Source organism: Pseudomonadota bacterium, from assembly GCA_039028155.1.
In the GTDB taxonomy this organism is placed as follows: Bacteria; Pseudomonadota; Alphaproteobacteria; order SP197; family SP197; genus JANQGO01.
The window spans coordinates 115,344-169,302 of the sequence record JBCCIS010000004.1 but is presented as its reverse complement, the minus strand read 5'-3'; the positions used below and the strand labels follow the sequence as shown (position 1 = coordinate 169,302).

General features: G+C 62.7%; 49 protein-coding genes and 1 tRNA gene (1 of these 50 running past the window's edge). 21 read left to right on the top strand and 29 right to left on the bottom strand.

What is annotated here, in order from left to right; all coding sequences use genetic code 11:
* Positions 1 to 26: 26 nt before the first annotated feature.
* Entirely contained in the window at positions 27 to 1,082 is a 1,056-nt protein-coding gene (locus AAF563_03800) for an FAD-dependent oxidoreductase (protein MEM7120374.1), read from the bottom strand.
* 179 nt (positions 1,083 to 1,261) lie between these two features.
* Here AAF563_03800 and AAF563_03795 point away from each other — a divergent pair, with 179 nt between their 5' ends.
* Entirely contained in the window at positions 1,262 to 2,002 is a 741-nt protein-coding gene (locus tag AAF563_03795; GenBank protein MEM7120373.1) for an FCD domain-containing protein, read from the top strand.
* A gap of 417 nt (positions 2,003 to 2,419) precedes the next feature.
* Here AAF563_03795 and folB read toward each other — a convergent pair whose 3' ends face one another.
* Genes folB through AAF563_03780 form a run of 3 tightly spaced genes read right to left on the bottom strand, consistent with a single transcriptional unit; the run spans position 2,420 to position 5,265 of the window.
* Positions 2,420 to 2,785: a dihydroneopterin aldolase gene (gene folB / locus AAF563_03790; GenBank protein MEM7120372.1), complete on the bottom strand. Its 366-nt coding sequence runs from the start codon at positions 2,783 to 2,785 to the stop codon at positions 2,420 to 2,422.
* A 2-nt stretch (positions 2,786 to 2,787) separates the two neighbouring features.
* Entirely contained in the window at positions 2,788 to 3,567 is a 780-nt protein-coding gene (locus tag AAF563_03785; protein MEM7120371.1) for an SDR family oxidoreductase, read from the bottom strand.
* 42 nt (positions 3,568 to 3,609) lie between these two features.
* Positions 3,610 to 5,265, bottom strand: a complete 1,656-nt coding sequence (locus tag AAF563_03780; protein MEM7120370.1) for a thiamine pyrophosphate-binding protein — start codon at positions 5,263 to 5,265, stop codon at positions 3,610 to 3,612.
* Between AAF563_03780 and AAF563_03775 the strand changes: the two genes are divergently transcribed.
* A complete protein-coding gene (locus AAF563_03775; protein MEM7120369.1) occupies positions 5,200 to 5,940 on the top strand; it encodes a hypothetical protein in 741 nt (246 codons plus the stop codon). The two genes, AAF563_03780 and AAF563_03775, sit on opposite strands and share 66 nt — an antisense overlap.
* On the opposite strand, the gene uvrB is transcribed toward AAF563_03775, so the two are convergent.
* Positions 5,937 to 8,042, bottom strand: coding sequence for an excinuclease ABC subunit UvrB (uvrB, locus tag AAF563_03770; protein ID MEM7120368.1), 2,106 nt, complete (start codon positions 8,040 to 8,042; stop codon positions 5,937 to 5,939). The two genes, AAF563_03775 and uvrB, sit on opposite strands and share 4 nt — an antisense overlap.
* 166 nt (positions 8,043 to 8,208) lie before the next feature.
* Between uvrB and AAF563_03765 the strand changes: the two genes are divergently transcribed.
* From AAF563_03765 to msrP, 4 genes are all read left to right on the top strand, one after another.
* Positions 8,209 to 9,369 carry an acyl-CoA dehydrogenase family protein gene (locus AAF563_03765; protein ID MEM7120367.1) on the top strand — a complete coding sequence of 387 codons (1,161 nt, stop codon included), beginning with the start codon at positions 8,209 to 8,211 and terminating at the stop codon, positions 9,367 to 9,369.
* Between the two features lie 18 nt (positions 9,370 to 9,387).
* Positions 9,388 to 10,173 (top strand): enoyl-CoA hydratase-related protein, encoded by a 786-nt coding sequence (locus tag AAF563_03760; GenBank protein ID MEM7120366.1) that lies wholly within the window; start codon positions 9,388 to 9,390, stop codon positions 10,171 to 10,173.
* Between the two features lie 235 nt (positions 10,174 to 10,408).
* On the top strand, positions 10,409 to 11,611 hold the full coding sequence (locus tag AAF563_03755) for a pyridoxal phosphate-dependent aminotransferase (protein MEM7120365.1): 1,203 nt from the start codon (positions 10,409 to 10,411) through the stop codon (positions 11,609 to 11,611).
* 78 nt (positions 11,612 to 11,689) lie between these two features.
* Positions 11,690 to 12,685 carry a protein-methionine-sulfoxide reductase catalytic subunit MsrP gene (gene msrP / locus AAF563_03750; protein MEM7120364.1) on the top strand — a complete coding sequence of 332 codons (996 nt, stop codon included), beginning with the start codon at positions 11,690 to 11,692 and terminating at the stop codon, positions 12,683 to 12,685.
* Positions 12,686 to 13,511: 826 nt separating this feature from the next.
* Here the strand turns inward: msrP and AAF563_03745 are convergent.
* Complete coding sequence (locus AAF563_03745; GenBank protein ID MEM7120363.1) at positions 13,512 to 14,402, bottom strand: LysR family transcriptional regulator; 891 nt, start codon at positions 14,400 to 14,402, stop codon at positions 13,512 to 13,514.
* Between the two features lie 56 nt (positions 14,403 to 14,458).
* A complete protein-coding gene (gene trxB / locus AAF563_03740; protein MEM7120362.1) occupies positions 14,459 to 15,427 on the bottom strand; it encodes a thioredoxin-disulfide reductase in 969 nt (322 codons plus the stop codon).
* A gap of 472 nt (positions 15,428 to 15,899) precedes the next feature.
* On the opposite strand from trxB, the gene hspQ reads away from it, so the two are divergent.
* On the top strand, positions 15,900 to 16,229 hold the full coding sequence (gene hspQ, locus AAF563_03735) for a heat shock protein HspQ (GenBank protein MEM7120361.1): 330 nt from the start codon (positions 15,900 to 15,902) through the stop codon (positions 16,227 to 16,229).
* A 144-nt stretch (positions 16,230 to 16,373) separates the two neighbouring features.
* Here hspQ and AAF563_03730 read toward each other — a convergent pair whose 3' ends face one another.
* The 4 genes from AAF563_03730 to carA all read right to left on the bottom strand — a co-directional run bounded on the left by AAF563_03730 (position 16,374) and on the right by carA (position 22,238).
* Positions 16,374 to 17,339 (bottom strand): mitochondrial fission ELM1 family protein, encoded by a 966-nt coding sequence (locus tag AAF563_03730; protein MEM7120360.1) that lies wholly within the window; start codon positions 17,337 to 17,339, stop codon positions 16,374 to 16,376.
* A gap of 2 nt (positions 17,340 to 17,341) precedes the next feature.
* A complete protein-coding gene (gene carB, locus AAF563_03725; protein ID MEM7120359.1) occupies positions 17,342 to 20,581 on the bottom strand; it encodes a carbamoyl-phosphate synthase large subunit in 3,240 nt (1,079 codons plus the stop codon).
* A 152-nt stretch (positions 20,582 to 20,733) separates the two neighbouring features.
* A complete protein-coding gene (locus tag AAF563_03720; GenBank protein ID MEM7120358.1) occupies positions 20,734 to 21,087 on the bottom strand; it encodes a DUF559 domain-containing protein in 354 nt (117 codons plus the stop codon).
* A complete protein-coding gene (gene carA, locus AAF563_03715) occupies positions 21,084 to 22,238 on the bottom strand; it encodes a glutamine-hydrolyzing carbamoyl-phosphate synthase small subunit (GenBank protein MEM7120357.1) in 1,155 nt (384 codons plus the stop codon). Before carA ends, AAF563_03720 begins: the two co-directional genes overlap by 4 nt.
* Before the next feature lie 199 nt (positions 22,239 to 22,437).
* Here carA and AAF563_03710 point away from each other — a divergent pair, with 199 nt between their 5' ends.
* The 3 genes from AAF563_03710 to rpoD all read left to right on the top strand — a co-directional run bounded on the left by AAF563_03710 (position 22,438) and on the right by rpoD (position 26,985).
* The gene (locus tag AAF563_03710) at positions 22,438 to 22,896 is read left to right on the top strand and encodes a GatB/YqeY domain-containing protein (protein ID MEM7120356.1); all 459 of its coding nucleotides are present in this window, start codon (positions 22,438 to 22,440) and stop codon (positions 22,894 to 22,896) included.
* 15 nt (positions 22,897 to 22,911) lie between these two features.
* Positions 22,912 to 24,801, top strand: coding sequence for a DNA primase (gene dnaG / locus AAF563_03705; GenBank protein MEM7120355.1), 1,890 nt, complete (start codon positions 22,912 to 22,914; stop codon positions 24,799 to 24,801).
* A gap of 87 nt (positions 24,802 to 24,888) precedes the next feature.
* A complete protein-coding gene (gene rpoD, locus AAF563_03700; protein MEM7120354.1) occupies positions 24,889 to 26,985 on the top strand; it encodes an RNA polymerase sigma factor RpoD in 2,097 nt (698 codons plus the stop codon).
* 60 nt (positions 26,986 to 27,045) lie between these two features.
* Here the strand turns inward: rpoD and AAF563_03695 are convergent, their stop codons facing one another.
* The 3 genes from AAF563_03695 to AAF563_03685 all read right to left on the bottom strand — a co-directional run bounded on the left by AAF563_03695 (position 27,046) and on the right by AAF563_03685 (position 29,197).
* Positions 27,046 to 27,732 (bottom strand): TetR family transcriptional regulator C-terminal domain-containing protein, encoded by a 687-nt coding sequence (locus AAF563_03695; protein MEM7120353.1) that lies wholly within the window; start codon positions 27,730 to 27,732, stop codon positions 27,046 to 27,048.
* A gap of 162 nt (positions 27,733 to 27,894) precedes the next feature.
* A complete protein-coding gene (locus AAF563_03690; GenBank protein MEM7120352.1) occupies positions 27,895 to 28,884 on the bottom strand; it encodes a hypothetical protein in 990 nt (329 codons plus the stop codon).
* A gap of 103 nt (positions 28,885 to 28,987) precedes the next feature.
* Positions 28,988 to 29,197, bottom strand: a complete 210-nt coding sequence (locus tag AAF563_03685; GenBank protein MEM7120351.1) for a hypothetical protein — start codon at positions 29,195 to 29,197, stop codon at positions 28,988 to 28,990.
* Here AAF563_03685 and AAF563_03680 point away from each other — a divergent pair.
* Together AAF563_03680 and AAF563_03675 are read left to right on the top strand one after the other, a co-directional pair.
* Entirely contained in the window at positions 29,196 to 29,921 is a 726-nt protein-coding gene (locus AAF563_03680) for a DUF995 domain-containing protein (protein MEM7120350.1), read from the top strand. The genes AAF563_03685 and AAF563_03680 overlap by 2 nt on opposite strands.
* Positions 29,922 to 30,063: 142 nt before the next feature.
* Positions 30,064 to 30,140, top strand: a tRNA-Ile gene (locus tag AAF563_03675).
* Between the two features lie 189 nt (positions 30,141 to 30,329).
* On the opposite strand, the gene AAF563_03670 is transcribed toward AAF563_03675, so the two are convergent.
* The 3 genes from AAF563_03670 to AAF563_03660 are packed head-to-tail and all read right to left on the bottom strand — an operon-like array spanning position 30,330 to position 34,547.
* The gene (locus AAF563_03670) at positions 30,330 to 31,193 is read right to left on the bottom strand and encodes a TauD/TfdA family dioxygenase (protein ID MEM7120349.1); all 864 of its coding nucleotides are present in this window, start codon (positions 31,191 to 31,193) and stop codon (positions 30,330 to 30,332) included.
* Between the two features lie 14 nt (positions 31,194 to 31,207).
* A complete protein-coding gene (locus tag AAF563_03665) occupies positions 31,208 to 32,434 on the bottom strand; it encodes an aromatic ring-hydroxylating dioxygenase subunit alpha (GenBank protein MEM7120348.1) in 1,227 nt (408 codons plus the stop codon).
* A 34-nt stretch (positions 32,435 to 32,468) separates the two neighbouring features.
* A complete protein-coding gene (locus tag AAF563_03660) occupies positions 32,469 to 34,547 on the bottom strand; it encodes an NAD(P)-binding protein (GenBank protein MEM7120347.1) in 2,079 nt (692 codons plus the stop codon).
* A gap of 119 nt (positions 34,548 to 34,666) precedes the next feature.
* On the opposite strand from AAF563_03660, the gene AAF563_03655 reads away from it, so the two are divergent.
* The gene (locus tag AAF563_03655) at positions 34,667 to 35,443 is read left to right on the top strand and encodes a class II aldolase/adducin family protein (protein ID MEM7120346.1); all 777 of its coding nucleotides are present in this window, start codon (positions 34,667 to 34,669) and stop codon (positions 35,441 to 35,443) included.
* Here AAF563_03655 and AAF563_03650 read toward each other — a convergent pair.
* Positions 35,440 to 36,270, bottom strand: coding sequence for an IclR family transcriptional regulator (locus AAF563_03650; GenBank protein ID MEM7120345.1), 831 nt, complete (start codon positions 36,268 to 36,270; stop codon positions 35,440 to 35,442). The two genes, AAF563_03655 and AAF563_03650, sit on opposite strands and share 4 nt — an antisense overlap.
* Positions 36,271 to 36,423: 153 nt before the next feature.
* On the opposite strand from AAF563_03650, the gene AAF563_03645 reads away from it, so the two are divergent.
* Positions 36,424 to 37,413, top strand: a complete 990-nt coding sequence (locus tag AAF563_03645) for an ABC transporter substrate-binding protein (protein ID MEM7120344.1) — start codon at positions 36,424 to 36,426, stop codon at positions 37,411 to 37,413.
* 125 nt (positions 37,414 to 37,538) lie between these two features.
* Here the strand turns inward: AAF563_03645 and AAF563_03640 are convergent, their stop codons facing one another.
* Together AAF563_03640 and AAF563_03635 are read right to left on the bottom strand one after the other, a co-directional pair.
* Positions 37,539 to 37,928: a nuclear transport factor 2 family protein gene (locus AAF563_03640; protein ID MEM7120343.1), complete on the bottom strand. Its 390-nt coding sequence runs from the start codon at positions 37,926 to 37,928 to the stop codon at positions 37,539 to 37,541.
* A gap of 89 nt (positions 37,929 to 38,017) precedes the next feature.
* Positions 38,018 to 39,130, bottom strand: coding sequence for an aromatic ring-hydroxylating dioxygenase subunit alpha (locus AAF563_03635; protein ID MEM7120342.1), 1,113 nt, complete (start codon positions 39,128 to 39,130; stop codon positions 38,018 to 38,020).
* 233 nt (positions 39,131 to 39,363) lie between these two features.
* On the opposite strand from AAF563_03635, the gene AAF563_03630 reads away from it, so the two are divergent.
* The 6 genes from AAF563_03630 to AAF563_03605 all read left to right on the top strand — a co-directional run bounded on the left by AAF563_03630 (position 39,364) and on the right by AAF563_03605 (position 46,702).
* On the top strand, positions 39,364 to 40,548 hold the full coding sequence (locus AAF563_03630) for an aromatic ring-hydroxylating dioxygenase subunit alpha (protein ID MEM7120341.1): 1,185 nt from the start codon (positions 39,364 to 39,366) through the stop codon (positions 40,546 to 40,548).
* The gene (locus AAF563_03625; protein MEM7120340.1) at positions 40,545 to 41,690 is read left to right on the top strand and encodes an aromatic ring-hydroxylating dioxygenase subunit alpha; all 1,146 of its coding nucleotides are present in this window, start codon (positions 40,545 to 40,547) and stop codon (positions 41,688 to 41,690) included. The genes AAF563_03630 and AAF563_03625 overlap by 4 nt, the downstream gene beginning before the upstream one ends.
* Entirely contained in the window at positions 41,687 to 43,651 is a 1,965-nt protein-coding gene (locus AAF563_03620) for an FAD-dependent oxidoreductase (protein MEM7120339.1), read from the top strand. Before AAF563_03625 ends, AAF563_03620 begins: the two co-directional genes overlap by 4 nt.
* 27 nt (positions 43,652 to 43,678) lie before the next feature.
* Positions 43,679 to 43,984, top strand: coding sequence for a hypothetical protein (locus tag AAF563_03615; protein ID MEM7120338.1), 306 nt, complete (start codon positions 43,679 to 43,681; stop codon positions 43,982 to 43,984).
* 56 nt (positions 43,985 to 44,040) lie between these two features.
* Positions 44,041 to 46,005 (top strand): FAD-dependent oxidoreductase, encoded by a 1,965-nt coding sequence (locus tag AAF563_03610; GenBank protein ID MEM7120337.1) that lies wholly within the window; start codon positions 44,041 to 44,043, stop codon positions 46,003 to 46,005.
* A gap of 73 nt (positions 46,006 to 46,078) precedes the next feature.
* Positions 46,079 to 46,702: a cupin domain-containing protein gene (locus AAF563_03605; GenBank protein ID MEM7120336.1), complete on the top strand. Its 624-nt coding sequence runs from the start codon at positions 46,079 to 46,081 to the stop codon at positions 46,700 to 46,702.
* A 367-nt stretch (positions 46,703 to 47,069) separates the two neighbouring features.
* On the opposite strand, the gene AAF563_03600 is transcribed toward AAF563_03605, so the two are convergent.
* Positions 47,070 to 47,267, bottom strand: coding sequence for a hypothetical protein (locus AAF563_03600; GenBank protein ID MEM7120335.1), 198 nt, complete (start codon positions 47,265 to 47,267; stop codon positions 47,070 to 47,072).
* A gap of 162 nt (positions 47,268 to 47,429) precedes the next feature.
* Here AAF563_03600 and dhaK point away from each other — a divergent pair, with 162 nt between their 5' ends.
* Complete coding sequence (gene dhaK, locus AAF563_03595) at positions 47,430 to 48,422, top strand: dihydroxyacetone kinase subunit DhaK (GenBank protein ID MEM7120334.1); 993 nt, start codon at positions 47,430 to 47,432, stop codon at positions 48,420 to 48,422.
* Positions 48,423 to 48,443: 21 nt separating this feature from the next.
* Here dhaK and AAF563_03590 read toward each other — a convergent pair whose 3' ends face one another.
* The 8 genes in view from AAF563_03590 to AAF563_03555 are tightly spaced (at most 29 nt apart) and all read right to left on the bottom strand, a layout consistent with a single transcriptional unit that may run on beyond the window.
* Positions 48,444 to 48,896: a hypothetical protein gene (locus AAF563_03590; protein ID MEM7120333.1), complete on the bottom strand. Its 453-nt coding sequence runs from the start codon at positions 48,894 to 48,896 to the stop codon at positions 48,444 to 48,446.
* Positions 48,880 to 50,496 carry a phosphoenolpyruvate--protein phosphotransferase gene (ptsP, locus tag AAF563_03585; GenBank protein ID MEM7120332.1) on the bottom strand — a complete coding sequence of 539 codons (1,617 nt, stop codon included), beginning with the start codon at positions 50,494 to 50,496 and terminating at the stop codon, positions 48,880 to 48,882. The genes AAF563_03590 and ptsP overlap by 17 nt, the downstream gene beginning before the upstream one ends.
* The gene (locus tag AAF563_03580) at positions 50,474 to 50,740 is read right to left on the bottom strand and encodes an HPr family phosphocarrier protein (GenBank protein ID MEM7120331.1); all 267 of its coding nucleotides are present in this window, start codon (positions 50,738 to 50,740) and stop codon (positions 50,474 to 50,476) included. Before AAF563_03580 ends, ptsP begins: the two co-directional genes overlap by 23 nt.
* A 29-nt stretch (positions 50,741 to 50,769) precedes the next feature.
* The gene (gene dhaM / locus AAF563_03575; GenBank protein ID MEM7120330.1) at positions 50,770 to 51,159 is read right to left on the bottom strand and encodes a dihydroxyacetone kinase phosphoryl donor subunit DhaM; all 390 of its coding nucleotides are present in this window, start codon (positions 51,157 to 51,159) and stop codon (positions 50,770 to 50,772) included.
* The gene (gene dhaL, locus AAF563_03570) at positions 51,152 to 51,772 is read right to left on the bottom strand and encodes a dihydroxyacetone kinase subunit DhaL (protein ID MEM7120329.1); all 621 of its coding nucleotides are present in this window, start codon (positions 51,770 to 51,772) and stop codon (positions 51,152 to 51,154) included. Before dhaL ends, dhaM begins: the two co-directional genes overlap by 8 nt.
* A complete protein-coding gene (locus AAF563_03565; GenBank protein ID MEM7120328.1) occupies positions 51,765 to 52,799 on the bottom strand; it encodes an ABC transporter ATP-binding protein in 1,035 nt (344 codons plus the stop codon). Before AAF563_03565 ends, dhaL begins: the two co-directional genes overlap by 8 nt.
* Positions 52,792 to 53,886, bottom strand: a complete 1,095-nt coding sequence (locus AAF563_03560) for an ABC transporter ATP-binding protein (GenBank protein ID MEM7120327.1) — start codon at positions 53,884 to 53,886, stop codon at positions 52,792 to 52,794. The genes AAF563_03565 and AAF563_03560 overlap by 8 nt, the downstream gene beginning before the upstream one ends.
* Before the next feature lie 2 nt (positions 53,887 to 53,888).
* Positions 53,889 to 53,959: the 3' end of a hypothetical protein gene (locus AAF563_03555; GenBank protein ID MEM7120326.1), read on the bottom strand. 130 nt of this gene lie beyond the right edge of the window; only the last 71 of its 201 coding nucleotides appear in the window; its start codon lies beyond the right edge, outside the window — the gene reads right to left on this strand; the stop codon is at positions 53,889 to 53,891.

The window sequence follows — 53,959 nt, the reverse complement described above, 5'->3', positions numbered from 1 at the left end:
GCCATCTAACCACACTTACACAAGGACTAGTGCCTCGACTTCGCCCACTTGTGGGCGATGTCGTCGCCGACAATGAAGTCCGGTGAGTCCGGGCCGTAGGGGTCGACGGCGACCTCGTCGACCGGTGTCTCGACCTTGTACGGCATGGCGCCGCCCTGAATGCCGTCGAAGTGGAAATCGGGCTTGTAATAAATGCCCCACATCTCTTCGGTGATCACCGAACCATCGACGTCTGACTTAAGCGGCACGTCGGTGTCGACATGGATCACCGGCGGCATGCCGCCGTCATTGGTTTTCTGAAAGTCCGGGTCGACGCCCAGCACGCCTTCTTCCAGGCACCAGTACTTCCACATGCCGATGCCGTCATGCATCGTGCCGTCAGCGCCTTTGATCGAGACTTCTTTGGGCAGGTCCAGCATGTCCCAGATGTGTTTGACCCAGGGTCCGACGCCGACGATGACCTGATCGGTCTCGATGTCGCCCTTGTCGGTCTTGACCTTCGAGACGGCGCCGCCGCCGCGCTCGAAGCCTGTGACTTCGCACCCGGTGATGATGCGCACGTCTTCGGATTCGGCCTTCGAGGCGAGCCCGTAGATCGACGAGGTGTTGTTGGCGTAGCCGCCCTTCTTTTCATGCAGCACCGAGGTGATGCCCGGCGCGCGCCAGTCGCTCAGGATGTTCTTCATATAGGCCAGGCATTCGTCCTTGCCCTCGATGAAGCTCGACTCGTAGCCGATGCCCTGCTGTTCCTTATAGATCTGCGAGACATCCTCGTGCATCGACTCGCACGAGATCTGCATGTAGCCGACCGGATGGTAGTGATAGGCCTCCGGATCGCTCTCCCAGACCTCGACGCACTGCGCCATCAACTCGCGCATCGCCGGCTGGAAGTAGTTGTTGCGCACGACGCCGCAGGCGATGCCGCTTGCGCCGGCCGCGATACCGCTCTTGTCGAGGACGACGATGTCCTTGCCGCTGCCCTTGCCGCGCGCCTTCAACTCAAGCGCAAGGTGGTAGGCTGTGCTCAGGCCGTGGATACCGGCGCCGATGATCACGTACTTTGAACTGGTGGGAAACGCCATGCTCGTCGACCCTCCCTCGGGGGATTCTGGTACACTTCACGACCATTGGTCCAGATTGGCCAGATTGGCGGTTCGCCTCGGTGGAGCTTGACGTGGCCGTCATTTGCCCCGACCATGTGGTGATCCAATTCTAGGCCAATTGAACCAATTTTGCGCTAGCTAAGTCCGGTGGGAAAACGATGTCAAGTGAAAGCGCGCCGTTTCGCCACGAACTGACCGAGAGCCGCGTCGACGGCACCCGCGAATTGCCGCTGCCGAGCTCAAAAAGCGCGGCGGCGATCGCCTCTCAACTGCGCCAGGCGATTCTGGACGGCGTCTACGTGAATGGCGAGCGCCTGCCGGCCGAACGGCAGTTGGCGACAGCCTTGGCCAGCTCACGCACCACGGTCCGAGAGGCCCTGCGCATCCTGGAGCACAGCAAGTTCGTCACCCGGCGGGTTGGCAGCGGAACGTTTGTCACATTCAGGCCGGAGGCGGCGGAAGAAGACGTCGCTGAAGTCACAAGTCCGTTGGAGCTGGTCGAAGTCCGCTTGGCCGTGGAGCCCCACATGGTGCGACTCGCCACCTTGCACGCGACTTTGCGCGACCTCGACCGTATCCGTGAGACGCTGGAGGCGTTGAGCGAGGTCGGCGCCAGTTCCGAGGCATTCACCAAATGGGACCGCACGTTTCACCAACTGGTCGCCGAGGCGACCCATAACCCGCTGATGATCTCGATCTATCGCCAGATCAATCACGTGCGTGGTCATCGCCAGTGGAACGCCATGAAGGACAAGGTCCTGACCGCCGAAAGCATCGAGGCCTATAACCGCCAGCATCGCGCCCTTTTTGATGCGCTGAAGGCACGCGATGCCGATGCCGCGGTCGCGGTCGTCAACGAGCACCTGGTCGCCGCGCGGCAGCAGCTTTCCGTCACCTGAACGCCGTTTCGTCTACCGCATAGAGGGTGCGGCCATAGGACCGACCAATGCACGATCTGAGCTATTTCAGGCGCTTAGGGCGGCGTGCACGGGCTATCAACACAATCTGTGGGTAACTCTGTAGACAGATGACCTGACACTATGGCGGGGGCGCAGGATTCCTGCTCGCCTGACGGAGTTGCCTAATTTTTGGGCAGAATTGCTAACTTATTGATTTAGCTATGTAATCCCGTAAATGATTGTGACATCGCGTTTACGGTACGGCGACAGTGCGCTTGACAGACCGGGCTGACCGTCGGGGTAGAGGCCCTGTGCACAAGCGGCCATTGCAGGTGCCGATTCTGTTCCAATCGTCGGCGTGCAGGACGGTTTTGAGCCAAAACACGACCGATTGGCGGCGCCCGCCTGGTGGGGCGCCTAGATCTCCGATTCGCGGTGGCGTGTGATCTCTACGCCTGCCGCCGCCGCGCCGGGAATGGCGGCCGGTTTCTCGATCCGGATCTGGGCGGCCGTAACGCCCGGCTCGGCCAGGCAGGCATCAGCCAACCGTTCGGCGAAGGTCTCGACCAGATCGATATGCCCGGCCTCCAGAATGGCGCGGGCGTGCTCGACCGGCCGCCGGTAGTCGACGGCCTCCTCGATGTGATCGCGCGCCAAGGGACGGTCGTCGACGTCGAGCGTGATCGTCACGATCAGGTCCTGGGGTGTCTCGCGCTCGTGGTCCAGAACGCCGATCGATGCGGTCAGTCTGAGGTCGCGCACGAAGATGCGGCGGCTACCCATTGTCAGCCCTCCAGGGGCCAGCCGCCTTTCAGGTGCGCCCAGGCCAGGTGTTGGCCACCGTCGAGCACGATGATCTGGCCAGTCATCGCCGGCGCGCCGACGATGAAGCGAACGGCATCGGCGATCTCCTGAGGCGTGGTACCGCGCTGCAGGGGCTGGAGGCGCTCGGACTCGGCGAACTGCTCGTCGGTCTGGTTGACGCTGGGCAGGGTGAAGCCGGGGCCGATCGCGTTGACCCGGATGTCGGGCGCCAGCGATAGCGCCCAGGCCTGGGTCATGCCGTGCAAGCCCATCTTGCTCGCCGTGTAGGACGTGAAGAACGGCGTCGGGCTCAACACCCGCTGGTCCAGGATGTTGATGATGTTGGCCTTGGCGCCCGCCGGCCGCTGGTTGGCGAAGGCCTGGGCCAGGAACGTCGGCGCGCGCAGGTTGATATCGATGTTGCGCTGCCATGTCTCGTGCCCGATCGTGCCGATCTCGTCGCGGTCGAAGACGGCCGCGCTGTTCACCAGCAGGGTGAGCGGCCCGATCGCCTCGGCGGCGCGCGGCACCAGGCCGTCGACCGCGTCGGGGTCGGCGAAGTCGGCCTGAAGCGCGACTGCCTTGCCGCCCTCGGCGGTAATCTGGGCGATCAGCTCCTCCGCGCCTTCAGCCGAAGTGCTGTAGTGCAGCGCGACCGACCAGCCGTGGGCGGCGAGGTCGCGGGCGATGGCGTGACCGATGCGTTTGCCAGCGCCGGTCACCAGGGCAGCGCCCGGTGTGTTCGGTGGTGTCTCTGTCATGGCGCGTACCGATAGCGGCCAAGCCGCGCCGCGTCCAAGGAATTAGGCTTTGTCTGATTTTGGCGCCAACTCGGCACCCAGCCGCTTCAATTGGTCGGAGACGTCATGCTGATCGAGCATCACCTCGATCAAGGCCGGCCGGTCGTCCAGGCCGAAGGCTGTTTGTAGCGCCGCCTCAAGCTCGCCTTCCGTCTGAACCCGCACGCCCCAGCCGCCACCAAAGGCCTCCGGCAGAAGGTGGTTCTGCCAGCCCTGGATGTCGTTATAGGGGCCTTCATGGATCATCCGTTCGGCGGTGTAACCGTTGTTGTTGAGGACAAAGATGATCGGGTTGAGGTCCTTGCGAATGATCGTGCTGAGCTCCTGCACGGTCATCTGAAAAGCGCCGTCGCCGATGAACGTCATGACCCTGCGGTCCGGTGCCGCCAGTTGCGCGCCCAGGGTCGCCGGCAGGGTGAAGCCGATGGAGAGATAGAACGCCTGGCCCAGGAAACCGACATCCCGGTGCATGACCAGATCGGAGGCGCTGAACAGGGCGTCTCCCGCGTCGGCAATGACAATGGAACTGTCGGATATCAGTTCGTTGATGCGCGAGAAAAGGCGTTTCACCGTGATCTCGGCATCCGGCTTGATGGTGATGCTGTGATCGAGCGCCTGGGAGGCCGGTACAAATGCACCGCGGCCGACACCGCTTTCCGGCAAACGCTCGGTCAGACCGGTCACCAGGTCACCCAGACTAACGGGATCGTAGACGTGGTGACGCACCCGTACGCTGCCCGAATTGGCGGTGACCATGCGCAGGTCATCAAGCCGGGCGGTGTAGATACCCAGATTGATATCGCTCATCCAGGCGCCGAGGCATAGCAGCACATCGGCCTCTTCGATGGCCTCGCGGACCTCCGGCCTGCTGATCGCACCCTCATAGACGCCGATCGCCTGGGGATGCAGCTCGGAAATGACGGTCTTGCCCAGAAGGGTCGAGGCGACGGGCATGCCGCTCTTTTCGACGAGCGCGTCGAACGGCTCCAGCAGGCCAAAACGATGAAGCTCGATACCGGCCAGGATCGCCGGCTGTTTCGCCGCGCCAAGCATCGCCGAGATTTCGCCAAGCGCTTCTTCCAGAGCATCGGGATCGCTGGCTGGCGGGTCCGGGAAGGTGAAGGCACCCGGTGCGGGGCAGGGATGGTCGACAACATCGACCGGGATCTCGATGGCGACGGGGCGCTTTTCGCGCAGGCAGGCCTCCAGCGCCGCGTCGATCTGGTCCGTGGCTTGTTCTGGATCGTGCAGCACCGTCGTCAGGACGGTGACGTTCTCGTAAACCTTCGCCAGGACGTCCAGATCTCCCAGGCTGTGGTGCAGCAGCATCGAAGGATGGCGCAGATCCGTCCGCGGGCCGCCGGAAATCATGATCAGCGGAACCTGCTCGGCAAAGGCGCCGGCGACGCCATTGAGCGCGCTGAAGCTGCCGACGCCATAGGTCACGCAGACCGCGCCGATGCCGTTGACCCGGGCGTAGGCATCAGCCGCGTACGCCGCGTTCAATTCGTTGCACGTGCCGACCAGATCCAGACCGCCTTCCAGGATGCGGTCCATGAAGGTCAGCACGTAGTCGCCGGGAACGCCGAAGACGTGATTGACGCCGACCTGCTTCAGGCGCTCGACGAGGTAGCGGCCGACTGTGGTAGTATCAGGCATAACATCGATCTCGCTTTGGTTGCGGCGATTGCAATGATGATCGTGATGCTCAGACGCCTAGTCTATCTTTTCGTTTCGGTGTTGGCCTTCCTTATGACGGGGTGTGACGAGCCCGCGTCGATAGCTTCGCAAGAAGTTGAGCGATGTCTCATTGCCAACCTAGACGGGGCTCATATTGCCGAAGTCGAACCCGGAACTTGTGTCAGCGACAACGTCACGATGCGCTATCCCATGAATCCAGAAGTTGCTGGTGAACTCAAGGGCACAGCCATTAACTCTGACACTGGCATGAATTTGGTCACATGTTTGGTATCCCAGTCGCGACGGACTTACACCGTTAGTCCATTCACCATGGCTGAATGCGAAATTCGCAACCAAGACGGACAGGCAAACTACGCGATCATTGTACCAGACTATGTAGAAATACATTTCGTCGCTGAAGCCCTCGTTTCCGACTACGATGCCACCATGATTGTATGTCGGACGTGGCTTGGTGAAATCACGACCAGCCGAGCGTCATGCGAACAAGAGGGTGGCGTTGAAGTAGGCGCCAAGCAGGTGGTTGGCGACCCCTATGCATGGGTGACATGCAAAGTCAGTCTTGCCGAAGTCGAGACCACGGCGGCACTTTGTGTTCGACAGGGCGGAGTCGTAATCGAAGAGGTTGACCCTTAAGGTCCCTTGCGACTCTTCCGTTTGCGCCGGGGTTTGCGGTCGTACGCCGCTTGGGGGTTGTCCTTCAGACCGAGATCGCTGGCTTCCAGGCGCCGGATTTCGTCGCGCAGGCGGGCGGCTTCCTCGAACTCCAGATCGGCGGCGGCGGTACGCATTCGCGTTTCCAGTTCCGCCAGGACCGTCTTCAGATCCTTGCCTTCCAGTTCGGGTGCGTCGGCGACGCCGGTGTCGACGGTGACGTAGTCGGCCTCGTAGACGCCCTGCAGGATGTCGCCGATCTCCTTGCGGATCGACTCAGGCGTGATGTCGTGTTCGATGTTCCAGGCTTCCTGCTTCTCGCGCCGCCGGTTGGTCTCACCGATCGCCTTTTCCAGCGACTCCGTCATGTGGTCGGCGTAGAGGATGACTCGGCCTTCGACGTTGCGGGCGGCGCGACCGATGGTCTGCACCAAAGAGGTCTCCGAACGCAGGAAGCCTTCCTTGTCCGCATCCAGGATCGCGACCAGTGCGCATTCGGGGATGTCGAGACCCTCGCGCAGCAGGTTGATGCCGATCAGCACGTCGAACACGCCCAGGCGCAGGTCACGGATGATCTCGATGCGCTCCAGGGTATCGATGTCGGAATGCAGGTAACGCACGCGGATGCCGGCCTCATGCAGATATTCGGTCAGCGCCTCGGCCATGCGTTTGGTCAGCGTCGTGACAAGGACCCGCTGACCCTTGGCGGCGACCGCTTTGGCCTCGCCGATCAGATCGTCGACCTGGGTCGAGGCCGGGCGCACGATGCACGGCGGATCGATCAGGCCGGTCGGGCGGATCACCTGCTCGACGAAGACGCCGCCGGTGCGCTGCATCTCCCACTTGCCGGGCGTCGCCGAGACATAGACCGTCTGCGGCCGCATGGCGTTCCATTCCTCAAATTTCAGCGGCCGGTTGTCGACGCAGCTCGGCAGCCGGAAACCGAACTCCGACAACGTCGATTTGCGGTTGAAGTCGCCGCGGAACATGCCGCCGACCTGGGGCACGGCGACGTGGCTTTCGTCGACGAACAACAACGCGTTGTCGGGCAGGTACTCCATCAGCGTCGGCGGCGGCTCGCCCGGCGCGCGGCCGGTCAGGTAGCGGGAGTAGTTCTCGATGCCGGCGCACGATCCCGTCGCCTCCAGCATTTCCATGTCGAAGGTCGTGCGCTGCTCCAGCCGCTCGGCCTCCAGGAACTTGCCTTCGTCCCGGAACAGGGCGACCCGTTCCTTCATCTCCGCCTTGATCGACTTGATCGCCTGGTGAAGCGTCGGTTTGGGCGTCACGTAATGGCTGTTGGGATAGATCGCGATCCTCGGCAGGCTCGCCATCTTCTCGCCAGTCAGGGGATCGAACTCGACGATGTCCTCGATCTCGTCGCCGAAGAAACCGATGCGCCAGGCCCGGTCTTCCAGATGGGACGCGAAGATCTCGACGCTGTCGCCGCGTACCCGGAACGCGCCGCGCGCAAAGTTGCCGTCGTTCCTGCGGTATTGCAACTCAACGAACTGCTTCAGCAGCGCGTTGCGCTCGATCGCCAGCCCTGGTTCCAGGCTGATCGACATCTGGGCATAGGTCTCGACATCGCCGATGCCGTAGATGCAGGAGACGCTGGCGACGATTACCGTGTCGTCGCGCTCCAGGATCGCCCGGGTCGCGGCGTGGCGCATCCGGTCGATCTGCTCGTTGATCGACGATTCTTTCTCGATATAGGTGTCGGAGCGCGGGACGTAGGCTTCCGGCTGGTAGTAGTCGTAATAGGAGACGAAGTACTCGGCCGCGTTCTCGGCGAACAGGCTCTTCATCTCGCCATAGAGCTGGGCGGCCAGCGTCTTGTTCGGCGCCAGGATCAGCGCCGGACGCCCGGTCCGCTGGATGACCTGGGCCATGGTGAAGGTCTTGCCCGATCCGGTGACGCCCAGCAGCACCTGGTCGCGCTCGCCGCGCGCCAGTCCCTCGACCAGTTCCTCGATGGCGGTCGGCTGGTCGCCGGCCGGCACGAAGTCGGTCGTCAGCGAAAACGGCGACGGTTCGACCGGTGCCGTGGGGTCATTCCGACGGTCAAGATGCGCAATGGTCATGGGCTAAAGATAGGCGCGGCGAGGGGCCGGGGCCAGGGGTGTTACGAAGCATTGATGGCTCCTGACATTTTGTGCCTGGCAGGGCCCTCTCTTTCATGGACAAGCGGCCATCAGCCGGGGCAGGTTCCGCTTCCTGATTCGGGTCCGGCTGGAGGCTGGGAACGCCATGGATTTTGCCCTGAGTGACGAGCAGCGGATGATCGTCGACACCGTCCGACGCTTCGTCGACGAGGAACTCGTGCCCTATGAGGACGAGGTCGAGCGCGACAACGCGGTCCGGCCCGATCTGATCGACCAAATCAAAGCCAAGGCGATCGAGACCGGGCTTTATGCCGCCAACATGCCCGAGGATCTGGGCGGCGGCGGGCTCGACGCGCTGACCGTCGCGCTGATGGAAAAGGAGCTGGGGCGCACCAGCTTCGCGTTGCAGTACATCGTCGCGCGCCCCAGCAACATCCTGCGCGCCTGCACCGGCGAGCAGGTCGAGCGTTACCTCCTGGCGACGATCCGGGGCGAGCGCACGGAGTGTCTGGCGCTGACCGAGCCGAACGCGGGTTCTGATCTGCGCTCCATGCAGACGCGGGCGGAACGCGACGGCGAGCACTTCGTCGTCAACGGCAGCAAACACTTCATCAGCTACGCCGATGTCGCCGACTATGCGATCCTGTTCGCCGTCACCGGCACCGAGGAAACGGCCAGGGGCACGAGGAAGAAGATCACCAGCTTCCTGGTCGACAAGGGCACGCCCGGTTACGAGGTGACGACCGGCTCCAACAGCGTGTCGCATCGTGGTTTCCACCACTGCGTGCTCTCCTTCGACGACTGCCGGCTGCACGAAAGCCAGATGCTGGGCGAGGAGCACAAGGGCTTCGACGTTGCTAACAAGTGGCTCGGCGCGACGCGCCTGACTGTCGCCGCGCAATGCCTGGGCCGGGCCGAACGGGTGCTCGACATGGCGGCGGAGTGGGCGGCAAGCCGCAAGCAGTTTGGCCAGGCGATCGGCAAGTTTCAGGGGACGTCATTCAAGCTGGCGGATATGGCGACCGAGTTGGAGGCCGCCGAACTGCTGGTCATGAAGGCCGCCTGGAAGGAAGCCAATGGCGACGTGCGCGACCAGGACTTTGCCATGGCCAAAGTCGCGGCGACCGAGATGCTGGGCCGCGTCACCGACCAGGCGGTGCAGATCTTTGGCGGCATGGGCCTGATGGAAGAGCTGCCGATTGAGCGCTTCTGGCGCGACGCCCGGGTCGAGCGCATTTGGGACGGGACCAGCGAGATCCAGCGCCATATCATCTCGCGCGCGCTTCTGCGGCCCTACGAAAACTGAACCTTTGAGGAGAAGACCATGAGTGACTTCGTCAAGATCGAACGCAAGGGGCCGCTGTGGGAGATGACCTTCGACCGCCCGAAGGCGAACGCCATCAGTGCCGAGGCGAGCCGACAGCTCTCGGCGGCCTTCGTCGCCTTCCGCGACGATGACGAGGCGCGTGTCGCGATCCTGACCGGCGGCGGCGAGAAGTTTTTCTCCGCCGGCTGGGATCTCAAAGCCGCGGCGTCGGGCGAGGGATTGGATGACGATCAGGGCGAGGGTGGTTTCGCCGGCCTGACCGAGCTCTGGTCGCTCGACAAACCGGTTATCGCGGCGGTCAACGGCTACGCCGCCGGCGGCGGTTTTGAACTGGCGCTCGCGGCCGACATGATCGTCGCCGCAGATCACGCGCTCTTCATGCTGCCGGAAGCGACACTCGGTATTATCGCCGACGGTGGTGGTGTCATCCGCCTGCCGCGCCGCATTCCCCGCGCCATCGCCAACGAGATGCTAATGACTGGCCGGCGCATGGACGCCGAAGAGGCCTTGCGTTGGGGACTGGTCAACCGTGTCGTGCCGCAGGCTGAGTTGATGGCCGCGGCCCGCGAGTTGGCCGAACAGGTTTGCCAGTGCGCGCCGCTGTCGCTGCGCGGCACCAAGGCCTCGATCAACGCGATCGAGGCGATGACTGTCGAGGACGCCTACGCCCACATCCGCGCCGGCAAGGTCGAGGCTTACAACGCCATCTTCACGTCGGAGGATTCAAAGGAAGGGCCGCTGGCGTTCTCAGAAGGCCGCGATCCCGTCTGGAAGGGTCGTTAAGTTCGAGACCTACCCCTCACCCAGCTCCGGCTAGGCCCGGAACTCGTCCGGGCCAACCCTAAGCATCCCTCTCCCTCAAGGGGCGAGGGAAACTAGGTTGAGCTCCCTCTCCCCGGCGAGGGAGAGGGCAGGGGTGAGGGGGCCGCACGCGGCAGCGCGCCGACAAACGCTTGCGTTGGGCCGTTGCCGGTGCGAGAACCGGCGACGGCTCTTTTCCTGCTTTGAGGACCTGAAGATGTCGTATCTCGCCAGCCGTCTATCCCGCATCAAGCCGTCGCCGACGATCGCCGTCACCCAGAAGGCGCGGGACCTGAAAGCGCAGGGCCGCGACGTCATCGGCCTGGGCGCGGGCGAGCCCGATTTCGACACGCCCGAGAACATCGTCGAGGCCGCGCACAAGGCGATGAAGGACGGCAAGACCCGCTATACGGCGGTCGCCGGCATTCCCGAACTGCGCGAGGCGATCTGCGCCAAGTTCGAGCGCGACAACAAACTTGCCTACGAGCCCGATCAGGTGACCGTCGGCTGCGGCGGCAAGCAGGTGATCTATAACGCCATGGTGGCGACGCTGGAGCCCGGCGACGAGGTCATCATCCCCGCGCCCTACTGGGTCAGCTACACCGATATCGTGCTGCTGTGCGACGGCACGCCGGTGACGGTGCCGTGTCCGGCGGAAAACGGCTTCAAGATGCGCGCGGAGGATCTTGAAGCCGCGATCACGCCGAAGACCAAGTGGGTGATGCTGAACTCGCCGTCGAACCCGACGGGCGCGGCCTACGCCTGGGACGAGATGAAGGCGCTGACCGATGTCCTGATGCGCCACCCGAACATCCTGATTCTGCCCGACGACATGTACGAGCACATCGTCTATGACGGCTTCCAGTTCTGCACGCCGGCCGAGGTCGAGCCGGGCCTGAAGGATCGCACGCTGACCACCAACGGCGTCAGCAAGGCCTATTGCATGACCGGCTGGCGCGTCGGTTATGCGGCCGGTCCGATCGACCTGATCAAGGCGATGAACAAGGTGCAGTCGCAGTCGACGACGCACACCAGTTCGGTCAGCCAGTACGCGGCGGTCGAGGCGCTGAACGGTCCCCAGGACTTCATCGCCGCGCACAACAAGGTGTTTCAGGAACGCCGCGATCTCGTCGTCTCGATGCTGAACCAGTCCACAGGGATGAGCTGTCCGACGCCGGAGGGCGCGTTCTATGTTTATCCCTCTTGCGCCGGCCTGATCGGCAAGAAGACGCCGGGCGGCACGGAGCTCAAGACCGACGAAGACGTCGTCACCTATCTGCTGGAAGAGGAGGGGGTCGCGGTGGTGCAGGGCGCGGCCTTTGGCCAATCGCCCCATTTCCGCATCAGCTACGCTACGGCCACCGATTTGCTTGAGGAAGCCGGTCAGCGCATCCAACGGGCCTGTGCGGCGGTCACCTGATCGTCATAGGGTTTGATTTGAGCCTTAGGAAAAGTACGTCATTTAGGCTGGACGCCCTAGATAACATAAGGTGTTGGGATGCTGATTAAGCTGAAACGCGGCTGGGAACTTCCTGAATCCGCTGCCACGCCGGAATCCGTCTATATGGACCGGCGCACCCTGGCCAAAGCCATTGCCGCCGGGCCGATCATCGCGGGCGCCGCATCGCTGCCGCTGTCGGGCGCCGATGCATCGGTCATGGATGATGTCGCGGCGCAGATCGCCGACGATCCGACCGCCGATCTTTATCCCGCTCCGCGCAACGAGATGTATCAGGCCGGTCGGCCGATCACCGATGAAGAGGTCAACTCGACCTACAACAACTTTTATGAGTTCGGCAGCCACAAGCAAATCTGGCAGCGTGCCGACGCGCTGCCACGCCGCCCCTGGGCTATCACGTTCGACGGGCTGGTCGAGGAAGAAAAGACCGTCGACATCGATACTCTGATCCGCGCCATGACGCTGGAGGAGCGTGTCTATCGCCACCGCTGCGTCGAGGCCTGGTCCATGGTGGTGCCGTGGACCGGCTTTCCGATGAAGGACCTGGTCGCCTTTGCGCGCCCGCTGGGTTCGGCCAAGTACGTGGTCATGCAGACCTTCTATGACCCGGAAGTCGCGCCGGGTCAGAAACAGTCCTGGTATCCTTGGCCTTACACCGAGGGTGTGACCATCGAAGAGGCTGAGAACGAGCTCTCTTTCATGGTGACCGGCGCCTACGGCCAGCCGATGGCAAACCAGTTCGGCGCGCCGATCCGGCTGCACCTGCCCTGGAAGTACGGCTTCAAGTCGATCAAGTCGATCGTCAGGATCAGCTTCACCGAGGAGCGACCGGTGACGTTCTGGCAGGAACTGATCGATAACGAGTATGGCTTCTGGGCCAACGTGAACCCGGAGGTCGACCATCCGCGCTGGAGCCAGGCGACCGAGCGCGTGATTGGCACCGACGAGCGGATCCCAACTGAGCTTTACAACGGCTACGGCATGTACGTCTCTTACCTCTATGAAGGTTTGGAAGACGAACCGCTTTACATGTAGTCGGAACTCTCTCTTTTGCTGTCATCGCCAGCCCACTCCCTCACCCCGCCACCCCAGGGATGCTGCCATGGGTGGCATCTGCGAATACGCGTCTCGGCGTTTTGCTCCGGACGGAGGGGAGCGGGCCGGTGCCGATCTCCGACGGAAAGCACCAAAAAAAGAGGCCCGGATCCGAGGATCCGGGCCAGTCTATAAGGGAGGCTTCACGTCTGGGAGACGTCGGGACCTAGAAGATCCCGTCCAGGCAGAGCCTGGAATGACACGCTTTCGATCGGGGGGCATCCGTCTCGAAGGGCGGAGGTAACTCCGCTTGTGTCAGAGGAGAATTTAGGAACCGATGATGCGCTGCACAATAAACAGATTGGCAACCCAGCCATGCACAAACGGTGCGTCTGGCGACATAGTAGTGTCATAAGAGCAGATCCCGTTTGAACGGGATCGCTTGGCGATGACGTCAAAACGGGTGAATCCACTCTATTCTTAGATGGTGAGCGGCTTCACGGAGTTGGGCAGAACCGTTTGGCGGCTTTTCCCAAAGACGACCCGCCCAAGAAAAACGGGCCGGATTGGGTAATCCGGCCCGAGTGTCGTTAGGGAGGCTTCACGTCTGGGAGACGCCGGAACCTCAAAGGGTCCCGTCCAGGTCGAAACCTGGTTTGACACGCTTCATCGATCGGGGGGCATCCGTCGATCCAACTGCCGTTGTCGGGCAATCTGACCGTGTCACCAATATATCTAGTAATTGGTTATACAATCTTCCAATTACGGTTAAGCAACCCAGATATGCAAAAAACGCATGACAAGTTAACCCATTGATATTGAATGGTTAAAACTGACTTGTCGCAACCTTTTCGAGCAGAAAGTCACGAAACGCCGTGATGCGCTTCGAGTTTCGCTGTTCCTCCGGATAAACAAAGTAGGCCTCGGCCGTCGGCAGCGGCGCATCGACCTCGATGCGGACCTTGCGGTCCGAGCCCTCGAGAACGTAGTCGGGCAGGATCGCGATGCCCAGGCCGCTTTCGACAGCGCGGCGCATGCCCAGCATGCTGTTGACGGTGAGCGCCGGGCGGCGTTGCGGGCGTCCATTGCCATAGGAATGGGGCAGCCAATCGGGATTGACGACACCGGCCAGCGGCCCGTGGTCATAGACGATCAGCCGATGTTTCTCGAGGTCCTGAAGGGTACGCGGCCGGCCCCACTCCTTCAGATAGCTGGGCGCCGCGTAGAAGTGGAAATGGATGGTCTTCAGATGGCGCAGGATCAGGTCCGGCTGCTGGGGCCGGGTCATGCGGATGGCGACGTCGGCCTCGCGCATCGACAGGTCAAGCTCGCCGTCTTCGACCCGGATGCTGATCGAAATCTCCGGGTAGCGGTCCATGAACTCGATGATGCGCGGCAACAGCCAGATGGTTGAAAAGCCGGTTGTCGCGGTCACCGTCAGGTGGCCATCGGGTCGGTCCTTGCTGTCGGACAGGCGCGCCTCCGCCATGGCGATGCGGGCAAAGACCTCGCGCGCCGTGCGATAGAGCAGTTCGCCCTGTTCGGTCACGATCAGGCCACGGGCATGGCGATGGAACAGCGTCACCTGGAGGTTCTCCTCCAAGGCGCTGATCTGTCGGCTGACCGCCGACTGAGAGAGGTTCAACTGCTCGCCGGCTTTCGTGAAGCTGCCGGCTTCGGCCACGTGATAGAACACACGCAGCTTGTCCCAATCCATATCCGTTACCGCCTCATGCCCCTGGCGGGGCCGTCAGACGTCCGTTCGGTGGACGTCTATTCGGCCGCCACCTGCTCGGCGCTCTCCAGCGCCGCAATGAACTTTTCGGCCTCCAAGGCCGCCATGCATCCGGTTCCCGCCGCGGTTACCGCCTGGCGATAGATCTTGTCCTGCACATCGCCGGCGGCATAGACACCGGGAATGTTGGTCGCCGTACTGTCGGCGGCGGTGATCAGATAGCCTTCGTTGTCCATGTCCAGCAAGCCCTTGAACATCTCCGTGTTCGGGCGGTGGCCGATCGCGATGAAGACACCGTCGAGTGCGATGTCCGACGTGTCGCCGGACTTCACGTTGCGCACACGAATGCCGGTGACGCCAAACGGGTCTTCTTCGCCCAGGACTTCGTCCAGGACCGAGTCCCAGAGGATCTCCACCTTGGGATGGCGAAACAGGCGATCTTGCAGGATCTTCTCGGCGCGCAGCTCGTCGCGTCGATGGATCAACGTCACCTTTGACGCATGGTTGGTCAGATAGAGCGCTTCTTCGACGGCTGTGTTGCCGCCGCCAACCACCGCGACCTGTTTGTCACGGAAGAAGAAACCGTCGCAGGTCGCGCACGCCGAAACGCCGAAGCCCTGGAACCGGGTCTCGCTGTCCAGACCCAACCACTTCGCCTGCGCGCCGGTTGAGACAATCACCACATCGCCGGTATAGGTGTCGCCGGAATCACCGGTCGCCTTGAACGGTCGCGACGTAAAATCGACGGCGGTCACGATGTCATGGATCAACTTGGTACCGACATGGGCCGCCTGCTCGGTCATCTGCTCCATCAGCCAGGGTCCCTGGATGACGTCGGCGAAACCGGGATAGTTCTCGACGTCCGTCGTGATCGTCATCTGGCCGCCCGGTTGGATACCGTGGACCAAGATCGGCTCCAGCCCCGCTCGCGCGGCATAGATCGCAGCCGTCAGGCCGGCCGGGCCCGAACCCAGGATCAGAACCTTGGCATGATGGGTCTCGGCCATCGACGATTTCCTCCACAACAGGCGCTTTCAATGACGGCTCTTATGTAGAGGTTTGTTCCGCCCGGTAAAAGGGGAGAGCGGCAAAAAGCACCGCCATGACCCCTTAGAGCAGATCGCACTCTATCTGAATCGCTTGCGATCCAGATAGAGTGCGTGAATCCGCTCTAACGACTTAATCGAGAGCGGATTCACGTGATTAATCAGAGCCGCCGCGTGGCTCTGATTAATCGCGATCCGCTCTGTATCAGGTTGTGCCCAAATCGATCCACATGGCTATCCACCTCACGAGGCCAATCGCCATCCAAATCAACAATCTAGGGCTGAAAAGCGGCGCTCACGATGTCATGCGGCCGCCCAAGGGTAATCGTCGTCTGATCTCGTGCTATTGCGGGGTTCCCACCTTTGCGACCTTGCCCTTTTCGGCCCGATTGACGATGCTAAAACCATGAAAGTAGAAACCGTTGAGCGCCCGATGTCTGAGAGAACCGCAAAGTTCCACATTGGCGACATCGTTCACCACCGCGTGTTCCCGTTTCGTGGCGTGATTTTTGATGTCGATCCGGTGTTCGCGAACACCGAGGAATGGTGGTTGTCGATCCCCGAAGACGTCCGGCCGTCCAAGGACCAGCCCTATTACCATCTGCTGGCCGAGAACGAGCAGACCAGCTATGTCGCCTATGTGTCGGAGCAAAACCTGGTGCTTGATGACACCCAGGCGCCGGTCTCCCATCCCCAGGTCAACGATATCTTCGCCGGCATCGTGAACGGGCGCTACGTGCCCAGGCACAACGCCGCGAACTAGGTTTGCCGAACTGTTTCGCTAACGCGTAACTCGCACCGGTCCACTCCCCCTCCTCCGGGGCAAAATGCCGAGAGGCGTTTTCGCCAAGGCCACCCCGAAGATACTGCCATGCGTGGCCGTGAGCGTGCCGGTGATGCCAAGCGACTAAACATCCACACCGCGCGCGATGAGTTTGGCACGGATCGTCTCGGCGACCCCTGCCGTGTCGTCGAGCGGCGCCGGCGACCAGTCGTCGAGGCTGCCGTCAAACCGGCGGACATGGCCGCCTTCCAGCATCATCTGGTGAAATGCTTGGAACTTCGCTGAACCGCCGGGCAGGTCGACCACATAGACCGGTTTACCCGCGGCACAGGCTTCGGTGACCATGTTGACGGAATCGCCTGTCACGATGATCGCGTCCGCCAGTCCCAGCCAGCCGGGATAGGGGTTGTCGCCGGTACCGTCCCAAACCGTGGTGCGGTCCGCCGGCAGGGCTTCGGTCAGCGCGCGGGTCTGCGCCTCGCCGGTGCGCCGAGATGTCGTCACCAGCAGGCTGCCGGGAAGTTTGGCGAGGTTGGCGGCTAGCGCCTCGGCCTCGGCCATGCCAAACGAGTAGACACGGTTCGCGCCGCCGACCAGCACCACGGTGACTGGTCGAGATAGCGTCGCCGCGAGGTCGGTGAAGCGGGCGGCTTCGCGTGCCAGAACCTCGGCCGTCAAGCCGTGGAGCGAGCCTGTCGTGCTGATCACGTTCGGTCCTTCCAACCGGTCATGACGCGGCGCCACGACCAGGTCGAACTCGTCCAGCGCCATCACCGGGTTCTGCACCTGAACGGTGAAGGTCTTGCCGCCGGATGCCCGGCGAATTGCTTTTGCCGGCGCCGCGGATTTACGGCCCGACGCGATCAGCAAATCCGGCCAGGGCGGTGCAAGCAGATCACCTTCCGGTCCAGGCCCAGCAAGTGGTGCGAACCAGAGCTGGGGTGGCAGCCAACGCCATGGGGCGCGGACCTTGATGCGTTTGATGTTGAATGGCAGACCGACACGTTCGGCCAACCCGATGCACTGTTTCTCCGTGCCGATAATGCCGTCGGTGACGACCCAGGCGTGGGCTTTGGGCGGCTCGGACAAACTCAGTACGGCATTGCCGAATAGGACTGCAGCGGCGCCACGTCCAAGGCATCGTCGCGCATGGCGGCGATCGCCTGAACCATGGCCCGTGCGCCGGCAATGGTGGTGGCGTAAGGCAGCCGCTTGATCAGCGCTGTGCGGCGCAGGCTGAAGCTATCGGCGATCGACTTGGCGCCCTCGGTGGTATTGATAAGGAGATCGATGCGGTCGTCCGTCAGCCAATCGACGATATGGGGTGGTCCTTCCAACACCTTGTTGATGGTCTCGACCTCGAGGCCTGCCTCGACAAGAGTCCGCGCCGTGCCGCGTGTCGCGACCAGCGTGAAGCCGAGCTCGACCAACTGGCGCGCCATGGCGATGGCCGCCGGCTTGTCGCGGTCCCTAACCGAGATGAAGACCTGGCCGGATTGGGGCAGGGTGCTGCCCGCTGCCAGCTGGGCCTTGGCAAAGGCGTGGGCGAAGTCGCGGTCCAGACCCATGACCTCGCCGGTCGACTTCATCTCCGGGCCCAGAATGATGTCGACATCGGGGAAGCGGGCGAACGGGAAGACCGCTTCCTTGACCGCCATGTGGTCGGGCGTGTGTTCCCGAAGCTTGAAGTCCTTCAGTTTCTCGCCCGCCATGATGCGCGCGGCGATCTTGGCGATCGGCACGCCAATGGTCTTGGCGACAAACGGTACCGTGCGGCTGGCGCGCGGGTTGACCTCCAGCAGATAGATCTCGCCGTCCTTGGTGGCGAACTGCACGTTCATCAATCCGATGACGCCAAGCGCCTTGGCGAGCGCCACGGTCTGGCGGCGCATCTCCTCGACCAGATCGCCGTTCAGCGAATGAGGCGGGAGTGAGCAGGCGGAGTCGCCGGAATGCACGCCGGCCTCTTCGATATGCTGCAGGATGCCGGCGACAAACACATCCTCGCCGTCGGCCAGCGCGTCGACATCGACCTCGATCGCGTCATCCAGGAACCGGTCGATCAGGATCGGGTTGCCGCCCGACGACGCGACGGCTTGGTCCAGATAACGCTCCAGGCCGTCATCGCCATAGACGATTTCCATGGCGCGGCCGCCCAGCACATAGGAGGGACGCACAACCACCGGATAGCCGATGCGTTCGGTCACCGCGCGCGCTTCGTCCAGCGTCATGCAGGTGCCGTTCTCCGGCTGCTTGAGATCGAGCTCGTTGAGCAGAACCTGGAAGCGTTTGCGGTCCTCGGCCCGGTCGATCGCATCGGGCGACGTGCCGATGATCGGAATGCCGCTCTCTTCCAGCGCCTTGGCCAGCTTCAGCGGCGTCTGGCCGCCGAACTGCACGATGACACCCTTCAGATTGCCACGGCTCATCTCGACCCGCGCGATCTCGATCACGTCCTCGGCGGTCAGCGGTTCGAAATAGAGCCGGTCGGAGGTGTCGTAGTCGGTCGAGACGGTCTCGGGATTGCAGTTGACCATGATGGTCTCGATGCCCGCTTCCTCCAGACCGTAGCAGGCGTGGACGCAGCAATAGTCGAACTCGATACCCTGGCCGATCCGATTCGGGCCGCCGCCCAGGATCATCACCTTGTCGCGGTCGCTGGGCGCGGCCTCGCATTCTGGCTCATTGATGCCGTCGCCTTCGTAGCAGCCGTACATATAGGACGTCTGGCTGGAGAACTCGGCCGCACAGGTGTCGATGCGTTTGTAGACCGGCCACACCTTGGTGTCGTGCCGGCGCCTGCGGACCTCGGTTTCGTCGAGGCTGGAGAGTTCGGCTAGCCGTGCGTCGGAGAAACCGAGCTTCTTCAAGCGCAGCAGGCCGATACGGTCCGTCGGCAGCCCGTTCTCGCGGATGTCCGCTTCGGCGTCGACGATGTCGCGCATCTGCTCGAGATACCAGGGATCGAAATGGGTGATGGCGTTGATCTCGTCGTCGCTCAGCCCGTGCCGCATGGCCTGGGCGATCGCCAGCAAACGGTCCGGCGTCGGCTTGGCGAGCGCGCCGATGATGCCGTCCTTCGACGTGTCGTCGAAGGTGATCTCGTTGAGGCCGGTCAGCCCGGTCTCCATGGAGCGCAACGCCTTCTGCAGGGACTCCGCGAAACACCGGCCGATCGACATCGCTTCGCCGACCGACTTCATGGATGTGGTCAGCAGCGGTTCGGTGCCAGCGAACTTCTCGAACGTAAAGCGCGGCATCTTGGTGACAATGTAGTCGATGCTCGGCTCGAACGAGGCCGGGGTGACGCCGGTGATGTCGTTCTGGATCTCGTCCAGCGTGTAGCCGACGGCGAGTTTGGCGGCGACCTTGGCGATCGGGAAACCGGTCGCTTTCGACGCCAGCGCAGACGAACGCGAGACCCTGGGGTTCATCTCGATCACGATCAGGCGCCCGTCCGCCGGGTTAACGGCGAACTGCACGTTTGAGCCGCCGGTGTCGACGCCGATCTCGCGCAGCACCGCCAGCGAGGCGTTGCGCATGATCTGGTATTCCTTGTCGGTCAGCGTCAGCGACGGCGCGACGGTGATCGAGTCGCCGGTGTGCACGCCCATGGGATCGACGTTCTCGATCGAGCAGACGATGATGCAGTTGTCGGCGCGGTCGCGCACGACCTCCATCTCGTATTCCTTCCAGCCGACGATCGACTCCTCGACCAGGACCTCGTCGGTCGGGCTCGCCTCGATGCCGCGGCGCACGATGTCGTAGAACTGCTCACGGTTATAGGCGATGCCGCCGCCGGTGCCGCCCAGGGTAAAGCTGGGCCGGATGATCGCCGGCAGGCCGATCGCTTCCAAGGCCTCGGTCGCCTCGTCGATGTTGTGGGCCAGCCGGCTCTCGGCGCATTCCAGGCCGATGCGGCCCATGGCGTCGCGGAAGAGTTCGCGGTCCTCGGCCATGTCGATGGCCTCGCGCGTCGCGCCGATCATCTCGACGCCGTGCTCCTTCAGGACTCCATCGCGCGCAAGCGTCAGCGCGGTGTTCAGCCCGGTCTGGCCGCCCATGGTCGGCAGCAGCGCATCTGGCTTTTCCTTGGCGATGACGCGGGCGACCAGCTCCGGCGTGATCGGCTCGATATAGGTCGCGTCCGCCAGGCCCGGGTCGGTCATGATCGTGGCGGGGTTGGAGTTCACCAGGATCACCCGGTAACCCTCCTCCTTCAGCGCCTTGCACGCCTGCGCGCCCGAATAGTCGAACTCGCACGCCTGGCCGATGATGATAGGCCCGGCCCCGATGATCAGGATCGACTTTATGTCCGTGCGCTTAGGCATCCGGAGGGAACCTTGATTCTATAGACCCCTCACCCTGTCCCTCTCCCTCAAGGGGAGAGGGGACGCGGTGGTGGCTTTGCGGCCCTCTCCCCTGGAGGGAGAGGGAGGGACCCGTCGCGTTAGCGATGGGAGGGTGAGGGGGCCTGGCGCGGTTACTGATCACAATCCCGCCCTTCCATTGCGTGCTCGATGACAGTCAGTGCGCCTTCGATGTTCTTCAAGATATCCGCGTTCCAAAGGCGCAAGACCCGGTAGCCCCGCTCACGAAAGTACGCATCTCTCTTCTGGTCGCGCGCGCTATCGGCATGTTGACCACCATCCGCTTCAACGATCAGCTTCGCATCGAAGCAGACGAGGTCCACGACATAGGGACCAAGCGGAACCTGGCGGCGGAACTTATGCCCGCCCAGGTCACGATTGTGGAGATGACGCCACAAAACCGTCTCCGCGTCCGTCTGGCGCTTGCGCAACGATTGGGCCGCTTGCGTTCGCTTGGGCCGGTTCATGACGTCGTCCCCATCGCGTCGACGAAGCGGTCGAACAGGTAACGGCTGTCCTGCGGGCCGGGGCTGGCTTCCGGGTGGTACTGGACCGAGAACACCGGCTTGTCGGTCATCTTGAGGCCGGCGAGCGTGCCGTCGAAGAGGCTGACATGGGTGCAGGCGACGCCCGCCGGCAGGCTTTCCTTGTCGACAACGAAGCCGTGGTTCTGGCTGGTGATCTCGACCGCGCCGGTCTCCAGGTTCTTGATCGGATGGTTGGCGCCGCGGTGGCCGTTGAACATCTTGATCGTCTTCGCGCCCAAGGCCAGCGCCAGCATCTGATGGCCCAGGCAGATGCCGAAGACAGGCTTGCCGGTTTCGACCAGATCCTTGATGACGGGGACGGCGTAGGCGCCGGTCGCGGCGGGATCGCCCGGCCCGTTGGAGAGAAAGATGCCGTCGGGCTCATGACGCATGATGTCGTCGGTCGAGGCGGAAGCCGGCACGACCGTCACGTCGCAGCCGCGTTCGGCCAGATGGCGCAGGATGTTGTGCTTGATCCCGTAGTCGACGGCGACGACCTTGTGCCGGCTTTCGCCGCGTTCGCCATAACCCCCGTCCAGGCGCCACAAGGTTTGATCCCACTTATAGGTCTGCCGGCAGGTAACGTCCTTGGCGAGGTCCATGCCTTCGAGGCCCGGGAAGGCCGTGATCGCCGCGCGCGCTTCGTCCAGGTCGATATTGCCGTGGGTGATCGCGGCGGACTGAAATCCCTCGTCGCGGATCAGCCGCGTCAGGCGGCGCGTGTCGATACCGGCGATGCCCATCAGGTTGCCGGCCGAAAGCCAGCGGTCCAGATGCTGGCTGGCGCGGAAGTTCGACGGCTGCGTCACATCGGCGCGCAGCACCAGACCGCGTGCGGCGGGCACGGTGGATTCGATGTCCTCGGCATTGGCGCCGACATTGCCGATATGGGGGAAGGTGAAAGTGATGATCTGGCCGGCATAGGACGGGTCGGTCAGGATCTCCTGATAGCCCGTCATCGCCGTGTTGAAACAGATCTCGCCGACCGTGCAGCCCTTGACGCCCAGTCCATAGCCCCAAAATACCGATCCATCGCTCAGAACTAGAGCCGCCGTTGCCCAAGGCGCCGGCGTTGAATCGGTTGCGACCATGCGTTCCTGTAACCGTGCGGAAGGACCGCCGTGCCCAACGGCGGATCGCGCAGGGTATAAGCAAATCCCGTGCCGAGGTCAAGCCTTCCTAGTTTTGATTTTTTGTTCTATTTCATGTATTTAGAGAAACGACGTGATTCGACACACAGGCGCGTGCTGTTTATGATGGCCGCCTTCTTCTGGGAGCCCGGTCAAGGGCATGACACTGCGACAAGAGATTACCGACGCTTTGAAGCAGGCCGTCAAAGCGAAGGACAAATGCACGACATCGACGCTGAGGTTGGTGCAGGCGGCGCTTAAGGACCGCGACATCGCCGCGCGTGGCGCTGGTTCGTCCAACGGCGTGCCTGACGAGCAGGTGCTCGACCTCTTGGCCAAGATGGTGCGCCAGCGCCAGGAAGCCGCCGACCAGTTCCGCAAGGGGCAGCGGCCCGAACTCGCCGAGCAGGAAGAGGCCGAGATCGACGTCATCCGTCGTTTCATGCCCAAGCAGATGGACGATGCCGAAACCGCCGCGGTCATCGACAAGGTCATAGCGACGACCGAGGCAAAAGGTCTGAAGGACATGGGCCGTGTCATGGCGATGCTGAAAGAAAACTATCCCGGTCAGATCGACGCCGGCAAAGCGAGCGCGCTCGTCAAACAGCGCTTGAGCTGAGGCGGCGCGGCTCCCGTGACGATCCCGCCGCAATTCCTTGATGAGATCCGCGCCCGCGTTTCGCTGGCCGACCTCGTCGGCCGCTCGGTCAAGCTGACCCGGCGCGGTCGCGAGCATCTCGGCCTCTGTCCTTTCCATAACGAGAAGACGCCTTCGTTCACGGTGGCCGAGGACAAGGGTTTCTTCCACTGCTTTGGCTGCGGCGCCCATGGCAGCGTGATCGATTGGGTGATGCGCACGGAGAACCTGGCGTTCCCGGAGGCGGTCGAACAGCTCGCCGGCCTGGCCGGCCTGGAAATGCCGCGCCAGACACCGGAAGAAAGGGAGCGCGCCAAACGTGCGGCGACCTTGCACGATGTCCTGGAGACGGCGTGCCTCTGGTTCCAGGGCGAGCTCGCCGGGACCGGCGGCGCCGATGCGCGCGCTTACCTAAGAGAGCGCGGTCTGAAGCGCGGCACGGTTGAGCGTTTTCGCTTGGGCCTGGCGCCCGATGGCCGCGACCGGCTGATCCGCCATTTAAGGGACAAGGACATCAAGCCCGAGTTGATCGAGCAGGCTGGGCTTCTGACCGGCGGTGACGACGGGCGCGATCCCATCGACAAGTTCCGCCATCGCCTGATGTTCCCGATCACCGACCGCGGCGGCCGGGTTGTCGCCTTCGGCGGCCGGGCGCTGGGCGACCATCCGGCGAAGTACATGAACTCGCCGGCGACCGCCTTGTTCGACAAGGGTCGCATGCTCTACGGCTTCGCCCAGGCGCGCAAACCGGCCCATGACGCTGGCACGGTGATCGTTGCCGAGGGCTACATGGATGTCATCGCGCTCGCCCAGGCCGGCTTCGAGCATGCGGTGGCGCCGCTGGGGACCGCGCTGACGGAGTCCCAGCTGATGTTGCTGTGGAAGCTGGCGGACGAGCCGGTGCTGTGTTTCGACGGCGATGCGGCGGGCCTGCGCGCGGCGATGCGTGCGGTCGATCGCGCGCTCCCCATGTTGGAGCCCGGCCGCTCGCTGCGTTTTGCCATGCTGCCGCCGGGCGAAGACCCCGACAGTCTGATCCAGGCACGCGGGCCCGGCGCCATGGCCCAGGTCGAGACGGGCGCGGCGCCCCTGATCGACATGTTGTGGCGTGCCCAGTGCGAGGGCCGGCGCGTCGATACGCCGGAGAAGCGGGCGGGTCTGGAGCGCGATTTGAACCAGGCGGTGGCGCGGATCAGCAACCAGAACGTGCAGTTTCACTACAGAAATGCCATCAGGGAGAAGCTCAGGACGGCGTTTCGGCCGGCGCGCGGCGGGGGACGTCGCCAGGAGACCGGCCGCGCTGGCCGCCGATATGACGCACGGCCCGGCCTGCCACAAGGTCCCGGCGTGCCCGAGATGAAACCGTCCGATCCCCTGGGCGCGGGTGCTAAAGGTGTGAATCTAAGGGCAGAACGGCTCCTGGTCGGGCTTCCGCTGGTGCATCCGCCGTTGATCGAGCGGGTCGCCGATCGGATGATGGAGATTCATCTGGAAACGCCTGGTTTTGACGAGGTCCGCCGCGCCCTGCTTGATGTTGCGGCGACCCACGAGACGCTTGACAGTGAGGTCATCCATCGCCACCTGTCTGACCACGGATTGGTGGACGTCGTGAACCGGATCGCAGGCGAGCGTGGGGCGCGGTTGACCAGTCCTTTGGCGTGCTTTGAGACGGTGGACGAGGCCGAGAGATTGTGGCAACACACCTTCGACCTTCACCAACAGCAGCATTGGGATGCGGAACTGGCGGCCGACGTGGCCGCTTTTGCCGACAACCCAAGCGACGAAACGTGGCAACGGCTCAAGGCGCGGCAGGAGCATAAGCAGGCAACCGAGGCGCGGGTAACGGAGATTGACCCCGCACTCGCCTCGGTCGGAGAACGATCCTAAGCGGCGGCAGGGTAGGCGGCCGACGAGACAAAGGGGCGGTCCGCAGGCGCGATGCACCGGCCGCGGACTCTAAGGAGAAGAACAGGCATGGCGACCAAACCGGCTGAAGCTGAAACCGACGAACGCAGCGGCGACGCTGGCGACGACCCTCTTCTTGATTCCGTCAATGCCGCGATCAAGAAGATGGTCGCCAAGGGCAAAGAGCGCGGCTACGTCACCGTCGACGAGATTTCAGACGCCATGCCCCAGGACGAGGTGACCTCCGAGCAGATCGAGGACACCATGGCGATGCTCTCGGAAATGGGCATCAACGTCGTCGAGAGCGAAGAAAGCGACGACGCCGCGACTGACGACAACGCCGCCACCAAAGACAAAGCCGCCACGCCGGCCCAGACAACCACCACCACCGAAGCGCCCGAGATGGGCTACACCGACGACCCCGTGCGCATGTATCTGCGCGAGATGGGCCGCGTCGAGTTGTTGTCGCGCGAAGGCGAGATTGCCATCGCCAAGCGCATCGAGGCCGGCCGCGACCGGATGATCCGCGGCATTTGCGAAAGCCCGCTGACGCTGCGCGCCATCGTCGCCTGGCGCGACATGCTGCAGGAAGAACAGGTTCTGCTGCGCGACATCATCGACCTTGAGGGCACCTATGGCGGCGGTCCGGACGGTGCGAACAACGCCAACAATGCCAATGGAGCGAACGCCGCCAACGCCGCCAATGGTGCCAACGGCGCCGGAAACGGCGCGGCGACCGAGCAGGCGGCAGCCCCCGCCTCGTCCGGCAACGGCGCTGCGGCCAATGGCGCCGATGACAAGCCGAAGCCGGAAAAGACCAAGGCCGAGAACGGCGAGGACGAAGAGGCGACCGCCGACGGCGAAACCGACGACGATGACGATGATGACGCCGAGGCCAATGTATCGCTGGCGGCGATGGAGCAGGCTCTGCTGCCCGACGTCATGCAGACCTTTAACCAGGTCGCACGCGCCTATAACCGCCTGAAGAAGGTTCAGCAGGAACGCCTGGCCGCCAAGATGTCGGGCGAGGAACTGCCGGCCGCGACGCGCCGGCGCTACGACAAGCTGAACCGAGAGATCTACGAGCTCGTCAGCAAGGTCAAGCTGCACAACAACCGTATCGAGGCGATGGTCGACGCGCTCTACGGTTACAACCGCCGCCTGCTGAACGCCGAAGGGACGTTGCTGAAGCTGGCCGTGCGCCGCGGCATCAAGCGCCCGGAGTTCCTGGAGCACCATGTCGGCCACGAGCTGAAGCCCGATTGGATCGAGCATGTCGCCGGCCTGAAGAGCCGCGGCTGGTCGACCTATGTCGAGCGCGACGGCGAACGCATCATGGAGATGCGCAACGAGATGGTCGGCGTGTCGCGCGAGACCGAACTCGACATCGCCGAATTCAAGCGCATCGTGCACACCGTCCAGAAGGGCGAGAAGGAAGCGAGCCAAGCGAAGAAGGAAATGGTCGAGGCAAACCTGCGCCTGGTCATCTCGATCGCCAAGAAGTACACCAACCGCGGCCTGCAGTTCCTGGACCTGATCCAGGAAGGCAATATCGGCCTGATGAAAGCGGTCGATAAGTTCGAGTACCGGCGCGGCTACAAGTTCTCGACCTACGCGACCTGGTGGATCCGCCAGGCGATCACCCGCTCGATCGCCGACCAGGCGCGCACCATCCGTATCCCCGTGCACATGATCGAGACGATCAACAAGCTGGTCAGGACCAGCCGTCAGATGCTGCACGAGATCGGCCGCGAGCCGACGCCCGAGGAATTGGCCGAAAAGCTCGGCATGCCGCTTGAGAAGGTCCGCAAGGTCTTGAAGATCGCCAAAGAGCCGATCAGCCTCGAAACGCCGATCGGCGATGACGAGGACAGCCACTTGGGCGACTTCATCGAGGACAAGAACGCGGTGCTGCCGGTCGACGCGGCGATCCACGGCAACCTGCGCGAATCCACGACCAATGTTTTGGCGAGCCTGACGCCGCGTGAGGAGCGTGTCTTGCGCATGCGCTTCGGCATCGGCATGAACACCGATCACACGCTGGAAGAAGTCGGCCAGCAGTTCTCGGTCACCCGCGAACGCATCCGCCAGATCGAGGCCAAGGCGCTCCGCAAGCTCAAGCACCCCAGCCGCAGCCGCAAGCTCAGAAGCTTCCTCGATACCTAACCGTCAGAGGCTGTTTGCGGCCGGTTCCACCGGATCATCAGGCAGTAAGCCAAGCGTCTCTCAAGGACGAACGAGACCGCAGTCCGTGCCCGACGCCGGCTCGCCAGGCCGCGCGAAGTGCTTGGGGAAGATCTGCGCCAGATAGCGCAAGCAGTCTTCGCGCGCCATCTGCCGATTGACCTCTTTTGGATACAGCAACATGTTGAGCCATAGGCCGTCGACGATGGATTCGATGCTGCGTGTCAGCGATTCGGCATCCAGGTTTTGATAACAGCCGTCGTCGATCAGATCCTGACAGCAGCGCAGCAGTTCCTCGGCCCGCTCGTCGTCGTAGCGGTACCGCATCTTCAGATAGTTGGGCCTGTAGCGCGCCTGACCCCAGAACGCGAACCACACGGCAAGCTTCTTGCCGGTGCAGATTTTGGGATCGAAGTCGGCGCCGACAATCGCGGCAAGCTGGCGCGCCGGTTCCGGTCCTGCATTCGCCACCGCGGCGCGCCAGCAGTCATAGTGCTCGGTCGCAAGGAAGCCGAGCGTCTCGATATAGAGGTCTTCCTTGCTCTTGAAGTGGAAGTTGACGATGCCGTGGGAGAGCTTCGCGGTCTTCGTCACCGTTTCCAGTGTCGTGCCGGAAAAGCCGCGCTTGGAGATCGAGTCGAGCGTCGCGTTGATCAGCTGCTGGCGCCGCGCTTCCTTCGTCGCGGTGCGCCCGGCGCCCGCCTTCTTCGCTGTATGAGTTTCGGGCATCAGACCAGCCTGGCGGGGTGAGACGGCGCCGGCATCGCCGCTGCGCGCAGCGTCAAGGTGGACCAAACGGCGGCGAGCCGTTGCCGGACCGCCGCCTTTTTGGTTGGGCCGAGGTTTGTCAAAGCCTTTTGAGCGATGTCGGCGATCTCAAACGGTCGCGGCCTAACCCTCGTCCAACTGCGCCTGCGTCGTGACGCCATCGATGCTTCGCGGTTCGCCGTAGCCCGCCGGCGGCCAAGCCAGGCAACGGTCTTGATCGGCGCCGGTCAGGAAACCGCCGGCAGCGCCGTCGGGCCCGCCCCAGCGGTCGGACTGGCCGTTGTCACGGTAGTTATAGAACAGGTACTCGGTCTCCAGGTCATAGCCTAGGGCGACCGCTTGTTCGGTCAGATTGCCGTTTTCGTCGACCCAGGCGATGCCGTTGGCGTCCAGGAAGTAGTCGTCGGCCATGACGCCAAGGAGAAACTCGTTGCATTCATCACCATGACCGAAGTCACGGTTGTCGAGCGTGCGGCCGATGCGGGCGTTACACTCCGGTGTAATGTCGTTCATGCCGTAGAACGACGACTCCATGAAGGGTGAGCCATCCCATTCGATCAGACGACCGTCCTCGTCGGTGGCGAAATGGCCGCCGGCGGTGTGCAGCATCAGCCACCAGCCCTCGGCCTCTTCCTCGGCAACCGTCCTGATGTAGTCGCGGTACCACTCGACGTAATAGCCGTAGGACTCCCACGGCCAGTCGACGACGCCGGTCAACGCCTGGCAGTCGTAGTCGTCCTCGGCGCAGGTGCCGCCGCGTTCACCTTCGGTGTTGTAATAGGCCCAGCAGATGGTCGATTGGCCGAGATCGGTGTTGTCGTAGCGCTTTTGCAGATCGTAGAGATGGGCGTGGATAACGGGATAACGAATGCTGTCGAGCAGCTGTTGCGAGGGTTCCAGTGTCAGGAGCCCGTTCTCCGAATCGATGATCAGCGTGATCTCGCCGTTGACGTTCGGGTCGCCGTTCGGAACCCAGCCGGGTTCGTAGCTGTTGGGCGCCCCGCAGACCTGGAACGTGTAGGTCAACAGCTCGGCGCGTGCGGTCGCCGTGAGCGCCATCGCGACGGCGACGATGGCGGCCAATCCAAACGTCTTGAGAGTCTTCGCGATCATGGTGTTCTCCTGCCTGCTGCGCCGTGCGGTCGCCCATCGTCATGACACATCCGGCCAAGCCGGGCGGCATCGACGTCGGGTGTTGCGTGGCGTTTCCCGATGGTCAATTTTTGACTGTCCAGTCAGTCAGATCAAGTCTAAAGTCGTGATCCGCCGACGGGCAGATGCAAGCGCGCCCGAGGGTCACGGCGTTGCCGATGCGGTCGCGGCTCATCGGCACGATCAACGGGTTCGTTGTGCTGTCCGGCAACCATTGATGGGGAAAGACGATGCGGCTGTTTGTTTCACCCAAGATGTTCATTGTGGCGATCATGCTTTGCTTGCCGGCGGGCCTTTCGCCGGGGCAGGCGACAGCCCAGGACGGCTCCGTCCTGCTCGACACGGCGCGGCCTTTCACGGCGGAAGAGCTGACCGAATACCTCGCCGGCAAGACCCAGGTCTGGGACCAGGGCGGCGCCTATTATGCGTCCGATTGGTCGCTTGATACGCTTTGGGCCGGTGATCGCGAGAGCGGCACCTGGTCCGTCACCGAGGACGGTGCGCTGTGCTGGCACATCCCAAGCTGGGGCACGCTTGAGTGCGAGGCCTACTTCCATAACGGCGACATCATCAGCGCGACCTACGAGGGCGAGACATTCCTGGCGCCGGAGATCCAGGACGGCAACACCCTGGATGCGCTGCACGCGGGCGCAGAAGCGGACGAGGCTGCGGCGAACATCGATCCCTATGAGGGCAAGACGCTGTTGACCGCCGATGAGACGACCGCGCTGGTATCGGGCAAGACAGTGCTTTGGGCGCCCGACGGCGGTGCCTATTACGCACCGGACCAGACGCTGCACACAATCTGGAACGGCGTGCGCCAGACCGGCACCTGGAGCGTCAACGACGAGGGTGCCGTCTGCTGGCACGTGGCCGGCTGGGGCCCGACGCCGTGCGAGTCCTATTACTATGAGGACGGCAGCCTGATGGCGATCTTCAACAGCAAGGCGTCTGTCGCCGGCGAGCATGTCGAGGGCGATCAGACGGACTCGCTTTAGATCTCGGTGGGAGCAGGGCGCAACAAAGACGCCCGGAAGGCCAGACGCGACGGCCCCGAGCCACGATGCCGGCGGGTTCCTCTCTTCCGCCGGCCCAGCCGCACCTTGCCGCGGCCCGTGCGCTCAAGGTAAAGAAGGCGCGGGGCCTGTAGTTCAATTGGTTAGAACCCACCGCTCATAACGGTGTTGTTGCAGGTTCGAGTCCTGCCGGGCCCACCACCTCTTTCCATAATGCAGATTATCGAACCTACGAACGGCGATTTGAGTATTCGGTTTGCATCTTATAGGCGCGTCAGCGCAATGCGGCCGTCACCGAGAGGTATGACCTATTTGATATTTGTCCAGGCACCGGCATGATCATCGTTTCTGGAGTTGCGATGCCGCTCGCCACAACGTTCACCATGTTGCTTAGTATGGTTTGTCGCCGTTGATGGTGACACGCCACATCAGGCGCTTGCTGCCGGGGTAGTCGTTGGCCGCATAATGCTGGGTGCAGCGGTTGTCCCAGAAGACGAGCGCGCCCTCGCTCCAGCGCACCCGGCAGGTGAACTCCGGGCGCACCATGTGGCGGTAGAGGAAGTCGAGGATCGGCGCGGCCTCGTCGGACGTCATGCCGTCGATGCCGCAGGTGAAGTACTCGTTGACGAAGAGCGCCTTGCGGCCGGTCTCCGGGTGGGTGCGCACCAGAGGATGGACGACCTTTTCCGGCGCTTCGGCAAAGGCTGCGTCGCGGACGTGGCCTTGGAACGCCGTATGCTCGCCGCGCAGGCGATCGAGCGTGCGGCGCATGGTGGGCGAGAGGCTTTCATAGGCAAGGTACATGTTGGCGAACAGCGTATCGCCGCCATAGGCCGGAATGGTCTTGGCGTAGAGCAGGGAGCCCAGAGACGGGCGCTCCTCCCAGGTGATGTCGCTGTGCCAGCGTCCGGCGAAGCGCGCCTCCTCGTTTTCCTCCGACTTGATCTGCATGATCTCCGGATGGCTTTCCAGACCGGCAACGAACGGGTTGACGTGAAGATCGCCAAAAGCATGGCCCAGGGCGACCAGTTCGTCCGGGCCAAGCTGCTGGTCGCGGAAGACCAGGACCAGATGGTGGAGCAGCGCCTCGCGGAGCGCGCGCTTCATCGCGTCAGCAAGTGGCTTGGCAAGATCGACACCGTCGATCTCTGCACCCAGTCCGCCGGTCAGGGGCTGAACCGAGAAGAGGCCGTGATCCGGCGCAATAGCCTGATCGTCATGGGCGAGCGGCGGCAGGTAGTCAAAGGCAGTCATGGCTCGGCCCTCCGTCAGCGGCCGTTGGCAAAGGCGCCTTCGCCGCGCACGGCATGGGCGATCTGCCGGTGAAAGTGGATCGTGCCGCTATCCCAGTAAGGCGCCAGACGGCCACCGTCATAGCCATCACATTGGCGGCCTTCTTGCAGGCGCCGGCAGATGTCCTCATCCTCGAAGTTCAGCTGGGACCAGTCGGCATACAGGGTTTCGCGCGCTTCTTCGAACTCCGGTGCCTCGGCTGCATCGCCGGCAAAGTAGAACCACATGTGCATGTTCGTCTCACCGGCCGAGACCGGTTCGAACAGAACGACCTGCACATTGGCGGGATAGGCGTTGATGGCGAGGTTGGGAAACAGCGCGCTATAGACCATGCGGCCGTGATACTCCTCGGCCAAGCGCGGCGGTTTCGGCAGGCCAACGCCAGACTTGTTGCCGACCTGGCCCTCGTCGACGTTCTTGAACCAGTACTCCGTCGAAAGGTGATGTCCGGCAACATCCATGGGACGGCGCGATGCCTCGTCCCACGACATCACGCTGTGAAGCGCCGGATGGACGGCGAAGACATGATAGTTGTCGCAATAGTTCTCGACGGCGAGCTTCCAGTTGCAGCCAAAGGAGAACGTCATGCGGTGGGCGCAGCGGAAGGCGCCGAGATCATAGCCGTCAAACCGGTCGGCACCGCCGGCAATGTAGTCGTCAAAGGCCTCGGCCTTGCCGTCCAGGTTGACGAAGATCCAGTCATGCCAGACGGCGGAGCGCACGGGAAACAGGCAGGGCCTCTCGCCGTCGGCGTTGCGGCCGTCGTTGTGGCGGTCCGGTCCGTCATAGTTGGGCCGGTTTCGCAGCGCGCCATCCATGCCATAGGTCCAGGCGTGATAGGGGCAAGTCATGACCGGCTGGCGCGCTACCGGCTCGGTCAGGAGCCGCGCGCCGCGGTGGGGGCAGACGTTGAAGAAGACGTGGATGTTGCCGTCCTGGGCGTGACTAAGGATCAGCGACTGGCCGGCGACATCGACCGGGCGGGCATCGCCCCTGTTCGCGATATCGCTGACCAGCCCGGCAAAAACCCAGCTTCTGGCAAACAGCGTGCTGCGCTCCAGTTCGAGAAACCTCTCGGACGTGAACGCCGCGTTGGGTAGCCCACGTGCGCCTTCCGTCGGCCGGTCAAATCCGGCCATCACGTCGTCGGTCAAGACGTCATGCGCGTGGCCGTTTGCGCCGTTCGCTCGGTTGGATGTCATGTTTGACCCTCCTGCCTCTTGCCATCGCCGGTGGTCACGGCATGGCAAATGTTTCTGTCAATTCCACGAGTTCACGGTTGAACGGGATGGTGTCGCCCAACGGCTCGCCGAGGTCCCGGGCGAAACGGTGGCCGCTGTAGACCGCCGCCGCGATCGTGCCTGGCGCCAGGCCGTCGCCAATTCTGGTGACACGGCGAATGCCGGCATCCTTGAGGGCGGCCTCATCGGCCATGAGATCATGGTAAAGCCCGTCATTGGCCAGCGGCGCGGTAACCAACACCGCGTGGCCGCAGGCCCGCTCGAACGACTGCCCGCCGAAGATCGGTTTGATGGTAACCGAACCGTCGCCGACTTCGGTCACCGCGTGTTTGGCCAGGACCTCAATGCCCACGTCATGCATGCGCGCTTGAATGCGGCCGAGCTCCAGCGTGTATTGGGTCCAGGTCGAGACATAGGCGCCGGTCGTTACCAGAGTCACGTCATGGCCGTCGGCGGCGAGTTTCTCCGCGATCACGCCACCCAGATAATAGTGGTCGTCATCGAACACGATGACGGGCCCGTCGACCGTGGCGCCGTCCATGATGTCATCGGGCGTCAGCACGTGTTTGGCGTTATCGACCGCGCCTGGCATCGGGAACTCGTGGTAGCGGCCGCCACCATCGCGCCGCCACGTCGCGCCGGTTGCCGTGGCAACCAGCGAACAGCCGGTTTCGAGGGCCTGATCGGCGTCGAGGCGGCTGTCCATGAAGATCTCGACGTTCGGCATGGTCTGTATCTGGCCGATGCGCCAGTCACGGACGCGGCCCCAGGCGGATAAGCCGGGCAGGCGACTTTCGCGCGCCGAACGGCCACCCAGTTCGGTCCCGGCCTCCGCCAGCATGACGTCATAGCCGCGCTGGCCGAGCGCGCGGGCGGCTTCAAGACCAGCCGGGCCGGCGCCGACCACCAGAACACGATCGTCGGTGTCCTTCGAAGCGATGCGTTCGGGGTGCCAGCCCTTGCGCCACTCCTCGCCTTTGGTCGGGTTCTGGGTGCAGCGCATGGGAACGCCCAGATTGTCACTGGCGACGCAGATGTTGCAGCCGATGCATTCGCGGATGTCCTCGATCCGGCCTTCCTCGATCTTCTTAGGCAGGAAGGGATCGGCAATCGAGGGCCGCGCGGCGCCGATCATGTCCAGCACGCCTTTCTTGATCAGGCTCACCATGCGGTCAGGCGAGGTGTAGCGGCCGACGCCGACGACCGGCTTGGAGGTCAGCTGTTTGACGAACTTGATGTAGGGCTCCTGGAAGCCCTCCTCGGCAAAGCGCGAGGTGATGGAGTCGTTGTCCCAGTCGCTACAGTTGATGTCCCACAGGTCGGGCAGCTCACCCAGCAACTCGATGACCTCCTTGCCCTCGCGCTCGGCCAGCATGCCCTTGTCGCCGAGCAGTTCGTCGACCGCCAATCGCACGACCACACCCATGGTGTCGCCGACCGCGTCCTTGGTGTCTTCGATGACCTCGCGCAGCAGGCGTGCGCGGTTTTCCATCGAGCCGCCATACTCGTCCGTGCGCTGATTGTGGCGCGGCGACAGGAAATGCATGGCGAGTGACAGATCGTGACCAGCATAAACGCAGATAATGTCAAAGCCTGCCTTCTTGGCGTTGAGCGCGGCGTTGCGGTGCCAGCGCCGATAATCCGCGATGTCCTTCTTGTCCATGGCGCGGGCATGTACCGGGTTGATGCCGAGCGCGGGCTTGGCCGAGGGCGCCAACGGCACCTCGCGGCTGGTCAGGTTCAGGGCGTGATAACCCATATGCGTCAGTTCGACGCCGGCCAGACTGCCATGTTGGTGGACCAGTTCGGTCATGCGCGCCAGGGTCGGGATATCGCGCTCGTCCCACAAGCGGATCTCGCGGCTGGTTTCCGTCGTCGGATGGATGTCGCATTGCTCGGTGCACAGGACCGCCCAGCCGCCCTCGGCCTTGACCCCACGCATCACCGCCATGGCGGTCGGGTGGGTGCGGCCCATGCCGTTGCAGTGGGGCACCTGATAGAACCGGTTGCGCGCCGTGACCGGCCCGATCTGCACGGGCTCAAACAGAATATCGTAGCGGGGATCACGGCTCATGACCGAGCAAACTCCTTCACTTTGCGCTTCGCCAGCCGGCGCGCGACGCAATTGTTCGTGAAATTTTGGTTCATTTGTTTCATTCTGTCGAGAGAACAGTCGATTGCCAGGAGGAGAGCATGGCGCAACCTGTTGTCGCGATCCACGACAGCGATCAGGAGAACGCGGAGCAGACGATGCGTGCCGACCTCGCGGCCGCCTTCCGCCTTGCTGATCGGTTCGGCTGGTCCCAACTGGTGTGGAACCACATCACGGCGCGTTCGCCCGACAATCCCGGCAACTTCCTGATCAATCCCATGGGCGTGCGCTGGGACGAGATGACCGCGTCCATGCTGGTCAAGGTCGATATCGACGGCAATGTCATCGAGGGCGAGGGGCTGGTGCCGAAGGCAGGCTTCGTCATTCACAGCGGCATCTTCGAGGCCCGCCCTGACATCAACGCTGTCGTCCATACCCACACCAATGACGGTATCGCGGTTGCTGCCCTGCAAGACGGTCTGCAGCCAATCTGCATGGAAGCGCTCTACTTCTATGACAATGTCGGTTACCACGGCTTCGAAGGCTCCAGCATGGACCTTGACGAGCGCACCCGTCTTGCCGAGAGCCTTGGCGCCAACAAGGCGATGATCCTCAGGAACCACGGGTTGCTGACCGTCGGCTCGTCCATCGGCGAGGCGTTCACCTTGATGTATTGGCTGGAACGCGCCTGCGAAGTGCAGATGAAAGTCATGGCGAGTAACGCAGCTTGGCGACCGGTGCCGGAGGCGATGTGCGAACACTATGCCCATCAAGAAACCGAGCCGCAGGATGTTACCGAGGATTTCCGCCCGGGTGTTCATGAATGGCCTGCCTTGGTGCGGTTGCTGGACAGGGATGATCCGGGCTTTCGCGACTAAGCCAGTACGTCTGCGCCGGCACGATCAATCTGATCAGCACCCAGGTCACGCGTGATCTCGACGAGTCGCGGTCCGATCTGCTCGCGCATGGTCGACTCGCTGAGTACAAAGGACGGCGCGCCGCAGTTGAGAGCCAACGGGGTTCCGCCGGGGAACCGCAACGGCACGGCGACAGCGTGAATCTCGGGGCGCCAGTCGCCCAGCGAGATGCAAAAACCGTCGCGTTGCACGCTCTCATTCGCTGCCGTGATACCGCGTTCGATCTTGCGTGTCAGAACGCCTTCCGACTGCAGCGTCGTCATTGTGCGGGCGAACGCGTCCGCATCGAGCGCGGCCAGATAGGCCCTGCCCATCGCGGTACGCTCCATCGGCATCTGAGAGCCGAAGGAGAATTTCAGCACCAGTGCGCCGGAACCGGGCACGTGCTCGACATAGGTCATCCTGGCGCCGGCCGGCGCGGCGATCGCCACGGACGCGCCGGACTGTTCGGCCAACTCACGCATGAGCGGACGGGCGCGTTCGCGGATGCTGAGCGTCGACAGCAGGGGCGCGGCGAGAGCAATCAATCCGGCGGCGAGGCTATAGGTGCCGGTGCGCTCGGCGTAAGCCAGGTAGCCCAGACGGGTCAGCGTGTTGGTCAGGCGTGAGACCGTTGGTTTCGAGAGTCCGGTCCGCTCGGTGATCTCGGTGTTGCTGAGATCTGCGTCGGCCTCGCCAAACGCGCGCAGAATGTCGAAGCCGCGCTCCAGCGCGACAACGTATTGCGGATCGCGGCCCTTTGCCTCGCTCTCTGTTGGTTCGATCGAATAGTCCCGTCGTCTGCTCACGTCATCATCGTCCCTTGGAAACCGACCGATTGAACCAGCTTCGGTCGAAAAAATCTTGTGAAATTAAATTTTGCTTTATTTCTTTCATGAAATCTAGAATCATAATTTTCAAACCGGTGTGCCGGTCAATCATCGAGGGAGGACAAAATGGTCATGCAAGGGGCAAGGAGTTGGCTGACGGGCGCGGCGATGGCGCTCGCAATGGGTGCTTCGGCGCCGGCAGCTTTGGCAGAGGCGCCGGAATCCGACGAGACGATCAAGCTCGGCGTCAACGAATGGACAACCCAGCAGGTCATTACGCGCGTCGCCCACCAGCTCCTGGAGGAGATGGGCTACAACGTCGAGTCGGTGACGGTCGGCTACTACCCGCAGGTCGAGGCAATGGTCCAGAATGACATTACGGCGACCTTGGAACTGTGGCCGAACAACATCGGCGAGGGCGTCTACGAAGCGCTCGACAATGGCGAACTCGTTCATCTGGGCAATCACGAAATCGAGGGCGGCGGTCAGTACTACTATCCCGTTTACATGGAAGAGCAGTGCCCCGGCCTGCCGGACTACAACGCCCTGAAAGACTGCATCGATCTCTTTGTCGCGCCGGATACCGCGCCGTCGGGCCGGTTTGTCGGCTATCCCGCCGATTGGGGCAACACGTTCTATGAAGAGCGGTTCGAGGCTCTGGGCCTTGACCTTGTCCCGATCGCCGCCGGCGGCGAAGGCGCGCTGATCGCCGAAATGAAAAGCGCGTGGGAACGCGAGGCGCCGCTTCTGATCCACTTCTGGACGCCGCACTGGGTGTTCAGCGAGTACGACTATCGTGTGCTCGAGATGCCGCTCGACGAATCGATCACCTATGAGAACTGCTTCAATGACCCAGCCTGGGGCCCCAATCCCGACATGACTCATGACTGCGGTCAAGCGCCGCAAAAGGGCATCTTCAAGGCGGCCAATCCCGGCATCGACGAGACTTGGCCGGCAGCGGCCGAGCTCTTGCGTCAGCTCTCGTTCACCAACGAGGACGCGACATGGATGCTGGTCGAGGTCGATCAGGGCGGCCTGAGTCAGGATGAGGCTGCCGCCAAGTGGATCGAGCAAAACCGGGACAAGGTCAACGGTTGGATGGATGCGGCCGCCGGTTCCTGACCACCGACACGAAAGTCACGATAGGCCACAATTGGAGCGGCCCTAGAGCGGATTCACCCATCTTGATGGAATCTGCTCTTAGGGGCCGCTCCTTTCGTTTGACGTTAGACCGGCGGGTGGCGTGATCAGCCGGGGTCGAGCTTGGGCGCGGCCGCCTTGCAATAGGCCATTTTGCGGACGAGCTTGTCACCGCGGAAATGGAGGAGGTCGAGGCCGCGCAGCTTCACCGGCTTGCCGTCGACCTCCATGTTGAGCGTCCAGCTCGCCATGACCTTGTCGGTCTCGGGCTCGGCGAAGAAGTCCTCGTCGTCGAACCGGATCGTGCCGCGGTCGCCGCACACCAGGGGCACAAAGGCCTCGCGGATTGCCGCCGGGCCGCTGTGGCTGCCGCCATTGGAGTCTTCGTAAACAGCGTCCTCGGCAAAGAACGACGCCACGCCATCGATGTCCTGGCGGTTGAATGCGTCGACGAACTGCTTCGTCAGGTCCTCAAGTTCCGTGCGACGGTTTGTCATGAGCGCCTCCCTCTCGGTCGCATAGTCTGAATTGCCATTCTAGCGTATTGGTTACTGCCTGGCGCGTTAGCCTGACGGCGCCATCGCGCTCAATCAACCAGCGCCTGCTTATAGTGCTGCCAGGTGATGGCATTGAAGTGCTGGGCGGCTTCCTCGCGGGCGTGGACGTAGCGGTTGTAAGGCTGACCCGCGGACTTGATGTTGTCGTACTGAACGGCGGTGATCTCGTTGTCTTCCCGGTAGGTCTGATCCCACAGGTCGATCCAGGCATCGATCCGCTCAGGATCGCTGTCGCGGTCGCCAAGATAGTGGGTGACGTGCTGCGTCACGCCGGGCGCGACCGGGACCATGCCGGTCATGTGCAGGAGGTCGTCGTGTTCGATCAGCACGATACCGGGAAACACTTGATATGACCGGAATGTCTGACTGGTGAGTTGGTTGCTCGCGACCTCGGGCTGGGGTTCCCAGGTATTGGTCATGAAGCCATCGCCGTAGATGGCATCGGTATCTTCCGGCCTGGAGCGAAAGGCGGCCCCGAACGATTCACCGTGGATGTTCGGGCAGTGGTAACACTCCGTCCCGTTGTCGTACCAAAGCTTCCAATTCGTGCCGATGTCGTACGTGATCTCCTTGCGCATGATGTAACGATCGGGTTCGGAGCAGAAACCAACGCTCTCGACGTTGTCGGCGAACGCCGGATGGCATTCGCGAAACGGACGGGCGGTGGGGTCGGGATTGACAAGGATCGCCGGCCCGAATTGTTCGACGGCGACGGGCCTGAGCGCGAGCTTGTCCTGGCAGAATCCAGCGTCGCCATCAGCATCCGGCGCGTTGGCCAGCGTGCCGTCCAAGTTATAGGACCAACCGTGGTAGCGACAGACGAGCCTGAGGCACTTCGACCGGTCACCTTCGACGACCGTGTAGCCGCGGTGACGGCAGATATTGAGGAAGGCGCGCAGTTCGCCATCGCGGTCACGAGTTACAACGATTGGGTACTTGCCCATCTGGCGTGTGACGACATCGCCCGGTTCGGCGAGCTTGTGGACGGGACCGAAATAGAGCCAGTTCTTCGCGAAGATTGTCTCCATCTCGAAGTCGAAGATCGCGGGGTCCCAGTAGAACCGCGTCGGCAGGCTCCAGTTGTCGGCGATCCGGGCGTCGATCTCCGCGACGTCGATGTCCAGGGTTGCGGGCGCGTCCATAGCCTAGCCTCCGCTCAGGTAAGGTGGCACAGCTTAGGGCGTAGCGTGAAAATTGTGAATATGAATTTCACGGGCAGCGCCCGGAGTGCCGCTTCGTGCAGTTCTCTGGTGTTTCTTGACCGACCCCGGGCGTGGCGTCCTGATGTGATAAACCAGATTCGATCGATTTCGTCATTGTCTGAAATGAAATTTCATGGAAGTCTTTTCACGATGCGGAGGCACACGAAGAACCCATGAAGACCGATAAGGCCAGCGGAAACGAGCGCGTTCGTGAGCTGTTGGGCGAGGCCGCGCTTGTCCGGCTTCACGCGGATGTCGCCGACGGTAGCGGTCTACCAAACGTGGCCTACACCAGTTCGGAATGGCTCGACCTGGAGCGCCGGCATCTGATGTTTGGGATGTGGATGCTGGCGGGCTTCGACGACCAGATCCCTGATCCCGGCGACGCATTGCCGGTGACTGTCGCCGGCTGCCCGCTTATTCTGGTGCGCCAGCGCGATGGCGCGATCCGCGCATTTCACAACGTATGCCGACATCGTGGCGCCGTCATCGTCACCGAACCGTGCAAGGGTCTGGCGGCGTTGACCTGTCCTTATCATGCATGGGCTTACGGCCTGGACGGGACGATCAGGACGCGGCCGCACTTCTTCGGTGGCGGAAAACACGACGTGACCAAGAAGAACGACGGGCGCGCCAATCTGGCTGACGTTCGCTGTGAAACCTGGCGCGGCGTTCTCTTCGTCAACATCGACGGTCAGGCCGCGCCGCTAGCCGATCATATGGCGCCGATCGATGCGCATCTGGACGGCTGGGCATCGCAACGGCTCGCCTATGGCGGCTCGCTCGCCTACGAGATCGCCGCGAACTGGAAACACGTCCACGAGAACTTCGTCGACGTCTACCACAAGTTCGCCATCCATCCCGAGCTCTGCACCTTCGCGCCCCTGGAGACCAGCAACCCTATGGTGCCGATCGCCGATCACATCCTGAAGACATGGCATGTGATCGCCGAACCCCATGAGGGCCGAGGCGTCGGACTGCCCTTCCTGCCAGGCTTGCCGGATGTCCTGCATCGTGAAGGCCGCATGTTCACCATGATCCCGACCTGCGACATCAACCTGTGGCCTGACCACATCGCCTTCCTGGTCGCAGAACCGACAGGACCCGGCACGACGCGCGAGACGATCCATATCCTGTTCAATCAAGAGGCCATGGCAGGCCAGTACGATCAGACACGCCAAGCCGTTTTCGACACCTGGGACGCGCTTAACCGCGAAGACATCGTGCCGCTTGAGTCCATGCAGCGCGGACGCGCCTCGCCCGGCTTTGACGGCGGCAGCCTGTCGCCGTTCTGGGATCCCGGCACCCAGCATTTCGCGCGGCAGGTCGCTTCTTTGATGATTGAGAGCGGAGCATGAAACTCGACGACGTCTTCGACGCGCAGTTCCGCGAACGGCTAGCGAAGCCAGCCGGCGACGGCGGCACGTGTCTTCCGAACCCCTGTTACACCAGCCGCGAGTGGCTTGAGATCGAGAACGAGCGCCTGTTCGCGCGGACCTGGGTCTTCGCCGGCTGCATCGATCAAATCCCGGAGCCTGGCGATGTCCTTCCGCTTACCATTGCCGGCAAGCCAATCATGCTGGTTCACGGCCGCGACGGCGAGATTCGCGCTTTCCACAACGTTTGCCGCCATCGCGGCGCGCTTGTCGTCGACGAGCCTTGCCACGGAAAGGCGGTGCTGACGTGCCCCTACCATGCGTGGACCTACGGTTTGGATGGCAGGCTCAAGAACCGCCCTCCCTTCCACGGCGCCGATAGGCACGATCGGCCGGGGAATGGTGGCGGGCCAGGCCTTGTACCGATCCGGATCTCGCGTTGGTACCGCTTCTTCTTCGTCAACCTTGATGGCCGAGCTCAGGAATTCGAAGACTTCATCGCGCCCCTGGCGCGCCGGCTGCCCCATCACGACCTTAACGCGCTACGCCTCGGCAAGACGCTGGTCTGGGAGTTCCGTGCCAATTGGAAGATCGTTTTCGAGAACTACTTCGACAACTATCATGTTGGCACCATCCATCCGCGCCTCGACGCCTTCTTGCCGATGACGCAACGCCGGCCATTCGAGCCCGACGGACCGCTGCTACAATTCGAAGCCCTTTTTGACGAGCCGGAGGCAGGCCGAGGGGTCGGGCTGCCGCACTATCCAGGCGTGCCGAAGGAACTAGCGCATTTCGAAGCCGGCTATCATCTCTTCCCCAGCGTTTGTTTCCAGATCTGGCCGGATCAGTTGACGGTCTTTCAGGTGTTCCCGGTCGCTCACAATCACACGGTCGAACACCTGCACATATTCTTCGTCGGGCAAGGCGCCAGCGAGCCCGCTTACGAAGAGGCTCGTCAAAGTGTCTATGACATGTGGGATGAGCTGAATCAGGAGGACATTAACGCAATCGAGTGGATGCAGTCTGGACGCATGTCGCCTGCTTTCGATGGCGGACGTTTGTCTGGCTATTGGGATCCGTCGCTGCAGCATTTCGCGAGGCTGACAGTGGACTTGATGTCGTGAACCATCTGCAGTTTCCTCACCTTTTCTCGCCGATCGAGATCCGCGGCAAGGAGATCAAGAACCGGGTCTTCGTGCCTGGCCACAACACCGCTCTATCGGAAGCCGGTAAGATCGGCGATGCCATGATCGCCTATCACGAGGCGCGCATGAGAGGCGGCGTCGGCATGATCATGACCGAGGTCCACTGCGTGCATCCGACCTATATGCCGCTGGGCCGCGCCTGGGCGACCAACGACGACTGCCTGCCGGGGCTGCGCCGTTTGGCCCAAAAGGGCCGGGACTATGGCGTCAGGATCATCGGCCAGGTGTTCCATCCCGGCCGGGTCGCGGCAGCTTCGATCGACGGCACCAAGATGGTCACCTACGCGCCATCCGAGGTGCCTGACGAGATGTACAAGCATGTGCCGACACCGCTGACGACCGATCTCGTGCGCGAAATCGTGACGGCGCATGGCGACGGCGCCGCGCGCATGGCGGACGCCGGGCTGGACGGCGTCGAGATCATCTCCAGCATGGGTTACCTGGCGTCCCAATTCATCAATCCCCGTCTCAACCGTCGCGACGATGAATACGGCGGGTCGTTCGAGAACCGAATGCGCTTCGTGCGCGAGGTCGCCACCGACATCCGCGCCAAGATCGGTGACGATATGCTCCTGGGATTGCGAATATCCGCCGACGAGATGGACGAGGAGGGGCTCACCATGGAGGAGTCGCGCGAGGCTTGCGCCGCTCTCGATGCCGATGGCGTGCTCGATTATCTCAACATCGTCTTGGGCTCCACGGCGACTTACACGGGCTGGCAGCACCTCATTCCGCACATGCAGTATGATGCCGGGTACACGGGGGAAAAGTCCGGCGCCATCAAGTCGGCGGTCAAACGCGTACCCGTCATGATCGCCGGCCGCATCAACCAGCCCCAGATCGCCGAGAGGATCCTGACCGATGGCGAGGCCGACATGATCGGCATCGTGCGCGGGCATATCGCCGACCCTGAGTTCATGAATAAGGCGCGCGAAGGACGCCTGGATGACATCCGCGCCTGCATCGCCTGTGACCAGGCATGCATTGGCCATCGGTTGAAGGGTTTTCCTGTGTCCTGCATCCAGTATCCCGAGACCGGCCGTGAATTGGACTTTGCCGCCAAACCCAAGGTCGACAATCGGCGCAAGGTCTTGGTGGTTGGCGGTGGGCCGGCGGGCATGAAAGCAGCCGCCGTCGCCGCAGAACGGGGCCACGACGTGACACTTGTCGAAAAGGCGAACCAACTGGGTGGACAGGCGCTGATCGCCCAGCTTCTGCCCGGCCGCGCGGAGTTCGGCGGCATCGTCACCAACCTGCAGCGCGAATGCGAGATCCAAGGTGTCGAGATCCGCTGCGGCGTCCACGCAACCACCGAGACGATTGCGGCCGAAGCGCCCGACGTCGTCATCACCGCGACCGGCGCGACGGAGCATCGCCCCGACCTGGAGGGCATGGACAGCGCCCATGTGATCGGCGCCTGGGGCGTCGCACAGGGTACGGCCAATGTCGGGTCCAGGGTCGTGGTTTATGACTGGCACGCCAACTGGATCGGCCTTGGTGTCGCCGAGAAGCTGGCACGGGACGGCTGTTCGGTCCGGCTTTGCGTCAATGGCCCAATGGCCGGCGAACACCTGCCGATGATGGTGCGCGATGGCTGGATGGGCCAGCTGCACAAGCTCGGCGTCGAGGTCATCCCCTATGCCCGACTCTACGGCGCCGACGAGACAAGCGTCTTCATGCAGCATGTTACGAGCGGTGAGCCGATCATCTGCGAAGACGTCGAAACCCTGGTGCTCGCTACGCCGCACAAGCGCGAAGCCGGGCTGTGGGAGTCGCTCTATGGAGGCGGAGTCGAGCTCCATCTGGTCGGTGACGCGCTGGCGCCGCGCACGGCGGAAGAAGCGGTGCTGGAAGGGCTGAAGGCTGGATTCGCTGTCTAGCGCGATTGGAATCGGAAGGAGGCGGTTATGCCTTTCATGCGTATCAACCACTTCACATTGAAGCCCAACACGAAGGCGGCGATTGAGAAGGAGGCGGAGGACTTCCTGGCCAACAACGACCCCGAGGAGTCCGGTCTAATGTACATCCTCGATGTGTTTGACGACTCCGGCCGCGGCTCCATCGGTATCACCATATGGAGCGACAAGGAGAAGTTCGAAGCGAGCGGCAAGCGGTGGCCCGACGTCATGCAGAACATGGAACATTTGCTCGATGGCGACTATTGGCGCGAGGAGTTTGAGCTCACCGTCCACAACCTGCCGAAACGAGCCTAGCGTTTCCAGCACCCAGGCGACGCAATACCTATCGCGGCACCAGGAGACAAATGCGCATGACCGCGTTTCCCCATCTCTTCGAACCGCTGGAGATCCGAGGTCTTGAGCTCAAGAATCGCGTCGCATTCGGCCCCCACGGCACCAGCCAGGGACGTACACCGGGCACGTTGCCGGACCTGGTCGCCTATCATGAGGCTCGCGCAGAGGGCGGCGTCGGGTTGATCATCACCGAAGCCCATACAGTTCATGAGAGCTACGAGGTCCGCCACAGTCTGCTGGCCGTCAGTGACGACGATGCCATCCCGGAGTTGCGCGCGATTGCCGACGTCGCGCACAAGCGCGGCGCGCGCATGTTCGGCCAGCTGTTTCACCCTGGCCGTGCCGTCGCCAGCAGAAAGAACGGCGCTTTGCTCGCCGCCTATGCGCCGTCGGAAGTCCCGGACGAGCGCCATCACGTCATGCCGGCGCCAATGTCGGAGATCATGATCCGTGACATCATCCGCGCCTATGGCGATGGGGCACGCCGCATGGCCGAGGCCGGTTTGGACGGTATCGAGTACATGGTATCGATGGGCTATCTGCCGGCGCAATTCGTCAATCCCCGGACCAACCATCGCACCGACCTCTATGGTGGCAGCTTCGAGAACAGATTGAGGTTTCTCACCGAATCGCTCACCGCCATTCGCGATGGCGTTGGCGACGAGACCGTGGTCGGCATCCGTATCTCGGTCGACGAACTCGATCAAGGCGGTCTGACGCCTGATGAGAGCGTTGCCATCACCAAGGCGCTCGGCGACGCCGGCTTGATCGACTACGTGAACGTCATTGGCGGCTCCGGCGCGTCGGTCGGCGGCGCCGTTCACATTGTACCGCCGATGTTCGTGCCTAACGCTTATCTGACCGATGGCGCCGCGTTGCTGAAAAGCGAGACCGGCCTGCCGACCATGTTGGGTGGACGCATCAATCAACCACAGACCGCCGAGCAGGTGATCGCCGCCGGCCAGGCCGACATGGTTTCGTTGGTGCGTGCGTTGATCTGCGACCCCTTCTTCGCAAGCAAGGCCAAGGCTGGGCGGGCCGACGAGATCCGCGCCTGCATCGGTTGCAACCAAGCCTGCATCGGCCACCGCCACATGGGCGCTATCGTCTCCTGTATCCAGCATCCTGAAACCGGCCGCGAGCGCACGCTGCCTCACGTCAAACCGAAGGCGGATGTCTCACGGAAGGTCATGGTGGTCGGCGGTGGACCGGGAGGCATGAAGGCTGCCGCTAGCGCTGCCGAGCGCGGCCATGACGTCACTCTTTATGAGAAAGCCAGCCAGCTTGGCGGCCAGGCACTGCTCGCCCAACTGTTGCCCGACCGCGCTGAGTTCGGCGGTATTGTGACCAACCTGACGCGTGAATTGGAACTCTGCGGCGTGCGCGTCGGGAAAGGTATCGCGGTCGATGCCCTGATGGTCGAGCGTGAAGCGCCGGATGCCGTGATCATCGCGACCGGCGCGGTTCCCTATCGTCCGGGACTTGATGGGCTCGGCGAAGCGCACGCGGTCGATGCCTGGTCGGTGATCAAGGGCGAAGCCAATGTCGGCGGGCGTGTCGTCGTCGCCGATTGGCGCTGCGATTGGGTTGGTATGGGTGTAGCCGAAATTCTGGCGCGTAATGGCTGCCATGTGCGCCTCTACTGCCAGGGCGTGATGCCCGGCCAGAACCTGCAGGCCTATCTGCGCGACCACTGGATCGGCGTCCTGGACGGCCTAGGCGTCGAAACGCGGGCCTTTGCCCGCCTGTTTGGCGCCGACTCCGGCAGCGTCTATTTCCAGCACATGACCAATGGTGAGGCGATGATCGTCGATGACGTCGAGACACTGGTGCTGGCGCAGGGTCATAGGCGCGAGGCCGCCCTGGCCGATAGCCTTGCCGAGACGTGGGACGGCGAAATCCATGTCATCGGCGATGCGCTCTCCCCGCGCACTGCCGAAGAGGCCGTGATGGAGGGGCTTGAGGCGGCGATGGCGCTCTAGCCAGCTTTGATTTCGTGTAGGCACCGCCATAGGATGCGCGCGGGTTTGATCGCTGGCCTCGAGGAGTAACAAATTGGCAGCAAAAGCGGCCGCATTGCCTGATGAATCACCTGGTGTATTGACTCTGGGTGCGGAGATCCGCGCCTTGCGCAAGGTGAAAGGCCTGACCTTGACCGATTTGGCGGAGAAGACCGGCAAGTCGATCGGCTACCTAAGCCAGGTCGAGCGCGATATCACCAAACCGAACGTCAAGGTGTTGCAGGAGATTGCCGACGCTCTGGGCGTCGACAACGGCTGGTTCTATCCGCCTGGCGAGAGCGCCGACCCACGCGAAAGGAGGTTCATCGTACGTGCGAAGAACAGGCGCCAGCTTTCTTACTCGCGTCTCGGTCAAGCCAACTATCTCGGCATGAGCGACTATCTCCTTTCGGCGAACCTGGAAGGCCGGCTCGCCATCGGCATCAGCACACTCCATCCCGGCTGCTCGTCGGGCGACGATGACTACAGCCATGACGGTGAGGAAGCGGGCTATGTCATGGAGGGCCGTCTTGAACTGACGATTGATGGCGAAACGTTCACGCTCGAAGCAGGAGACAGTTACTCGTTTCCGAGCCACCATAGTCATCGGTTCCACAACCCGACATCGCAGAACACCGTTTTCCTTTGGGCCAACACACCCATCTCGTTCCACTATTGACGCGAGTTTGCAAACCCTGATGTTGGCCGCAAAATGCCTCCGGGGAGTGACGCCGGATCTCCACGAGCTCCCTGATAGCGGCTAGAATTTCCCTGTTTAGACCTTGGTTCTTCCCTGTTCCGCACGGCGGCAAGCCAGTCTCTAACACGTTGAAATAACGTGATTAATTTGAGGCGAGAAACCGAGATTAGGCCAAATCAAAGCGAAACTCCCTGTACTTTTCCTGTTAACACAGAAACTGCGAACAGAGAGGGGTTCGCTCCAGACTGCCCACACCACCACTTTCCATAATGCAGATTGCGAGACTTGCTCCGAGGTTCTATGGCACTGGTATGACTGCTTGTTGCCATGCTCACTCTTGCGAAGGCTACTGACCCTGCAATGTCTCGTCAGCACGCCAAGTGCGGTTGTCGATCTGGACGTCTATGGCACCGTTCTGTTCGACCAGGATCTCCAAATGAGCGAGTGCCTCGTATAGGCATGCGAATGACGTCTCGGTCTCAAGGCTCACGGCATCCAGGATGTCGACACCGCGCGCAGACGCTATGATTTGGTAACCCTTCATGAGGACCTCCCGCTGGTCTGTTCTAGCGTACTTGACCGAGGAGTTTAGTTTAGTAGAGTTAAGTCATTGACGCAACGGCACTGGCAATGTTCGGTCCGCTGGGGTTGATTGAGACAGTCGGGCGCTAACGCGTCGTTGACAGGGGTATGACGGGGGATCGCCATGAAGAAGTTCGTGAATGATGTTGATGGTCTGCTGCGGCAGAGCCTGGATGGTTTTGGCGCCGCACACAGCGACTTTGTCAATGTCCGTTACGATCCGACCTATGTCGTGCGCGCTGACGGCCCGATTGCCGGACAGGTCGCGTTGGTCTCCGGCGGTGGGTCAGGACACGAACCTCTGCACGCCGGGTTTGTCGGCGACGGCATGCTGGCGGCAGCCTGTCCCGGTGAAGTCTTCACATCACCAACGCCGGATCAGATGCTGGCCGCCGCGGAAGCTGTCGACAGTGGTGCCGGCGTCCTTTTCATCGTCAAGAACTACTCCGGCGATGTCATGAATTTCGAGATGGCGGCTGAAATGTATGGCGGTTCGTCGGTGACCGTCGTGGTCAATGACGATGTCGCGGTCGAGGACTCCTCCTTCACCACCGGCCGGCGAGGTGTGGCGGGCACGGTTGCGGTCGAGAAGATGGTTGGCGCGGCCGCAACGTCAGGCGCCGACTTGGAGACATGCGCCGCGCTCGGCCAGCGGGTCAACGGGCAAACCCGTTCGATCGGCGTTGCGCTGACCAGCTGCACCGTGCCTGCGGCTGGGACGCCGACATTCGACTTGGGGGATGGCGAGGTTGAGATGGGCGTCGGTATTCACGGTGAACCGGGTCGACGCCGCATCCCACTGGCGCCGGCTGCCGATCTGGCCGAGGAAATGATGGCGGCGATTGTCGCGGATACACCGGCCAGCAAAGGCGACTCCGTCCTGCTGATAGTGAACGGTTTCGGAGGGACGCCGTTGATGGAGCTCTATCTGATGTATGCGGAGGCGGCCCAGCGCTGTCGTGACCATGGCCTCACCGTGGCGCGAAGCCTTGTCGGTTCCGTCACCACGTCGCTTGAAATGCAGGGCTGTTCGTTCACGGTCACCGCGCTCGACGACGAACTTACAGACCTTTGGGATGCGCCGGTGAAAACGGCCGCCATGCGCTGGGGCTGCTAAGCGCGGGTCTGACCCTGACACCTAGTCCTTGGCCTGACGGCGTCGGGCGAGGTTGATCAATCGTTTGGCCGTCTGACGGATGGTGTCTTCGAGATAGGCTTCAAGCTCGGTATCGCCAAGATCGGGCATGGTGATGACAACCTGTCGCCCGGCGCTCGGCGCAGCCTTGCGCGACGATCCGCCGCTGCCGCCTGTACTACGATTCGGATGGGCCGCGGCATAGGCGGTCAGAAAGCGTTGCCGTTCGGCGGGCGAGAGGTGGCAGACCTTCACAATCACGGGAACATCGTCTGCTGGAATCGGCACTGAATACGTCGGATTCGTGATCTGCGAGACAAAGCTCTTATGCTTGTCGAGCGCCTCGGCAATCTTCTGGCGGGTGCCAGAAGGTCGAAGGTCAACCAGTTCGCGCAGAATGGCCTTATACTCTCTGACCAGGTCTTCGCGTGTCCTGACGTCAGATGTCGAGTTCATGAATCCTTGCCTTGATCGGTCCGAGTGCAGCGGGCGCGACCGACAGTGACCGCATCCCAAGCCCGATGAGATCCGCCAGGCATCCTGGGTCCGATGCCATATCGCCGCACAGACTTACCCCCTTGTTGTGACCGTCACCATGCTCGACGACGCGGGCGATTAACTCAAGCACAGCGGGATTGCGTGGATCCTGCAGCGGCCTGAGACTGGCTTCGTCACGGCTGGTTGCCGTCGTGTATTGGATCAGATCATTGGAGCCGACCGAATAGAAATCGGCGTCGAACGCCGCGATGCGCAGCGCCGCTGCAGGCACCTCGACCATGATGCCGATCGGCGGCAACTCGACGGGCCGCTCGCCAGGCGCCATGGCGGCGTGGACATCGGTGATCAAACGGCGTGCTGTTTCGAATTCCTCAGGCGCCGTTACCATCGGCAGCATGATCCGCATGTCGCCGTCGCCAGCGGCGCGCAACATGGCGCGGATCTGCGCCTGAAAAACGTCAGGGCGCTCCAGGGACAAGCGCAGGCCCCGCACACCAAGAAACGGGTTTGCTTCGCCACTGCGGGTCAAACCGGGTATCGGCTTGTCGCCACCGGCATCCAGCGTTCGGAACACGACAGGTTTGCCGCGCGACCAAGCCATTACTTGGCGATAGATTCTCGTCTGTTCCGCCTCGTCGGGCAGATTGCCGCCGTCATCGAGTTGCAGTTCTGTCCTGACCAGACCGCTGCCGTCGCAATGCTCAATGTCGATAGAGGCCAGGAGGTCGGGGTCGTCGATGTTGACCATGACCGTGCAGGATGTCCCACGTCGTGTCGTGGCACGCAACGGCAGAAGACGGGCCTGTTCGCGCTGGCTATCGGCTAGGTTGGCGAGGCGCTGCCCAAACTCGCCCTGCTCCTCAGCATTCGGATCGAGCATGAGCGTGCCGCGTTGGGCATCGACCAAGGCGCAGTCAGCGTCCTGCACAGCCTCACCCGACGTATCGCCCAACCCGACAAGCATGGGGATGCCGCGGGCACGCGCCAGAATGGCGACATGACTTGATGCGCTTCCGGCCCGAAGCACGAGAGCAGCGATGCCATGGGATGCCAGCGCGAGGAAACGCGACGGGGTCATATCACCGGCAACGACAACATGGCCGGATACCCGCTCATTAATCACCGAGGCACTGCCGCGCAGATGATCGAGGACGCGGTCGCGAAGGTCCTCGAGGTCGGCGGCCCGGGCCCGGAAGTAAACACTGTCGCCATCCTGGTAGACGGCGATCTGAGCACCGATGGCCGCTACCCAAGCGTTGTCGGCGGCAGCGCCATCGGCAATCTCCGGGAAGGCCGTGGCGGTCAGCTCGTCGTCTTCAAGCATGGCAATCTGATACTCGAGAATCTCCGACGCCAGCTCATCGGCGTGTTCGCGCAGGAAGGAGAGGTCGTTCACGGCAGCAGTTATGGCGACTCGCAGGGCATCCGCCTCGGCGTCGGGTGCCAGCGCCCGGCGCGCTTCTCCTTCTCGCCTGGCATCAAGCCAGATCGGACCCTTGGCCAGGCCCGGGGAAGCGCACTGCGCTGTCAGCACGTTAGCCGTCGGCCCGCGCTTCATCGAAGTCTCTAAGAACAAGGCCGGTCAAGGCCGCAATCGCGTCGTCGGCATCACTCCCTTCCGCGCGGATCACCAGGGTCTCGCCGGCAGCGATCTTCAGTGCCATGACTTTGACGATACTCTTGGCGTCAATCCATCCGTTCTCGTCCGCCTCGGTACGCAGCCTGATATCGGATTCGAAAGTCTTGGCGAGCTTGGTCAGCTTCACCGACGGCCGGGCGTGCAGGCCGACATCGTGAGTCACGCGGACGGATCCTTCGGCATGACCCGGCGTCACGGCGACAGCTCCTCCGCCGTTGCCTTGACATCCTCTAGCGCGGCGTTGCCCCATGCCTCCGTCGCGGCCATCACGGCACCCTCGACGATCGGCGCGTTGCAGATGACCACATGTTTGCGCCACGGTTCCGGTAGCATCTCTATTGCCATCTCCGAATTGGTCTCGGCACCGCCGAGGTCAACAAGAATGGCGACGCCAGCGTCGGAATAGACGGCCTCGATTGCTTGTTTGATAGCCGCGACGTCCGTACCCAAATCGCCGTCCGGGTTGCCGCCACACCACGCGACCGGCACCTCGTCGCCGACCATTTGATGCACCATGTCGTGGGCGCCGCTGGCGACGCCCGGCGAATGCGAGACAATTACAATGCCAACTCTGTTACTCACCAGTCTTCCCCTGCATGACCTGACACACGGCATGAACTAACAACTGACTTGAGCGCGCGCCCGGGTCGAGATGATCGACCGAACGTTCGGCCAGGAATGACGCGCGTCCCTTTGTCGCCTGCATGGCGCGCGTCGACTCCAGACCTTCGTCGGCCGCCGCCGTCGCACCGGCCAAGGCATCGGCTGTGGATGCCGACTGTTTCAACGCATCCTCGACCGGGCCCAGCACGTCCAGCATGGTCTTCTCGCCGCGGTCGGACTTACCGCGTGACTTCACGGCATCGACTCCGGCGGCGAAGGCCTGGGCGAAGTCGTCAAGCGAGACGGACTCTTCGGGCATCGCTTTGCCCATGGCCATGAGAAAGCTGCCGTACAGCGGGCCGGACGCCCCGCCAACCTTCATGACCAGCGTCATGCCGGCCTTTTGCAGCCCCGCGCCGGGATCAAGGTCGGACAAAGCGTCCCGCTCGGCGGCAATCGCCTCAAAACCGCGCTTCATGTTGAGGCCGTGATCTCCGTCGCCAATCGCTTGGTCGAGCGCTGTCAATTCGTCCGCATGGTCGAGAATGTTGGCGACGCACGCGTCAATGAACGCTGCGGTCAGGTCAGCCATGAGCACCTCCCGTCGCCTGGCCGGAAAGCCGGGATCCGTCCTTTGAGAAAAAGAGTGCCGCGCCCGGCCTTGCCCGCACCGTGACGGGCTGGCCAGGGCGGAATTGCCGGTCGGCCGGCGCTAGGGAGCTGATCGCCTGATCGGCGAGGCTGAGCTGGATGACCGTTTCGGCACCGAGATGCTCGACATGGGTCACAGTCGCTGCCTCGCCACCGTCGTCCAAGACGACGTCTTCCGGCCGAACCCCCTGCGTCGTCGTCCCCGACGGCGCCGCGGTATCCAACCAACCGGCCGGAAGCAGATTGATGCGGGGCGATCCCAGACGGCGCGCCACGTCGATGTTATCGGGCTTCTGATAGACCTCCGTCGGTGTTCCGGTCTGCACCAGGCGGCCTTTCGACAGGACGCCAATCCGGTCCGCCAAGGTCATGGCTTCCACCTGATCGTGGGTGACGTAAAGGATGGTCGCGCCAAGCGACAGTTGAATACGCTTCAGCTCGATCCTGAGATCGTGGCGCAGCTTGGCATCGAGCGACGACAGCGGCTCGTCCATCAAGAAGATGGCTGGTTCGCGGACCAGTGCACGGCCGATGGCGACCCTCTGCATCTCACCGCCTGAAAGCTTGGTTGCCTTGTTCTCCAGCTTGTTCTCGATGCGCAGCAACTCTGCGATCTCGCGCACGCGGCGGTCTATCTCCTTTTCGCCCAGCCGACGCAACGGCGATTTGAGCGGAAACGCCATGTTCTGGTAGGCGGTGTAGTGGGGGTAGAGCGAATACTGCTGGAACACCATCGCGACGTCGCGCGCGGCGGGGTCAGCCGTCGTGATGTCAGCGCCTTGGATGGCAATGCTGCCACGGTCCGGGCGTTCCAGGCCCGCAATCAAGCGCAAGGTCGTTGTCTTGCCGGCGCCTGTCGGGCCGAGCAGGACAACACATTCACCGTCCGCAATCGTCATCGACATGTCGGCGACGGCGACGGCCTCGCCAAAGGTCTTGGTGATCTGGGAGAGCGCGACATCAGCCATGTCGCTCTCCAGGTTCGCTCAAAGTCAGAGCTGCTTCAGACTTGGCGTCGAACAGCGACAGCCTTGATGTCAGAAAATCGAGGCCCACGGTGTCGCCGGTCTGGGCGTCGACCGTGTTGGAGGCACGCACGCGTACGCGACCGACATCGGTGTCGACGGCGACGATCTTGCGTGCGCCCGTATACTCGACGCCGAACACGCGGCCGCGCAGCGCCGCTGAGTCGCTGAGCATGATATGTTCGGGGCGGGCGCCTAGAATACCGCTGTCATGAACCAGACCCTCTTTCAGGACCGGGACACTGACATCGGCGCCGGCGACCGACACTTTGTCGCTGCCGGGAGCGATGGGTCCGCCAAACGGCAGCATGTTCATTGGCGGATTGCCGATGAAGTCGGCGACGAAGACGGACGACGGCCGGTCATAAACGTCGTTCGGCGTACCGACCTGCAAGATCTCGCCGCCGTTCATGACCGCGACATAGTCACCCATCGACATTGCCTCGACCTGATCGTGGGTGACATAAACGGTGGTAGCGCCGATACGGTTGTGGAGCTGCCGCAACTCCTGGCACATGAGATCACGGAACTCGGTATCCAGTGTCCCGAGCGGTTCGTCCATCAAGAACGCCTTGGGTCGACGGACGATCGCCCGGCCGAGTGCGACCCTTTGCCGATCGCCACCGGCGAGCTTGCTGGGTCGCGCCTTCAAGAGGTCCTCGATACGCAGCAGTCGCGCGACCTCGTTGATGCGATCGGCGATCTCCCGGCGGCTGACGCCTTGCGACTTCAGCGGATAGGCAAGGTTGTTGTAGACGTTGAGATGCGGATAGAGCGCAAAGAGTTGAAAGACAAACGCAATGTCGCGTTGCGCGGCACGGCGAAACGTCACGTCTTCATCACCCAGCATGATGCGCCCCGACGTCGGCATCTCAAGTCCGGCGATCATGCGCAGCGTTGTTGTCTTGCCGCAACCGGACGGGCCGAGCAGTACAAAAAAGCTGCCGTCCGGAATCGTCATGGTCGAATCCTTGACCGCAATGAACTCGTCGAAGCGTTTATGTAGGTTTTCGATGCGGATCTGGGCCATCGTCAATCCCGGAAATGGCTGACGATGACGAAGCCCAGCGTGCCGGTGAGAATGACACCGAAGGAATTGCTGT

Excerpts from the sequence above, each read along its gene's own strand:
- AAF563_03800 (MEM7120374.1), bottom strand. The coding sequence starts at position 1,082 with ATGGCGTTTCCCACCAGTTCAAAGTACGTGATCATCGGCGCCGGTATC.
- AAF563_03795 (MEM7120373.1), top strand. The coding sequence starts at position 1,262 with ATGTCAAGTGAAAGCGCGCCGTTTCGCCACGAACTGACCGAGAGCCGC.
- folB (MEM7120372.1), bottom strand. The coding sequence starts at position 2,785 with ATGGGTAGCCGCCGCATCTTCGTGCGCGACCTCAGACTGACCGCATCG.
- AAF563_03785 (MEM7120371.1), bottom strand. The coding sequence starts at position 3,567 with ATGACAGAGACACCACCGAACACACCGGGCGCTGCCCTGGTGACCGGC.
- AAF563_03780 (MEM7120370.1), bottom strand. The coding sequence starts at position 5,265 with ATGCCTGATACTACCACAGTCGGCCGCTACCTCGTCGAGCGCCTGAAG.
- uvrB (MEM7120368.1), bottom strand. The coding sequence starts at position 8,042 with ATGACCATTGCGCATCTTGACCGTCGGAATGACCCCACGGCACCGGTC.
- AAF563_03765 (MEM7120367.1), top strand. The coding sequence starts at position 8,209 with ATGGATTTTGCCCTGAGTGACGAGCAGCGGATGATCGTCGACACCGTC.
- AAF563_03760 (MEM7120366.1), top strand. The coding sequence starts at position 9,388 with ATGAGTGACTTCGTCAAGATCGAACGCAAGGGGCCGCTGTGGGAGATG.
- AAF563_03755 (MEM7120365.1), top strand. The coding sequence starts at position 10,409 with ATGTCGTATCTCGCCAGCCGTCTATCCCGCATCAAGCCGTCGCCGACG.
- msrP (MEM7120364.1), top strand. The coding sequence starts at position 11,690 with ATGCTGATTAAGCTGAAACGCGGCTGGGAACTTCCTGAATCCGCTGCC.
- AAF563_03745 (MEM7120363.1), bottom strand. The coding sequence starts at position 14,402 with ATGGATTGGGACAAGCTGCGTGTGTTCTATCACGTGGCCGAAGCCGGC.
- trxB (MEM7120362.1), bottom strand. The coding sequence starts at position 15,427 with ATGGCCGAGACCCATCATGCCAAGGTTCTGATCCTGGGTTCGGGCCCG.
- hspQ (MEM7120361.1), top strand. The coding sequence starts at position 15,900 with ATGTCTGAGAGAACCGCAAAGTTCCACATTGGCGACATCGTTCACCAC.
- carB (MEM7120359.1), bottom strand. The coding sequence starts at position 20,581 with ATGCCTAAGCGCACGGACATAAAGTCGATCCTGATCATCGGGGCCGGG.
- AAF563_03720 (MEM7120358.1), bottom strand. The coding sequence starts at position 21,087 with ATGAACCGGCCCAAGCGAACGCAAGCGGCCCAATCGTTGCGCAAGCGC.
- carA (MEM7120357.1), bottom strand. The coding sequence starts at position 22,238 with ATGGTCGCAACCGATTCAACGCCGGCGCCTTGGGCAACGGCGGCTCTA.
- AAF563_03710 (MEM7120356.1), top strand. The coding sequence starts at position 22,438 with ATGACACTGCGACAAGAGATTACCGACGCTTTGAAGCAGGCCGTCAAA.
- rpoD (MEM7120354.1), top strand. The coding sequence starts at position 24,889 with ATGGCGACCAAACCGGCTGAAGCTGAAACCGACGAACGCAGCGGCGAC.
- AAF563_03695 (MEM7120353.1), bottom strand. The coding sequence starts at position 27,732 with ATGCCCGAAACTCATACAGCGAAGAAGGCGGGCGCCGGGCGCACCGCG.
- AAF563_03690 (MEM7120352.1), bottom strand. The coding sequence starts at position 28,884 with ATGATCGCGAAGACTCTCAAGACGTTTGGATTGGCCGCCATCGTCGCC.
- AAF563_03680 (MEM7120350.1), top strand. The coding sequence starts at position 29,196 with ATGCTTTGCTTGCCGGCGGGCCTTTCGCCGGGGCAGGCGACAGCCCAG.
- AAF563_03685 (MEM7120351.1), bottom strand. The coding sequence starts at position 29,197 with ATGATCGCCACAATGAACATCTTGGGTGAAACAAACAGCCGCATCGTC.
- AAF563_03670 (MEM7120349.1), bottom strand. The coding sequence starts at position 31,193 with ATGACTGCCTTTGACTACCTGCCGCCGCTCGCCCATGACGATCAGGCT.
- AAF563_03665 (MEM7120348.1), bottom strand. The coding sequence starts at position 32,434 with ATGACATCCAACCGAGCGAACGGCGCAAACGGCCACGCGCATGACGTC.
- AAF563_03660 (MEM7120347.1), bottom strand. The coding sequence starts at position 34,547 with ATGAGCCGTGATCCCCGCTACGATATTCTGTTTGAGCCCGTGCAGATC.
- AAF563_03655 (MEM7120346.1), top strand. The coding sequence starts at position 34,667 with ATGGCGCAACCTGTTGTCGCGATCCACGACAGCGATCAGGAGAACGCG.
- AAF563_03645 (MEM7120344.1), top strand. The coding sequence starts at position 36,424 with ATGCAAGGGGCAAGGAGTTGGCTGACGGGCGCGGCGATGGCGCTCGCA.
- AAF563_03640 (MEM7120343.1), bottom strand. The coding sequence starts at position 37,928 with ATGACAAACCGTCGCACGGAACTTGAGGACCTGACGAAGCAGTTCGTC.
- AAF563_03635 (MEM7120342.1), bottom strand. The coding sequence starts at position 39,130 with ATGGACGCGCCCGCAACCCTGGACATCGACGTCGCGGAGATCGACGCC.
- AAF563_03630 (MEM7120341.1), top strand. The coding sequence starts at position 39,364 with ATGAAGACCGATAAGGCCAGCGGAAACGAGCGCGTTCGTGAGCTGTTG.
- AAF563_03625 (MEM7120340.1), top strand. The coding sequence starts at position 40,545 with ATGAAACTCGACGACGTCTTCGACGCGCAGTTCCGCGAACGGCTAGCG.
- AAF563_03615 (MEM7120338.1), top strand. The coding sequence starts at position 43,679 with ATGCCTTTCATGCGTATCAACCACTTCACATTGAAGCCCAACACGAAG.
- AAF563_03610 (MEM7120337.1), top strand. The coding sequence starts at position 44,041 with ATGACCGCGTTTCCCCATCTCTTCGAACCGCTGGAGATCCGAGGTCTT.
- AAF563_03600 (MEM7120335.1), bottom strand. The coding sequence starts at position 47,267 with ATGAAGGGTTACCAAATCATAGCGTCTGCGCGCGGTGTCGACATCCTG.
- dhaK (MEM7120334.1), top strand. The coding sequence starts at position 47,430 with ATGAAGAAGTTCGTGAATGATGTTGATGGTCTGCTGCGGCAGAGCCTG.
- AAF563_03590 (MEM7120333.1), bottom strand. The coding sequence starts at position 48,896 with ATGAACTCGACATCTGACGTCAGGACACGCGAAGACCTGGTCAGAGAG.
- ptsP (MEM7120332.1), bottom strand. The coding sequence starts at position 50,496 with ATGAAGCGCGGGCCGACGGCTAACGTGCTGACAGCGCAGTGCGCTTCC.
- dhaL (MEM7120329.1), bottom strand. The coding sequence starts at position 51,772 with ATGGCTGACCTGACCGCAGCGTTCATTGACGCGTGCGTCGCCAACATT.
- AAF563_03565 (MEM7120328.1), bottom strand. The coding sequence starts at position 52,799 with ATGGCTGATGTCGCGCTCTCCCAGATCACCAAGACCTTTGGCGAGGCC.
- AAF563_03560 (MEM7120327.1), bottom strand. The coding sequence starts at position 53,886 with ATGGCCCAGATCCGCATCGAAAACCTACATAAACGCTTCGACGAGTTC.